Source organism: Mesobacillus foraminis, assembly GCF_004340465.1.
Lineage (GTDB): Bacteria > Bacillota > Bacilli > Bacillales > Cytobacillaceae > Mesobacillus_B > Mesobacillus_B foraminis.
In genome coordinates this window covers 4,024-61,694 of record NZ_SLVV01000005.1, presented here as the reverse complement: position 1 = coordinate 61,694, position 57,671 = coordinate 4,024, and the positions used below count along the sequence as shown (strand labels likewise).

Annotated in this window: 38 protein-coding genes (1 of these 38 running past the window's edge); 31 read left to right on the top strand and 7 right to left on the bottom strand. The window is 42.6% G+C overall.

Features of this window, described 5'->3' with window-relative positions; all coding sequences use genetic code 11:
* The 6 genes from EV146_RS09180 to EV146_RS09155 all read left to right on the top strand — a co-directional run.
* Positions 1–1,905, top strand: partial view of a GH32 C-terminal domain-containing protein gene (locus tag EV146_RS09180; protein WP_181215848.1) — the 3' portion only. It extends 1,890 nt beyond the left edge of the window; only the last 1,905 of its 3,795 coding nucleotides appear in the window; the start codon falls outside the window, past its left edge; the stop codon is at positions 1,903–1,905.
* Between the two features lie 537 nt (positions 1,906–2,442).
* Positions 2,443–4,230 carry a cache domain-containing sensor histidine kinase gene (locus tag EV146_RS09175; RefSeq protein ID WP_132005017.1) on the top strand — a complete coding sequence of 596 codons (1,788 nt, stop codon included), beginning with the start codon at positions 2,443–2,445 and terminating at the stop codon, positions 4,228–4,230.
* Between the two features lie 46 nt (positions 4,231–4,276).
* Complete coding sequence (locus EV146_RS09170) at positions 4,277–5,455, top strand: response regulator transcription factor (protein ID WP_132005014.1); 1,179 nt, start codon at positions 4,277–4,279, stop codon at positions 5,453–5,455.
* Positions 5,456–5,490: 35 nt separating this feature from the next.
* On the top strand, positions 5,491–6,783 hold the full coding sequence (locus tag EV146_RS09165; RefSeq protein WP_132005011.1) for an ABC transporter substrate-binding protein: 1,293 nt from the start codon (positions 5,491–5,493) through the stop codon (positions 6,781–6,783).
* Positions 6,784–7,021: 238 nt separating this feature from the next.
* Positions 7,022–8,494, top strand: a complete 1,473-nt coding sequence (locus tag EV146_RS09160; RefSeq protein WP_132005008.1) for a glycoside hydrolase family 68 protein — start codon at positions 7,022–7,024, stop codon at positions 8,492–8,494.
* Between the two features lie 98 nt (positions 8,495–8,592).
* The gene (locus EV146_RS09155) at positions 8,593–10,197 is read left to right on the top strand and encodes a glycoside hydrolase family 32 protein (protein WP_181215849.1); all 1,605 of its coding nucleotides are present in this window, start codon (positions 8,593–8,595) and stop codon (positions 10,195–10,197) included.
* 99 nt (positions 10,198–10,296) lie between these two features.
* Here the strand turns inward: EV146_RS09155 and EV146_RS09150 are convergent, their stop codons facing one another.
* On the bottom strand, positions 10,297–10,572 hold the full coding sequence (locus tag EV146_RS09150; RefSeq protein ID WP_121613676.1) for an HU family DNA-binding protein: 276 nt from the start codon (positions 10,570–10,572) through the stop codon (positions 10,297–10,299).
* Between the two features lie 346 nt (positions 10,573–10,918).
* Here EV146_RS09150 and EV146_RS09145 point away from each other — a divergent pair, with 346 nt between their 5' ends.
* Both EV146_RS09145 and EV146_RS09140 read left to right on the top strand, forming a co-directional pair.
* Complete coding sequence (locus tag EV146_RS09145; RefSeq protein ID WP_132005005.1) at positions 10,919–11,266, top strand: Na-translocating system protein MpsC family protein; 348 nt, start codon at positions 10,919–10,921, stop codon at positions 11,264–11,266.
* Between the two features lie 164 nt (positions 11,267–11,430).
* The gene (locus tag EV146_RS09140; protein ID WP_132005002.1) at positions 11,431–12,750 is read left to right on the top strand and encodes a nucleobase:cation symporter-2 family protein; all 1,320 of its coding nucleotides are present in this window, start codon (positions 11,431–11,433) and stop codon (positions 12,748–12,750) included.
* 243 nt (positions 12,751–12,993) lie between these two features.
* Here the strand turns inward: EV146_RS09140 and EV146_RS09135 are convergent, their stop codons facing one another.
* Complete coding sequence (locus tag EV146_RS09135; protein WP_132005858.1) at positions 12,994–14,973, bottom strand: YjhG/YagF family D-xylonate dehydratase; 1,980 nt, start codon at positions 14,971–14,973, stop codon at positions 12,994–12,996.
* A gap of 406 nt (positions 14,974–15,379) precedes the next feature.
* Here EV146_RS09135 and EV146_RS09130 point away from each other — a divergent pair, with 406 nt between their 5' ends.
* The gene (locus EV146_RS09130; RefSeq protein WP_132004999.1) at positions 15,380–16,705 is read left to right on the top strand and encodes an SGNH/GDSL hydrolase family protein; all 1,326 of its coding nucleotides are present in this window, start codon (positions 15,380–15,382) and stop codon (positions 16,703–16,705) included.
* A gap of 113 nt (positions 16,706–16,818) precedes the next feature.
* On the opposite strand, the gene EV146_RS09125 is transcribed toward EV146_RS09130, so the two are convergent.
* A complete protein-coding gene (locus EV146_RS09125) occupies positions 16,819–17,964 on the bottom strand; it encodes a cation:proton antiporter (protein WP_132004996.1) in 1,146 nt (381 codons plus the stop codon).
* Between the two features lie 906 nt (positions 17,965–18,870).
* Positions 18,871–19,605: a MurR/RpiR family transcriptional regulator gene (locus EV146_RS09120; protein WP_132004993.1), complete on the bottom strand. Its 735-nt coding sequence runs from the start codon at positions 19,603–19,605 to the stop codon at positions 18,871–18,873.
* Positions 19,606–19,789: 184 nt separating this feature from the next.
* Here EV146_RS09120 and EV146_RS09115 point away from each other — a divergent pair, with 184 nt between their 5' ends.
* On the top strand, positions 19,790–21,118 hold the full coding sequence (locus tag EV146_RS09115) for a 6-phospho-beta-glucosidase (RefSeq protein ID WP_132004990.1): 1,329 nt from the start codon (positions 19,790–19,792) through the stop codon (positions 21,116–21,118).
* A 239-nt stretch (positions 21,119–21,357) separates the two neighbouring features.
* Positions 21,358–21,957 (top strand): nitroreductase family protein, encoded by a 600-nt coding sequence (locus EV146_RS09110; protein ID WP_132005855.1) that lies wholly within the window; start codon positions 21,358–21,360, stop codon positions 21,955–21,957.
* Positions 21,958–22,129: 172 nt separating this feature from the next.
* On the opposite strand, the gene EV146_RS09105 is transcribed toward EV146_RS09110, so the two are convergent.
* Both EV146_RS09105 and EV146_RS09100 read right to left on the bottom strand, forming a co-directional pair.
* On the bottom strand, positions 22,130–23,842 hold the full coding sequence (locus EV146_RS09105) for a GMC family oxidoreductase N-terminal domain-containing protein (RefSeq protein WP_132004987.1): 1,713 nt from the start codon (positions 23,840–23,842) through the stop codon (positions 22,130–22,132).
* A gap of 11 nt (positions 23,843–23,853) precedes the next feature.
* On the bottom strand, positions 23,854–24,585 hold the full coding sequence (locus tag EV146_RS09100; protein WP_132004984.1) for a hypothetical protein: 732 nt from the start codon (positions 24,583–24,585) through the stop codon (positions 23,854–23,856).
* Between the two features lie 210 nt (positions 24,586–24,795).
* Between EV146_RS09100 and EV146_RS09095 the strand changes: the two genes are divergently transcribed.
* The 19 genes from EV146_RS09095 to EV146_RS09010 all read left to right on the top strand — a co-directional run bounded on the left by EV146_RS09095 (position 24,796) and on the right by EV146_RS09010 (position 55,473).
* The gene (locus tag EV146_RS09095; protein ID WP_181215850.1) at positions 24,796–25,371 is read left to right on the top strand and encodes a CBO0543 family protein; all 576 of its coding nucleotides are present in this window, start codon (positions 24,796–24,798) and stop codon (positions 25,369–25,371) included.
* Between the two features lie 354 nt (positions 25,372–25,725).
* On the top strand, positions 25,726–26,712 hold the full coding sequence (locus tag EV146_RS09090) for an AraC family transcriptional regulator (RefSeq protein ID WP_132004981.1): 987 nt from the start codon (positions 25,726–25,728) through the stop codon (positions 26,710–26,712).
* Between the two features lie 137 nt (positions 26,713–26,849).
* On the top strand, positions 26,850–28,208 hold the full coding sequence (locus EV146_RS09085) for a glycoside-pentoside-hexuronide (GPH):cation symporter (protein WP_199232671.1): 1,359 nt from the start codon (positions 26,850–26,852) through the stop codon (positions 28,206–28,208).
* Positions 28,205–29,776 (top strand): alpha-L-rhamnosidase-related protein, encoded by a 1,572-nt coding sequence (locus tag EV146_RS09080; RefSeq protein WP_132004978.1) that lies wholly within the window; start codon positions 28,205–28,207, stop codon positions 29,774–29,776. Before EV146_RS09085 ends, EV146_RS09080 begins: the two co-directional genes overlap by 4 nt.
* A 184-nt stretch (positions 29,777–29,960) precedes the next feature.
* Positions 29,961–30,641 carry an N-acetylmuramoyl-L-alanine amidase family protein gene (locus tag EV146_RS09075; protein WP_132004975.1) on the top strand — a complete coding sequence of 227 codons (681 nt, stop codon included), beginning with the start codon at positions 29,961–29,963 and terminating at the stop codon, positions 30,639–30,641.
* 160 nt (positions 30,642–30,801) lie between these two features.
* Positions 30,802–32,739, top strand: a complete 1,938-nt coding sequence (locus tag EV146_RS09070; RefSeq protein ID WP_132004972.1) for a glycoside hydrolase family 127 protein — start codon at positions 30,802–30,804, stop codon at positions 32,737–32,739.
* Between the two features lie 80 nt (positions 32,740–32,819).
* Positions 32,820–33,590: a sugar phosphate isomerase/epimerase family protein gene (locus EV146_RS09065; RefSeq protein ID WP_132004969.1), complete on the top strand. Its 771-nt coding sequence runs from the start codon at positions 32,820–32,822 to the stop codon at positions 33,588–33,590.
* Between the two features lie 289 nt (positions 33,591–33,879).
* Positions 33,880–34,038 carry a hypothetical protein gene (locus EV146_RS26935; protein ID WP_158287057.1) on the top strand — a complete coding sequence of 53 codons (159 nt, stop codon included), beginning with the start codon at positions 33,880–33,882 and terminating at the stop codon, positions 34,036–34,038.
* Between the two features lie 1,043 nt (positions 34,039–35,081).
* On the top strand, positions 35,082–35,984 hold the full coding sequence (locus EV146_RS09060) for an AEC family transporter (RefSeq protein WP_219916284.1): 903 nt from the start codon (positions 35,082–35,084) through the stop codon (positions 35,982–35,984).
* Positions 35,985–36,732: 748 nt separating this feature from the next.
* Positions 36,733–39,987 (top strand): FIMAH domain-containing protein, encoded by a 3,255-nt coding sequence (locus EV146_RS09055; protein WP_181215851.1) that lies wholly within the window; start codon positions 36,733–36,735, stop codon positions 39,985–39,987.
* A gap of 445 nt (positions 39,988–40,432) precedes the next feature.
* Entirely contained in the window at positions 40,433–41,311 is an 879-nt protein-coding gene (locus EV146_RS09050) for an ABC transporter permease (protein WP_241993890.1), read from the top strand.
* Complete coding sequence (locus EV146_RS09045) at positions 41,311–42,180, top strand: carbohydrate ABC transporter permease (RefSeq protein ID WP_121613658.1); 870 nt, start codon at positions 41,311–41,313, stop codon at positions 42,178–42,180. Before EV146_RS09050 ends, EV146_RS09045 begins: the two co-directional genes overlap by 1 nt.
* A 63-nt stretch (positions 42,181–42,243) precedes the next feature.
* Positions 42,244–43,785: an extracellular solute-binding protein gene (locus EV146_RS09040; protein WP_132004963.1), complete on the top strand. Its 1,542-nt coding sequence runs from the start codon at positions 42,244–42,246 to the stop codon at positions 43,783–43,785.
* Between the two features lie 109 nt (positions 43,786–43,894).
* Positions 43,895–45,211 carry a Gfo/Idh/MocA family protein gene (locus EV146_RS09035; protein WP_132004960.1) on the top strand — a complete coding sequence of 439 codons (1,317 nt, stop codon included), beginning with the start codon at positions 43,895–43,897 and terminating at the stop codon, positions 45,209–45,211.
* A gap of 70 nt (positions 45,212–45,281) precedes the next feature.
* A complete protein-coding gene (locus EV146_RS09030; RefSeq protein ID WP_241993876.1) occupies positions 45,282–47,402 on the top strand; it encodes a glycoside hydrolase family 88/105 protein in 2,121 nt (706 codons plus the stop codon).
* A 37-nt stretch (positions 47,403–47,439) separates the two neighbouring features.
* Entirely contained in the window at positions 47,440–49,731 is a 2,292-nt protein-coding gene (locus EV146_RS09025) for a helix-turn-helix domain-containing protein (RefSeq protein ID WP_132004957.1), read from the top strand.
* A 43-nt stretch (positions 49,732–49,774) separates the two neighbouring features.
* A complete protein-coding gene (locus EV146_RS09020) occupies positions 49,775–51,829 on the top strand; it encodes a glycoside hydrolase family 65 (protein ID WP_181215852.1) in 2,055 nt (684 codons plus the stop codon).
* 27 nt (positions 51,830–51,856) lie between these two features.
* The gene (locus EV146_RS09015; protein ID WP_132004954.1) at positions 51,857–52,996 is read left to right on the top strand and encodes a glycoside hydrolase family 88/105 protein; all 1,140 of its coding nucleotides are present in this window, start codon (positions 51,857–51,859) and stop codon (positions 52,994–52,996) included.
* 83 nt (positions 52,997–53,079) lie between these two features.
* Positions 53,080–55,473: a glycosyl hydrolase family 95 catalytic domain-containing protein gene (locus EV146_RS09010; protein WP_132004951.1), complete on the top strand. Its 2,394-nt coding sequence runs from the start codon at positions 53,080–53,082 to the stop codon at positions 55,471–55,473.
* A 339-nt stretch (positions 55,474–55,812) separates the two neighbouring features.
* Here EV146_RS09010 and EV146_RS09005 read toward each other — a convergent pair whose 3' ends face one another.
* Positions 55,813–56,484, bottom strand: coding sequence for a YtxH domain-containing protein (locus EV146_RS09005; RefSeq protein ID WP_132004948.1), 672 nt, complete (start codon positions 56,482–56,484; stop codon positions 55,813–55,815).
* A gap of 450 nt (positions 56,485–56,934) precedes the next feature.
* On the opposite strand from EV146_RS09005, the gene EV146_RS09000 reads away from it, so the two are divergent.
* Positions 56,935–57,135: a cold-shock protein gene (locus tag EV146_RS09000; protein ID WP_121613651.1), complete on the top strand. Its 201-nt coding sequence runs from the start codon at positions 56,935–56,937 to the stop codon at positions 57,133–57,135.
* Positions 57,136–57,671 lie beyond the last annotated feature (536 nt).

Below are 57,671 nucleotides of genomic sequence, written 5' to 3'. Positions count from 1 at the left end.
AACGATAATCCACCCGGCAAAGTACTGAAAACAGATTTTGGAAAGGAGTTCTACGCCTCCATGTCCTTCTCCAATATGCCGGATAACCGCCGGGTGATGATGGCATGGATGACGAACTGGGATTATCCATTCGCATTCCCGACTGCTGGCTGGAAAGGTGAACTGACCATTCCGAGAGAAGTAAGACTGGTGAAGACGGAGGAAGGGATAAGGCTGGCTCAAGCTCCGATTCAGGAACTGCAGGACCTTCGCAGCACCATTTTCCAGACACAGAACAAGCTGGTTAATCCAGCAAATGCCCCTAACCTGTTAAAGGGAATTTCGTCAGGAGCATTTGAAATAGAAGCAGAAATTGAAATACCTGCGTCAAGCCAAAACGCCGAATTTGGTTTTAGAGTTCGTGAAGGTGCCGGCCAGAAAACAGTCATTGGATATAAAAGTGGAGATCATCAACTATTTGTAGATCGTACCGAGTCGGGTGAGACAGATTTCTCCAGCCGTTTTTCTACCTTGCATGAAGCCCCTTTAAAACCAGCTGAAAACCGAGTCAAACTAAATATATTCGTTGACGATTCTTCTCTTGAGGTATTTGTGAATGCTGGAGAGGCCGTTATCTCTGATGTCATTTTCCCTGATCCGGCAAGCCGCGGTATGAGCTTTTACACCGAGGGGGGCGAGGTGAAGGTTGTCTCATTAAAAATCCATTCTCTTGCAAATACCTGGTACAACGTCCAGGATGAAGCAGCAAGTATTGTCATGGATAAAAATCCAAGAGAAATGAGTATGGGCGATGAACTGACATTGTATGCATCCATCGGGAATCAATCAGGGAAGGCAGTCCAGCCTATTACATGGAAATCCAGTAATTCAAAGGTTGCAAAGGTAGTCTCCTCCGCAAACTCTAAAGCAGTATTGAAAGCAGGCGGCAGGGGAGAAGCGGTGATTACGGCCACTACACCTAATGGAAAGGTTTCTGAAAGTGTCGTTGTTAAAGTGTTTGATGGGGAGTTCCATACCAATCTGACGGGATGGAAATCGGATATTTCTGCCTCCAGATGGGTCGTAACCGAAGATGGAATCCGCGGTACGCATCCAGCAAGTGATGCAAATTATATGGCCAGGGAAACAGCAGGAGACTTCACTTATGAAGCACATATGATGCTTGGGCAAACTGGGGGAGCCGGATCCATTCTTTTCCGGGCAAGTGAGGATGGAAGAAACGGGTATTACTTCAACCTTGATCCCAATATGAAGGCTTTTCGCCTGTTTTATAAAATGGACGGTGGCTTTCAGGAGCGTATGGTCATCGGAAAAGTCCCTGCCTTTATTATCCCGGGTAAGGAGTATAAAGTGAAGATTGAAGCGAAAGGCCCTCACATCCAGATTTATGTGGATGGCCAGGAAATCATCGATGTAATGGATGGGACCTTTGCAGAAGGCCATTTTGGGCTGAATGTTTTCGGGGGGCAGGCTTCCTATCAGAATGTTCATGTCACCAATAGTTCAGAAGCAAATTTAACGAGAACCAGCTTTACAAATACTGCAACAGGCAAAGCGATCTATACTGCCAGGTCTCAGAACGGTGAGCCCGTGATGGCCGCTGAAGCAGATCAAGCGACACATTGGACATTGATTCCTACAGGGGATGAATACGGATCATATTCCATACGAACAGAGGGGGGCAAAGCGCTGGACCTGGATACGGGACAAAATAAAATTCAGCTGTACAATTATCTTGGCTATAATAATCAACGGTGGCTGATAGCCAAAAATGATAATGGAACAGTCAGAATTACTTCTGTCCATAATGGCAAGGCACTCGAAATATCGGAAGATGGATTGCTGACACTCAAAGATCTGGATTTGCATCAAGAGCGTCAGGAATGGACGCTCTCATCTGATTGATAGATGCAGTTACAAGGCTGATATACAGAAATGGAGCCGCAGAGGATTTTATCGCCTCTGCGGTGTTTTCATTTATAGGTGGACGTTCGTAAGGTTTGATCATTTTGACTAAAAAAACAAGCTCGGGAGCCAATTAACGATTTACTGTCACCGCTTTGTTGATTTCTCCTTAATAGAGATAAGGGACCTTCAATCCATTTTATTGAGGGAAGGATGTTTCAACAACCTTACATTGTTACAAGAATTAATCTTATTTACCTACTTTTTGTCATAATTCCTATTTTACTAGTGCCTAAGGTTCATCTTTCCCTATGGATACAGCGGTTTCTTGTATTTGCTGGAATCGTTGTCAAAGCCGTCTTTGCAGGTGTAGAGAGCATGTCTCAGCCTGCTCATATGCCAAGTGGTGCAATATTGACGGGACGTTTAAATAGAATTAGATTTATAGACAGAGTAACAGAGAGGATGGCTGGACCTAGCTCAGTCATTTTTTTGCTATTAGCAAATAGGTTTCCATTTTATAAGGAGAACCACCATATGAAAAGCATCCAAAGCCGCTTATTTCTTATGCTCCTGATTTTTATTATCCTTCCTTATTTTTTATCGGTTCTGTTCATTTACGGATACACCAAAAAATTGGTGGAAGATCATGAGCTTGAAGTCAGCCATAATCAAATGGAGGAAGCGTCAAAAGAACTGGAGCAATATTTTAATGATATGATCAACCTTTCCTATATTTCATACCGAAATCCCGATCTGTACCGTATTTTTAATGAAGGATTCGAAGATTCAATCTACTTCAATCCGATTGCAGTGGAAAATAGCATCGAAACGTTTTATCTCATGCGTAACGAAATACGGCAGGTCCGTTTTTATATTGATAAAACTAAAGAATCATTCACTGTTTACAACGCAATGGTCAGCACCCGCAAATACCAGCCTGATTTACTAAAACAAGATTCAATAAAACAGCTGATCCATTCTGATGAAAAGTATCTCATTGAGCCTCCCCATCCTCTTGAGAACTATAATGATGCTGCCATTGTTCCCCAGTCAGATAACACGATGGTTACTACCATTCACCATAAAATAGGAGACGTATTGTCCAAGGAATTTCTTGGAGTCATTACGATCGATATTGATTTGCATGCGTTTGCCCGCTTATGCAGCAGCCTAGTTCAAAATGAAGAAGAAGCTGTCATGCTGATTAACTCTGATGATATGATCATGTATTCGAGTGATGCAGACCTTGTTGGGGAACCGGTTCCTTCCGATCTGTTAAATTCGATTGATTCTGAAGGGATGGAAACAGACGAAGACATTATCCTGTCCAAAACACTGGCAGGGCCGCTAAACCAATGGAAGCTAATAAAAGTGACACCAGAACAGGTTTTATTTCACGATGTCAGGCAGACAGCCTATACCAATATACTGGTTGGGATTGGGGTCGGACTGCTCGGCTTAGCAATGATTGGAATTATCTCTTACAAGATTACACGGCCAATTAAACTTCTAAGCAAGAAAGTGCAGACCATTGAAGGCGGAAATATGGCCGTTCCATTTCAAGCTGGCACCAGGGAAGACGAAATAGGCCATCTTGAAAAACATATGAAGGACATGATGGATCGGATTAATCTTCATATCGACCGCGAATATAAACTGGAGATTGAAAACAGGAAGAATCAGCTTAGGGCCTTAAAATCCCAGGTGAATCCGCATTTCTTATTTAATGCACTGCAAACCATTGGGGCAGTAGCCCTCCGATCGAATTCTCCGAAGGTTTACCAGCTGGTCGCCTCATTGTCGAAAATGATGCGATATTCCATGCGGGCGGATCAGTGGATTAAGGTCCGGAATGAAGTCGACTATATTAAAACCTACTTGTCCCTTCAAATGGAGCGGTTTGGAAATAAGCTGAATTGTTCCATTGATTTTAACGACAGGATTCTTGATATGACCATCCCAAGCATGATTCTTCAGCCGCTCGTCGAAAATTTCTTTAAGCACTGTTATGAAGAAGGTTTCTATGATGCGAAATTATCGATTTATGGAGAAGTCGATGGGACAGCCTTGAATCTCTTTGTGGAGAACAATGGTCCCAGCATGACGGCCGAAGATTTGAAAAAGCTGAAGGAAAACATCTATACAAAACCATATGAAGGCTCCTATGCGCAGGAGCATATTGGCCTTAAAAATATCCACGACCGGCTGGTCCTCAACTATGGGCAGGACGCGGGATTAGAAATCGATACAAAGCAGGGAGAAGGGTTCCTTGTCAGGCTTTTCATTCCGCTGGGTTCAAAAGAAAACGGTCCGCCAGAATGATGGCAGGAGGATATCTTACTCATATAAGAAGGGAGTAAAGAGGGTTATGAAGGCTCTAATTATAGATGATGAATTCAATGTACGCTATGTGATACGTGAACTGGGTCAGTGGAAGAAGTATGGCATCACTGATCTGTTCGAAGCAAGCAATGGAGAAGAAGCAAAGAGAATCATAGATAAGGAGCAGCCGGAAATCATTTTTACAGATGTGAAAATGCCTGGCATGACGGGGCTTGACCTTATTGAGTGGCTTGACAGCCTATCCTATCCGGGGAAAGTGATCTTCATAACCGGATATGACGATTATTCCTTTATGCGGAAGGCAATCAAGTGCAACAGCTTCGATTATTTATTAAAACCCATTGAGGCTGACTCCTTTAATCGCACTTTGGAGGAAGCCGTTAAATCCTGGACAAATGACGAAGAAGACCGCCAGCTGAAAGAGACAGGTGTTTATGAAGAGATAAAAAGGCTCCGCACCAATCAAATCGTGACGGAGGCATGCAGCGGAGAGCTTTTTGATCCAGCGGAAATTGCTGCCTGTCTTCCGGCAACAGACGAGTATGAGGCTGCCCTGATCTCTTTTTATCATATGCACCATTCGGACCCTTATATTCAAAGGCTGGCTGATGAGCTGGCCTATCAGGGATGGGGAAATGCCTTTGCCCTCCAGAATGACCATTGTCTTTGTCTTGTTATAACTGTTAACGGAGTGTGGCTTTCCGTCGAAGAGTGGATCAGCACTCAGTTTGATATCCCTGTCCGGCTTGTTAATGGAGAATCCTTGAAGTCACTTGAGGAGCTTCCACATTCCTTCAAGGAATTGCAACAGGCATTGGAAGATCAGAATTTCAGGACGATCCACCGTTTGAACGATTTAGATCATGCCTGCCGCATGCGTAACATTGTGTACTATGTAAATGCCTATTACATGGAAGATTTAACTCTTGAAAAACTGTCGGGCAAATTTTTCCTGAGCCGGGAGCATATTTCGCGAAAGTTCAAACAAGAAACTGGGCTGACCCTGTCGAAGTACATCGCGAAACTTAGAATTGATCGGGCTCAATATTGGTTAAGAGAAACAGACGAAAGCATTCTGTCTATTTCCTTTATGCTAGGATATCAAGATGAGAAGTACTTTTCGAAACTATTCAAAAAAGTCGTTGGACAGACGCCTTTTGAGTATCGAAATAATCAGAAAAAACAGCTGACGGGTAGTTTTTGATTCCCTGCCGCTGATCTACCAAACGGGGTGCAGGAATGAAAAAGTTACCGATAAGAATGTTTTTAGCAGGGCTCCTGAGTCTTTCTCTATGTGCCTGCCAGCAGGCTTCCCCGGAAGATACAGCCATGCCGGATACGGCTGCATCTAACCCAAAGATTACGCTGGACATCCGGAATCCAAAAGTGGAAATCTCTACACAGTTCGAACACATGGCGGCTTTTTATGAAAAGGAAAACCCACATGTGAACATTAAGATTCACACTGTAGGCGGAGCGGCAGATGACTTAACAGACCTGAAAGCACAGATTGCTGCTGGGGAAGGACCGGATATTTTCACAAACACCGGATATGAAAATGCCAGGCTGTGGAGGGACTATCTGGAAGATCTCTCTGATCAGCCATGGGTTGGCAATGCCTATGAAGATGCTTTAAGACCGATTGAAATGGATGGCAGTATTTATGGCATGCCCCTTAATCTTGAAGGGTATGGATTCATTTATAATAAGGATTTATTTCAGAAGGCGGGGATTGACACCCGGCCTAAAACGCTGACTGGGTTAACGGCAGCAGCGGAACAATTGCAGAATGCAGGAATTACACCTTTTGCTACGGGGTACTACGAAGAATGGAAATTAGGCGTCCACCTATTAAATATTGCTTTTGCCCAGCAGGAGGATCCTTCAGCTTTCATAAAAAAGCTAAATGACGGGTCGGAAAAGATTGAAGACAATCAAAAATTCAATGATGTGATCAACCTGCTCGATTTAACATTAAAATATGGAAACAGCAACCCGCTTTCCACGGATTATAATATGGAAGTGAATTTGTTTGCTGCCGGGAAGGCAGCGATGATTCAGCAAGGCAACTGGGTACAGCCGATGATTGACCAGCTTTCGCCTCAAATGAATATGGGCTTCCTGCCGCTGTCAATCAATGATCTCCCTGATAATGATGCATTAGTCGTTAATGTCCCGAATTATTGGGTGGTCAACAAACAATCCTCACAAGAAAAGAAAAAAGAAGCGAAGAAATTTTTAAACTGGATGGTATCTTCCCGGCAAGGGAAACAGTTTATGACGGAGGAATTCAAATTTATTCCTGCTTTTAAGAACATAAAAGCGGACCATTTAGGATCCCTCGCTCATGAAACAATTGCTTATTATAAAGCGGGAAAAACCCTTGATTCCAACTGGACTGAATTCCCGGTAGGGGTGAGAGAGGAGTTTGGTCTTGCGATGCAATTGTATGCCGGTAAACAGCTTACCCGCAAACAGCTGCTGCATGAGTTTCAGAAATCCTGGGACAAGGCCAGGGCAAATCCGCAATAACCCTCTGGCTGTTTGCTCAGTCTTTGCAGCCTCCTTTAACGGGGCTGTTTTTTATTGCCCCACGATTCCTGACATATCAATTTACGACTAAAAACCAATCAATCTATGACATATTCAGCCATTGAGGTCTCCTCTATACTTTTAATTAATAATAGGAATGCTCAGTACCGTACTGGTAAATAGTGATCACTATGCTTTTCCTATTAGATTAATTACATAGTATCCAAGGAGGAAGACGATGAATTTTAAAAGACTGACCAAACAAGCAGCCGCTGTTGCATTCAGTACAGCTGTAATGGTAGGGGCTGGCGCGCCGCAAATATTTGCGCAGCAAAAAGATACGATGGACCACAAGGAATCTTACGGAATTTCCCATATCACTCGTTCTGACATGAAGGAAATGATCAAGCAGCATGGGGATGAAAGGTATACCGTTCCCCAATTCGATCCTTCGACTATTAAAAACATCCCATCAGCGAAAAAATACGATGAGTCAGGAAACCTGATCGATATGGATGTTTGGGATACTTGGCCATTGCAAAATGCAGATGGCACGGTTGCAGAATATAAAGGTTATCATATCGTTTTTGGATTGGCTGGAGACCCGAAGAACGGCAGTGACACTTTTATCTATATGTTCTATAAAAAAACAGGCGACAACTCCATTAACGCTTGGGAAAATGCCGGAAGAGTATTTGATGACAATGATAAGTACGTTCCGAACGATCCTTATCTAAAACATCAATCCGAAGAGTGGTCCGGTTCTGCAACCTTTACCTCTGATGGGGAAGTCCGGTTATTCTATACAAACAGGGAAGCCTGGAATCCAGATCAAGGTCGTTTTGGCAAGCAAACCCTGACTACTGCCCAAGTCAACCTTTCCCAGCCAGATGGTGATACCTTAAAGGTAGAGGGCGTTGAGGATTTCAAATCTATTTATGAAGGCGGAGACAGCAAAGTTTATCAGAGTGTCGATAAAGCCTTTGGCCAAGGAAACTATGCCGATAACCATACATTGAGGGACCCTCATTATATAGAAGAAAATGGCCGCAAGTACCTCGTTTTTGAAGCAAATACTGGAACCGAATACGGATATCAGGGAGAAGAGTCTTTATATAACAGAGCGTATTATGGCGGAAACACTCCATTCTTCCAGGCTGAAAAGACTGCCCTTTTACAAAGCCCGAAGAAAGATTTAGCGGCAATCTCAAACGGTGCCCTTGGAATCATTGAAATTAACGATGATTTTACCTTTAAAAAAGAAATGAAGCCATTGATTGCTTCTAATACAGTAACAGATGAAATCGAACGTCCAAATATCTTTAAAAAGGACGGCAAATGGTATCTCTTCACAAGCTCAAGAGGATCAAAAATGACGATTGACGGAATTGACAATGAGGACATTTATCTATTAGGCTATGTTTCTGATTCATTGACTGGGCCGTACAAGCCATTGAACAAAACAGGAATTGTCCTTCACCAGGACCTTGATCCACGCGACATCACCTGGACGTATGCCCACTTTGCTATTCCTCAGAAGGATAGTGACAATGTCGTCGTGACAAGCTATATGACAAACAGAGGATTCTTTGAAGATCATAAATCCACTTTTGCGCCAAGCTTCCTGCTTAACATCAAGGGGCCAAAAACTTCTGTTGTGGAAGATGGCATTCTTGAGCAAGGGCAGATTACCATCGACGAAAATAAGTAATCAGCTTTCGAACATCCAGACCAAAAAGAAAATGCCGCTTCTTAGCCGGCATTTTCTTTTTTATCTGACCTGAAATGATGAAATGAGGGGTGATTTCAATGAACAAAGAAAGATGGAAGCCAAAAGGGAAGGGGCTGTTGATAACAATGATTGCCCTGTTCCTTTTGCTTTTAACCGGGTTCTTATTCTATCAGGGGTACAAACTGCCCAGAATAAGCAAACCAGAAACAGTCCACCCTTCAGATCCAGACGCTAAAGAAGGTTCTTACAGGGCCCTGTATCACTTTACTGTTCCGGATAAATGGAAAAACGATCCGCAGAGGCCGGTTTATTATAATGGAAAATATCATTACTACTATCTCTATAACGGGGATTATCCGGACGGGAATGGCACGGAATGGCGGCGTGCAACTTCAGAGGGTTTAGTGAACTGGAAGGACGAAGGTATTGCCATTCCAAAGTATACGAACAAAAATGGAGATCCATGGTCGGGATCTGTCGTTATCGATTGGGAAAATACAGCTGGATTTGGCAAAGGCGCCATGATAGCGATTGTAACCCAGCCGTCTGCGAATGGGAAACAGCAGGAACAATTTCTATGGTACAGCAAGGATCATGGAAAGACGTTTACCTCGTACAGCGAAACCCCCGTGATGCCAAATCCGGGAACAAAGGATTTCAGAGACCCAAAAATAATCTGGGACAGCACACATGATAAGTGGGTAATGGTCATGGCGGAGGGAGCCAAGATAGGATTTTATGAATCTCCTGACTTGAAAAACTGGCATTATATCAGCGGATTCTATACAGAAGATATCGGAATTCTAGAGTGCCCGGATCTTTACATGATGGAGGGAAGTGACGGAGCCTTAAAATGGGTGCTTGGTGCCAGTGCAAATGGAAAAGCAATTGGAAAGCCCAATACTTATGCCTATTGGACTGGAGATTTCGACGGAAAGCAATTCATCCCTGATCACCCAGATCCTGGCTGGCTCGATTACGGCTTTGACTGGTATGGCGGTGTAACGTTTGAGGATGGGGAAGCAGCGGACCAGCATAAGGTGCGGTATGCTCTCGCCTGGATGAATAACTGGGACTATGCTGATAACACTCCAACCATGAAAGAGGGCTTTAACGGTACAGATTCCATTGTTCGCCAGATTGAATTAATGCATGAGGGCGGCAATCGTTATTATCTGGCTTCAAAGCCAATTGACGGACTTCAGAATTTGGTTCAATCCACAGATTATATTGACCAAGTGAATGTTAATGGCTTTAAAACCTTGCCAATTACAGGTGAGGCATTTCAGCTGGACGCTGATATCACCTGGACCGATCTTTCCAATACAGGCATCAGGCTCAGGGAATCAGCAGACAAAGAAAGTTATATAGATGTAGGAGTGTTTTTAGAGGAGAATTATTCCTATGTGAATCGAGCCTTTACAGGACATCCAATAGAGGGGCTAAACGTGGAGAGCAAAGCACCATTCAATCACAGTAAAAAGAACGTGCATTTAAAGATTCTGATTGATGCATCAACGATTGAAGTTTTCGTGGATGATGGTAAAACTGTGCATTCCAATTTAGTATTCCCTGATCACGATGACAAGGGGATCACCCTCTATTCCGAAGGAGGAACCGCTGTGTTTCGGAATATCGAAATCAAGCATTTTGGGCGTATTGACACAGAAGGAAAAGACTAACTGAGCTGGTACATCCAAACAGGATTAAGTGAAGAAGTTTTTTATATAAAAAAGAGCCAGGGAAGATTCTATAAATCTTTCCTGGCTCTTTTTAAAGGCTTATTTTTTTACGGCTTCCTTCAAGTCCTTACCAGGTTTAAAAGCGGGTACTTTGGAGCCTGTAATATATATTTCTTCCCCAGTTTGCGGGTTACGGCCGATTCTGTCAGCACGCTCACGCACTTCAAATGTTCCAAATCCAACGATCTGGATTTTCTCCCCGTTAGCAAGAACATTTGAGATGGTCTCCAGCATAGTATCTACAGCTATTCCTGCAGCTTTCTTTGACAACTCAGTCTGAGCTGCAACGGAGCTGATTAGTTCTGATTTTTTCAATGTCAAGCACCTCAATCTCATGTTGTTATAAAGTATGTAGAGAAATTAGGATAACATATTTATTCGAATCTTTTCTAGTATGTACAGGAATTCGGATTTATCAGAAAAATAGAGTTGGAAGGTTTTATGCAAGGGAGGTTTTGAAATTCGGTGTGAACTTGCCGGTGGAGTCTCTCGTAAAGGTAACCGTAGAATTAGGATAAGTGATGCTGCCGGAAAAGTGAATAGGAATAGAAGGATGATAAATCTTATTAAAATAGATTGTGAGAAATTCTCACATTAAATGGGACATAGGTTCTTCATTTTCGTATGATGAGTGTAAGAATTAAAGTGATGGTGAATGAAGATGAGTACTTCTTTTAAAAAGCGGCTTTCACAGCTTTATAACGAGGTTAATCAGGAAATTTACAGCATCGGGGTCAGCAAGCAAAAAATTGACATGGTTGATAACCGGATCGTCATTTTTGCCCAGACGAAGCGTTCGCCTTTACTAACGGTGCTGAGCGGAAGATTTACAGAGCTTACTGCTTCCGTTGATGCGGCATTAGCCGTCGAATATAAACATCGTTTAAAGGAGAAGTTCGAGAAACAGTTTGGGATAAAGGTGATCACCATATTCAAGGATTACGATCCTGCCAGCCAGCATGCCTGTACAGTCATTTATCTGGAACAGCCCATTGAAATGCAGTCTTAATTTCTTGGAGGAAATTTGATTTATCAAGTTTTCTTCACACGATTTTTGGTTAGGGAGCTTAAATTTCGTTTTACGTCATTTAGGAGCCGCAGACATAGGAGGGAAACCCTTCTATTTCTGCGGCTCTTTTTATTAAAAAATTGCACAGCAAAGGGGTTTTGGGGATGAATTCAAAAGTAGTTTCGTTAGGGTTTCAGCACGTCATGGCCATGTATGCCGGGGCAATACTCGTCCCGCTGCTTGTGGGGAGAGCCCTGAATCTTACGGGGGAGCAATTGGCTTACTTAGTAGCAATCGACTTATTAACCTGCGGGATTGCCACTTTATTGCAGTCATGGAAAAACAAGTACTTTGGCATTGGTCTTCCCGTTATGCTCGGTGCTTCGTTTGTGGCTCTGTCACCGATGATTGCAATCGGATCGCAGTATGGAATATCGGCGATTTACGGATCCATTATTACAGCGGGACTGTTCATCCTTTTGTTTGCTCCCTTCCTGGGGAAGCTCGTCAAATTCTTCCCGCCGGTTGTCACAGGATCAGTTGTTGTAATCATTGGATTATCACTGATTCCATCGGGCATTCGGAATATGGCAGGCGGGGCCGGGACACCGGATTTCGGCAGCCTGGATAACCTCATGTTGTCCATGGGTGTCATTCTTTTCATTCTCCTAATGAACCGCTTCTTTCAGGGGTTTGTTCGGTCCCTCTCTGTCCTCCTTGGAATTATTGCCGGTACAGGAGCCGCGGCTATTATGGGGAAAGTGAATTTTCAGGAGGTCGTGGAGGCATCGTGGTTCAACCTTCCCCAGCCTTTCTATTTTGGTGCTCCTTCCTTTGAGGTTGGGCCAATATTGACGATGCTAATCGTTGGCTTGGTCATTGTTGTGGAATCAACAGGTGTGTTCTTTGCCCTCGGGAAAATTTGTGATCGTCCGGTGACTCAGCAGGATCTCACCCGCGGTTATCGGGCAGAAGGCCTGGCCATTGTCTTAGGGGGAATCTTTAACGCCTTCCCTTACAACACTTTTGCCCAAAATGTAGGACTTGTACAGATGTCGCAAAACAAATCATCAAGAGTCATTGTCGCAGCTGGAACGATCCTCGTTTTTCTCGGGCTCGTTCCCAAGATTGCGGCGCTTGCAACCATCATTCCTGCGGCTGTGCTGGGCGGCGCCACGGTTGTCATGTTCGGAATGGTTGTCTTTTCAGGCATTAAAATGTTGAGTGAGGTAAATTTCGGGAATCAGCATAACGCTTTAATCGTGGCCTGCTCCATTTCGCTAGGGCTCGGCACCACCGTTGTGCCGGAATTATTCAGTTCACTGCCTTCCGCATTAAGAATCATCGTCAGTGACGGAGTGATTACCGGAAGTCTGGCCGCAATTCTGCTGAACCTGTTTTTTAACTTTCGCAGTGTTCTCTCCCCGTCTGTTGTCCCGGGCAATGAAAGTGGGGCAGTGCCTGCTTATAAGAATAGAATATGAGGGATTAAACAGAGGAAATTTAAAGGGACATCAAGATTATTAAAAAGGACTGAGGAGTTAAATCGAAGGCTATGGGGCCAGGCTCCCACAGCCTTTGTGTTTATTAGTTTCTTACTAATCTGGTAACGATGATTTCTCTGTGAGATGCGGATAACGGGAACCTGTAAAAGGATCCCGTTATTTTATAATGTAATATAGACCAGGTGTGGTGCCTGCATGATGAAGCAGGGAGGGAAATACAGGTTAAAGGCTGTTCGGCTGTCTTTCCTGCTGACTCCTCTTCAACGCTTCTTCCCCAGCCTTTAACACTTCAATAATCCGATCGACGTCATAGATGCTTCCGCGCCAAGTGCCGCCACTCACCGATTGGAGGGCTGCCCAGAGACGAGTATCATCTGGAAGCTGCGGTGACGGTTTTACCTCCGCGTTTCTAGGACGCCGAGAAAGGATGATGCTTCCTTCTTCGGGTGTGGCTTCATTGTCGAGGGTTCCAAGAAAATGAAGATGACCCTCCAGAGCCTGTGTATCGATTGAGACCTCGATCAGGTCTCCCGTTCTTAATTTTCCAATTGGCCCGCCCGCAAGACCTTCTGGCCCGACATGACCGATACATGCCCCGGTAGACACTCCCGAGAAACGAGCATCCGTCAACAGAGTCACGTGTTTTCCGTAAGAAAGATGCTTCAAGGCAGAAGTGAGCTGATAGGTTTCCTCCATACCGGTGCCAAGAGGGCCGCAGCCAACCACAACCATGATATCGCCAGCATGGATTTCCCCATTTTTGATTGCCGAGATTGCTTCCCGCTCACTCGTAAAAACTTTAGCAGTGCTTTTATGATAGAAAACTCCATTTTCATCCAGTTTTTCAGGGTCAATGGATGTTGATTTGATGATGGATCCTTCAGGTGCAATATTGCCGGTCGGAAACGTCAAGGTAGAATGAAGGCCTCTTTTCTTTGCCTCACTTGGGGACATGATCACCTCGCCAGCAGGAACATAATCTTCGAGTTCAAGAATTTCCTTCATTTTTTTCCGTCTTTCAGATTTCTCCCACCAATCCAGGTTCTCTCGCAAAGTCTTCCCAGTTACTGTCATAACGCTTTCGTCCAGTAAACCTAAAGAGCGCAAATGCAGCATGACTTCGGGCACTCCTCCCGCTAAAAAGGCCCGGATGGTTGGGTGGTGAACGGGTCCGTTTGGAAGAACACTGACCAGCCTTGGAGTCGCTTTGTTCACTTCAATCCAGTCCTCGACGGCAGGGATGTCACATCCGGCGGCATGGGCAATGGCAGGAATATGTAAAAGCAGGTTTGTTGATCCGCCAAATGCAGCATGCACCACCATTGCATTTCGAATAGCGGCATTGGTTACAATTTCTTTTGTTGTAATGCCTTGTTCTTCAAGGTGAATAACAGCACGGGCTGATTGCCTGGCCATTTCCTTCCATACCTCCTGGCCAGAGGGAGCCAATGCGGAATGCGGCACTGAAAGCCCCAATGCCTCGGAGACTACCTGTGCAGTGGCAGCTGTGCCAAGAAATTGGCATCCGCCCCCCGGTGTGGCGCAAGCCCGGCAGCCTAGTTCAGCTGCTTCTTCAAGGCTTAATTCATCATTGGAATATCGCGCCCCAATCGTTTGTATCTTGGCTGCATCCTCACCGTAAACAGGGGGAAGTGTGACGCCGCCGGGAATGACAACCGTAGGCAAGTCATGCATGGAGGCCATGGCAATCATCATGGCCGGAAGCCCTTTATCACAGGTAGCTATTCCAATAGCGGCTTTCCGGGTCGGCAAAGAGCGAACTAAACGCCTGAATACGATCGCTGCGTCATTTCGAAAGGGGAGGGAATCGAACATGCCAGTCGTTCCTTGTGATCTTCCATCACACGGGTCACTGACGTATGCCGCAAAAGGGATGCCGCCAGCTCCACTGATTTCATGTGCAGCTTCCTTCATTAAAAGATCCAGTTCCCAATGGCCGGTGTGATAACCGAGTGCAATAGGATTCCCATTTGTGTCCTTCATTCCGCCTTGCGTGCTTAAAAGAAGAACCTGCTTGCCGTTTAATTTGGAAGGTTTCCATCCCATTCCGACATTTTGTGTCAAGCCAAATAAATTCCCGCTTGGTTCGTTTCGAAGCATATGGTCAGTAAGGGGAAGTTTTCCTTGAGGCCCCAAAGCTTTTGTCCGAATCGAAAAGATATCTGAATTTGAATCTCGCATTAAATCTTTGACTGAATAACTCAATAATATGGTCTCCCTTCTTTAAAAGCGCTTTCAATAAAGCTTGTTGAAACATACAACACTATGGTTTAAATACCAAACCTTGGTGTCGATCAGTCTGATCTTCGTTCCTCAATAGCTGTATTCAAAAAAGTAAAGCCAAACTTAATAAAAGGTAGTGAATGCGTGATCTTTTATCATGGCCTCTACTTAGTTTGTTTGTTGTACAAACAAAATATCGGATGATATAATTTTATCGGAAAATATAGAAAATTTAAAGGGGAAAAGTCATGGTTTCTCTAAAATGAATGTTCGAATATGCATGGGTCAAACTTTTAGCAAGAATTGAATAGTCAAAAGAGGGGGTGAGGCTGAGAGATTTCTTGTGATATTTAGGAGGAAGCTTATGACGAATAAAGGAGGAGAAACGTTGAAGAGGAATGGAATAGGGTTTATTTTAATGACAGTCTTAATCGTGGGACTGATTTGCAGCCCGCTTGATTCAGCGAAAAGCGCAGCAGCTAAGACGCCTGAGAAAACAGGTGAGTGGATCGGTGCGTGGTCCGCCAGTCAGACAGCGGCCTGGGAGACTGTTGATTGGGACGGAGGAACTTCTCGTAAGGGTTTTGTGAACCAAACGATCCGGATGGTCATCCACCCACATGCGTCTGGCTCAGCTGTCCGGATTCGCCTGTCCAATCAATTTGGAACGAAGCCGATCACTTTTGGAAAGGTTACCGTTGGACTTACAAAACAAGGAGCCGAGGCGGTTCCGGGTTCTGTCAAACCATTAACCTTTGCTGGCAAACAGTCGGTAACGATTCCACAGGGGGAAGAAGTCTTTAGCGATCCTGTTCCATTTGAAGTGCAGGACGGATCTGACTTGACGGTCAGCCTCTACATACATGGTGAAAGCGGTCCGGCTACCTGGCATAATACATCAAACTCAACCACTTATATTTCCAACCAGGGTGACTTTGCCGCTGACAGTAATGACAGCGGATTCACAGAAAGCTTTGATGCATGGTTCTGGCTTTCGGGAGTTGACGTGAAAAAAAATAATAAAAAGAAATCCAGGGTCATCGTCGCATTAGGGGACTCCATTACAGATGGATATCTCTCTTCTCTTAACGAAAATCGTCGCTGGACCGATGTCTTAAACGACCGTCTTGATTCAGAAATTAAGAACCAGACCTTTTCTGTTTTGAATCAGGGGATTTCGGGCAATCGAATCCTTTCTGATTCGCCTATATTCGGTGAAAAAGCATTGGCCAGGCTCGATAGGGATGTTTTTTCACAAACAGGAGTAACGGATCTTATCCTTTTGGAAGGAATCAATGATATTGGCCACGAACCCCATGTGCATGATTCAAGCAGGATCATTGAAGGGATAAAAGAAATTGCCGCCAAGGCACATGAGCGTGGAATCAAAATTTATGCAGGGACTCTGACTCCATTTAAGGGCTATGACGAAGGTGTTTACTATACGGAGAAGGGTGAACAAACTCGCCAGGAAGTGAATGCCTGGATCCGAAGCAGCATTATGCTGGATGGCTTTATTGATTTTGACAGGGCATTGGCTGATCCCAATGATCATGAAAAACTCCGCAAGGAATACGACAGCGGCGATGCTTTGCATCCAAACGACCTGGGCTTAAAAGTGATGGCTGAGTCGATCGATCTGACCATTTTTGAGAAGCCGTTGAACGGAAAGCCTTCTACGGGCCATTAATCATCTTTTGAAGGAAAACTTTAGGTCTTATACAAAGCATTCAAATTAAATTTATATGGAAAGGTACTTGAAGGCGAAAACACCTCCACACAGAGTGAAGGTGTTTTGTTTTTTTATGCTTTTATTTTATCCACCTCTTTAAAAATCTTCTTGTTTAGCTTAGGGGCAATCTGGAACAGGATGGTGCCAATCAGGGCGATGGCCAATATATAGATTCCGGCAAAAATCTTCAATTGACCTGCAGCCATCGCCGCAATGATTACGGAAAATTCCCCGCGCTGTGTCAAAGACAAGCCAGCCTTCAGGGAATGGAATTTGGACAATCCGTACCATTGTCCCCCAAAGTAACCTAAAGCAATTTTATGGATAATCGACCAGGCGACCAATGTCACAAGGAGACCAATATAAGGAATATCCTTCGTCAGCGTAATGTGCATGCCGAAGTTTAAAAAGAAAAACGGCAGGAACACGTTCCGGACGGGTAGGACTGCTTTTTCGATCCGTTCTTTCAAACTGACTTCAGAAAGCATCATCCCTGCTAAAAAGGCACCGATGACTTCGGAAAGACCAAAAAATACGGCGACCCCCGCATAGGTCAGGGCAATGGCGGCAATCAGCACGACAAAGGAGTCATCCTTGCCAAACTCTTTTAAAATCGCTTCTGATTTCTTGAATACAATTTTTGCAAAGAAAATGGCAATGCCCACAAGCAAGATTATTTTTAAAAAGGTAAAAAGGAAATCCATCGGTGTAAAGCCTTCACCAGTCAGCCCAATGAGGATGGTAACCAAAATGGGCGCCAATAGATCCTCGAAGATCAGGACAAGCAGCATAAATTCTGACTCTTTGTTTTCAGTCCGATTTTTATCATTTAACAGTTTTGCGGTTATGGACGAACTAGTTGCGTAGACGATTCCCCCCACGAGCAATGCGGAGACCCAGTCCAGTCCGAACAGATAACAGATAACAGAAGTAACACCGAGGCCGAGGAAGACATCCAAAAGCCCTCCTTTCCAGACCTTGCTCCCATTTTCTGCAAGACGCTTTACGGAAAACTCTAATCCCAGCAGGAAAAACAGAAGGACCAGCCCAATTTCACCCGCCATTTCCACCACTTTTGTTTCATGGAAGAAGCCTGCAAGCCCCAGTCCGAGCAATATATAGAGGAGGATGTCAGGTATTTTAAGGATTCTCTCCCCGATGATTCCGGCGATAAATAATATTAGTAAAAACAAGCCAATGGCTAAAGTTAGATTCAAATGCTCCACACCTTCTATTCATTTTTTAAACAAGTGATATCCTTTACCCATTTTGTGCATCAGACATGCAAGTTTCCAAGCAAGCAATGTAAATGATAGATATGGTGAGCTATGATTTTCCAAGGGGGAGGGATGCCGGAGTTTTATATTAGAATTCTTTTTTGATACTGATAGATTAGTTGAATTAATATTTTGACATCTTAGTGGGGAATTAAAAATGGGAAAATGGAGTGGAATGTTTTAAACGTAAAACGGCAGAAGATTAACGAGATTGAATGAAATCACAGTATAAGACCAGGAAGATTGTCTGGAAAAGAGAAAAGTTACGTAGAGATCCTGTACGTGACGGAGGTGAAGGTCTTGCGTAAAGAAAGGCCACGTATAAACCCTATACGTGACCAAGGAGGTGGTTCTGTAAAAAGAAGGTCACGTAGGAACCTTTTACATGACCGAGGTGAAGGTTTTGAGGAAAGAAAGGTCACGTAGAAACCCTTTACGTGACCGAGGTGAAGGCTCTGAGCAAAGAAAGGTCACATAGGGAGCCTGTACGTGACCGAGGTGAAGATTTTGAGGAAAGGAAGGTCACATAGGGAGCCTGTACGTGACCGGGTCGAAGATTTTGAGGAGAGAAAGGTAACGTAGGGAGCCTCTACGTAACCGAGGTGAAGATTTTGAGGAAAGAAAGGTCACGTAGGAACCTTGTATGTGACCTGGGTGAAGGTGTTGAGGAAAGGAAGGTCACGTAGGAAGCCTGTACGTGATCGGGGTGAGGATTTTTAGTAAAGAAAGGTCACGTAGAAATCATGTACAAGATTAAGGAGATGGTTTAGAAAGAGAAAGGTCAAATACAGTTAGGAATCATAAAAAAGAAGCAGGATGCCTTCCTGCCTTACTTCAATAAATTTCTCACTCGCTCTGTTCTGTGAGCTTCTGCATTTTACGAGCGGTCTCCTCGAGTATGTAGACAACGGGTATCTGGGTTGTGATGTTGGATTTTTTATACCATTCTTCTGTCACGTAATAGGAGATATTGATATCGGCCATATTGGCAATGGTGCAATGCTTATTATTGGTAATAGAGATAATGTTGCTGCCTTTTTGTTTTAGCTCGTTAAGATGGGAAACAGTAAATCTGTTTTCACCTGATACCGACAAGGCAATGGTCGTGCTATTTTGGAGATAGTTCGCATGGATGGGAATATAGGGATCTTTTACATACATGGAGAATTTTCCAAGACTTGAGAAATACCGCGCTCCATACTCAGCGAGAATTCCCGAGCTGCCGGAACCAATAAAAATCAGGTTATCGGATTGAACAATTAAGGAAGCAGCATCAAGAAGGGCTGCTTCGAAGTGTCCGTTTTTGGTCCGTTCCACAAATTCAGACATGACGTACTGACTGCTCTTGATATTTACTTCTTCGTTTTCATCCAGATACATTTTCAGTTTCACTTTAAATTCCGAGAAGCCTTCGCATTTCAGTTTTCGGCAAAATCTAAGAATCGTCGAGGTAGAGACATGTGTCTCATCGGCTAAGTCTCGAATCCGCATATACACGACTTTTTCGCTGTTCTTTGATATATAATTGTACAAAGACGTTTCTAGTTCATTAAAGGAAGCAATCACATCACCCGTAAACATTCTTCTCACTCCTGTCCCTTATGTGCTTTTATCATACCATAGAAAAAACAAGGTGTTACTCAATTGTAACAAGTTCCTTTCGATGGAATAAAACCCTAAATGCCCCAATCATATTTACGGTCGCGGTCGAATTTCATACAATTTACTTGAGATCAGAAAAATATATTTCTGGAGGTTTTCGCAGATGTCAAAAGGCGTTAAAATCGTTACAATTGGCGGAGGATCAAGCTATACTCCTGAATTAGTTGAAGGGTTCATAAAGCGGTACGATGAGCTTCCTGTGAGAGAGCTTTGGCTGGTGGATATTGAAGCGGGAAGAGAAAAACTCGAGATCGTCGGAAACCTGGCAAAACGCATGGTTGAAAAAGCGGGGCTTCCAATTGAAGTTCATTTAACATTAGATCGAAGAGAAGCTTTGAAAGATGCAGATTTCGTTACAACTCAATTTCGTGTCGGACTTTTAGAAGCACGTGCAAAGGATGAAAGAATTCCTTTGAAATACAATGTAATTGGCCAGGAGACAAATGGACCAGGAGGATTATTTAAAGGTCTTCGCACCATTCCTGTTATCCTTGAGATCTGCAAGGATATTGAAGAGCTTTGCCCGGAAGCATGGCTGGTCAACTTTACAAATCCTGCCGGCATGGTAACGGAAGCGGTGCTGCGCTACAGCAATATCAAAAAAGTAGTCGGCCTGTGCAACGTTCCAATCGGCATGAGGATGGGAATTGCAAAATCACTGGAAGTTGAGCCAGAACGCGTGCAAGTCAACTTTGCCGGCCTGAACCATATGGTATTTGGTCTTGATACATTCCTTGACGGAAAAAGTGTCCAGGAGCAAGTCATTGAAGCAATGGCGAATCCGGAAAATGAAATGACGATGAAGAACATCTCCGGCCTTTCCTGGGAGCCTGACTTTATTCGTGGATTGGGCGTCATTCCGTGCGGCTACCACCGTTATTACTACAAGACGGATGAAATGCTGAAAGAGGAATTGGAAAAAGCAGAAACAGAAGGGACTCGTGCAGAAGTTGTGCAAAGGCTTGAAACCGAGCTCTTTGAACTGTACAAAGACCCTGCTCTTGACATTAAGCCGCCGCAGCTGGAAAAACGCGGAGGTGCTTACTACAGCGATGCCGCCTGCAGCTTGATTAACTCGATTTACAATGACAAAAGGGATATTCAGCCGGTCAACACTCGCAACAATGGTGCGATTGCCAGCATTCCGAATGATTCAGCTGTCGAAGTAAACTCTGTGATTACAAAGGATGGCCCGAAGCCGATTGCTGTTGGCGATCTTCCGGTTGCGGTCAGAGGATTGGTACAGCAAATTAAATCGTTTGAACGTGTTGCTGCTGAAGCTGCGGTCACCGGTGACTATAACACCGCTCTGCTTGCCATGACGATTAATCCGCTTGTTCCATCCGATAAGGTTGGAAAGCAGATTTTAGATGAAATGCTGGAAGCCCATAAAGAGCATCTGCCGCAATTCTTTCAAAAAATCGAAGCGTAAGTCATAGGAAAAGAGGATGGCCGCTATGCCATTCTCTTTTTTTCGTTGCTGCTCTTTGCTCCGTAATAAAGATTTTGGAATGCAAACTTCTTAACCTCTCACTTATAAGAAGCAGCGATTGGGGCTTGAATGATAAAATTCAGGGTAAACTGTATATGACTTTTGGTCAAGGACACATTTCGTGTTTATTTAGTAAGTCTTAGTTTAAAAGATTTGAATCAGGAGGACAGATTGACATGATGATGAAGGATTTTTATGCGACATTGAAGGAAAGGCGTTCTTACTACGGAATCAATAAAGAGGTAAACGTTTCTGATGAAAGAATCAGGGAAATCGTGGAGTTTGCAGTAAAATATACTCCTTCTGCGTTCAACTCTCAAAGTGCCCGGCTTGTGGTTCTGACAGGAGACGCCCATGATAAATTATGGGATATTACCACAGAAACTCTGCGAAAAGTGGTCGGGGATGGAGATTTTGAAGGAACACAGCAAAAAATGGATTCCTTTAAAGCAGGGTATGGAACGGTTCTATTTTTTGAAGATCAGACAGTGGTCCAGTCCCTTCAGGAGCAGTTCCCGACTTACGCCGATAACTTCCCGGTCTGGTCCAACCAGTCTTCCGGAATGCACCAATTAGTCGTCTGGTCTGGATTGGAAGCGGAAGGATTGGGGGCATCTTTACAGCATTATAACCCGCTTATAGATGACGAAGTGAAAAAAGAATGGGGAATTCCGGGAGAATGGAAGCTGATTGCTCAAATGCCTTTTGGAAGTCCGACCTCCCAGCCTGGCGAGAAAGAATTCAAGCCGCTTGAAGACCGCGTGAAGTTTTATAAGTAACTGGCTGCCTGTCTCAAGATTGCCAAAGGCAGGGCCAAGAGAGGCGCGAAGGTGACAGGATTCAACGCAGAGATTCAAGGACTCAAGCGAACAGTTAAGGAACTTAAAAAGTCTGATGAGGGTAAGCAGCTCATCAGACTTTTTTATTGGAACTGAATTATTTTGCAAACGATCATGAGCAAAAATATTTATTCGCAAGCTTCTCGGCTGTGCGTGTTGCTAAAGCCTGGGTGGTCAGGGTAGGATTTGGGCCGCCAATGCCATTGTAATGGACACTATTGTCGGCGATAAACAGCCGTTTGACTTGATAGGCTTCACAATTGGTATCGACAACGAACCCCATCCGCATCGTGGATTCGATATGGGCAAAAAGGTGGGACGGCCAGTCAGTCCGGATGATTCTCTTTGCTCCTGCTTTTCTTAATATTTCCGCAGAGATTTTGGCCAGCTGATTCCTTTTCTGCTTATCTTCCTTGCTGGCTGTATATTGAACCATCGGGATTGGCCCGTGTTCATCTTTTAAGGCAGGATGAAGACTGACACCATTCCGTTTATGAGGCTGGTCGTCCGTAAGAATCATGATGCTTAATGTATTCTTGTAGTTATACATCCAGTCTTTTAATTCACTGCCTGTTACTCTTCCTTGCAGATCCCAGGGTTCAGGGGAAGAAGCTTTCCGGGCAAAATGGTAGCCGCTGTCACTGAATCCGAAAGTTAGGGAAGCGAACAGCCCGGGACTTACTCCTGACGGCTGGATGCACCCTAAACCAGGATAATCCAGCCGTCCTCCTGATGTTGGGCCCATAAAAGGATTGACATTAGGCTGACCTAATATCGCCATCAGGTCTTTTTCCTCAAATTCCCCGGTAACCCAATCCCAATAATGGTGGGTCAAGCCCCGGCCAACCCACGAATTTTGGGGAAGTTCTGAATTGAGCCAGAGTCTGGGGCTCTCTATGCATCCGGCTGCCATTACAATGACTTTGGCGTATAATTCTCCCGTCTCGCCTGTCCACGTATCCCTGAACTGAACACCACTCGCACGCAGGCCTTCTTTGGGGTCTGACTCAGTGAGGATCCTGATGGTATAGGTATTTGGCCGTATTTCTACTTTGTTCGTTTTTAAGGCAAGAGGAACATAGCTTACGTTGGTCGGCCGCTTAGCCGTTTTATCGACGGAAGGACCATGCGGGCAGCCATTGACACAATGCCCGCATAGAGTACACCCCTCCAGTTTGGATATTTCCTCCAGGCTTTTGCTTGGATCCATCAGCTTTTCATTCGGATGAAGGATGGCATTAGGCTGTGGACGATATCCGGGTGAAGTGGGGTTCAGGGTGTCAATCATGGAATAGCCTGCTTTTTTTGCACCGAAATAAAATAATTCCTCTTTTGGAGTAGTTGGTGCAGGGCGAACAGGCAATATATCTTCGGCTTTCTCATAAAAGGGAATGAGCTCTCGGTAGGATATAGGCCATACATCATCAATTGCCATGGAATAGGCTCTTGGGGAGTTTGCCCAGTAATGCTGGGTTGTTCCGCCCACGCCCGTCGATTGCCAGATTAACCCATTTTTTGGGACGTTCCGGTGCCATGGGGAGCGTCGGCGATCGGCCGGACCCCAGCGAAAGCGCCCAAATTCAAAAGAATTCATCGTATGTTCATTCTTTGTATATTGCTCTCGCAGGAGATCGATATCTAAATCCTCGACACTGCTGCTGCTGAGGGAGCCGCGTTCCTGGTTGGGCTTTGTCCATTTTTTATTCCCGTACCATGGACCAGCTTCAAGAACCAAAACGCTGATTCCCAGTTCGCCGAGTTCCTTGGCCGCTACTGCCCCTCCGCCGCCAGCTCCGATTATAATGACATCTGCATCCAGACTCATGGACATTTCCCCTATTCTGAAAATTCTTCAACTAAAAATCCCCGGTGGGCGCGATAGCCAAATGAGATTCCCGGATAATCCAGCCTGTCCCATATAAATCGCTGTCGTTCATTGCGCTGGTTTTCTGGATAGGCTAAGCGGGTCGGTCCAAAAGAAAACCATTCCGAATAATAGCCAAACATGACTAACTGGTGAAGAGAGGTAACCACATTTTGTACAAGGCCAGCATTGTTTCGAAAGGGGAGGGGCAGGGATTCAAGATCCACCTGCAGATTCTCCAGTAATCTTAATGCCTGAAAACGACCTTCATAACATAGAGCTGCAAAGGAGCCGCCTTCTGGATAAGTGGAAAAATCCAGGGGTTCTGAAGTTTCTCCTGAAAGGATATATTGACCGGCTGCGACATCAAGCATGATGGCAGTTTGAGCAGATATAGGAATGATTTTAGTCCCCCATTCTCCCTGCAGAGAAATAAAACGATCCAAAGTCCATTTAACATAATCATCAATTCGCAAATCCAGAGCACCCAAAGTCGATGGAATGATGGCGTCAGCCAAAGCCATTAAGGTTGCCTGAATATGGGCATCCGTTCCAGTTCCACTCTTGTTTAACGAAATTACAGAGTGTTCCAGAGGGGGTGAAGATTCTTTGGAAGAAACCAGATTTGTTACATTTTTGGTGATTTTATCATAAAAGTGTCCCTGACCATGCTGTTTGGAAGATGAATGTGGTTCTTTATCCAAATCCAGTCCCTCCCTCTCTCTTTCCGACTAAGCTGTCTTTTTTCCGCTATTTGAATTATTAGGACCTATGTGTATTTTTATACACATTAAGGTTAAATTAGATTAGTGAGGAACGGTTGCTAGTTTGTTCAGAAAGTGAAATGGAAATTTTAATCTCGAAGGAGTAAAAGCGTTCATTTCAATCCTCAGGAATAAAGGAAGGTTGAACCTATGAAGGATAAAACTATTTTACGAATTATTACGGTATTGGGAATAAGCGGTGGGATATTTTTGCTTCGTAAAGGCTCAATAAAAGATTTCTTTCTCATTTTTTTGTTTAAGTCGGTCGTTTCCAGCTTGATTGATGCATCTATTTCAAAGAAGAAATTGGTTCAATATCCATACAGGTATTTTAAAGATTCATTTAAAATTAACATAGTATTTGATTTTTTGATTTTTCCGCTGGTATGTGTCATTTACAGCAAATTAACCAATAAGGCTGATACTTTAAAAACAGTACTGACAGTTTTTCTATTAAGTGTGCCGATGACCATAATAGAAGAAATTCTTCGAAGGAAGACCAGGCTTGTTAAGTACAGCAAGAAATGGAGCTGGTTCCATACCCTTGCCTATCTTACTGTAACCTTCTGGTCATCAAGGCTTTTTGTAGCTGCCCTAAGGTTTCTTGAGCAAAAGCGGGATTCGGAAGAGGAATCCGATAACCATGCTGACCCTGCCCCTTTAAAGGGAGTCGATTTGAAAGGGATAGAAGAAACAGAAGCGATCTTACGAAATATCAACTATTAGCGAAGATCATTGATGATGCTAATCTCTAAAAAAGGGAGGGGAACCGCAGAAACCTCCGTGCAGTATTTATAACGGACAAGGTATGGCTTCTTCAGGACAGACTAAGAGCTAAACGGGAGTAAATTCCTTTTCCGGAAGTATTTAATGTTCAGCATTTATGATAGGTTCGGCGGCCGTCTCAATGGCTGCTTTTTTTGTGGAGTCAAACGGAGATTTTTGCAAGCAGCCCTTCGGTTTTGGCTAAGGTTGCAAGCTTTCCAGACATAATTAAAAACATCCATTGCCGGGTCATTTTCCTTCAGGTTATAATTAACCATTATTTTATGTTAAAAGGGAATTTAGGGGGAATCACCGTTGAATTACCAGCAGCTAGATGAATATTTGCGTAAGCTTGATTCAATTGAGGAAATCCAGATCAAGACCCGCGAGAACATCAATGATTTCGACGGACATGAATTGATCCTTGAAAGCGGCAGCGAGATCCCCAGAATGCGGGAAGAGTACTTTTTTGACAAGGGGCCGATTTTTATCTCCAAGCATCATCGGTTTGCAGACATGCCTCTTCATTTGCACTCTTTTATTGAAATTAACTACGTCTATTCTGGCACCTGCAAACAAAATATAAATGGAAAGGAAGTCACGCTGACACGCGGACAGGTCTGTCTGCTGGATAAGGATGTCCCGCACGGTATACCGGCATTGGGTGAAGATGATATTTTGATTAATATCATTATGAAAAAAGAGACTTTCTCCCATTCGTTCATCGGCCACCTCGGCAATACGGGCATTGTATCCAACTTTTTAGCGAATGCTGTGTCTGAAAACCAGCGGCATGATCATTACATTTTATTTCACTCACAGGACAATGAGCACTTGCAGTCCATCATCGAAAACATGATGTGTGAGTTTTTCGGGGATCGAGATTACTCCTATGAAATGGTGAAGTTTTATTTGCCAGTTATGTTTACCGAGCTGATGCGGGTTTACCAGCTTGATAAAAATTTCGAAATGACAAGATTATCCGGCAGAGCTACAATTATCGAGCTCCTTCACTATATCGAGGAACATTACAAGGACTGCAGCCTTACCTCCCTTGCTGAAAAGTTCAGCTTCAACCCTAATTATCTGGGCAATATGCTCAAAGAACGGACCGGTATGACGTTCCTGGAGCTTGTACAAATGCAAAGGATGATCCGGGCATCTGCCCTATTAAAAAATACGAACAGGGGAATTGATGATATTGCCTTTGAGGTTGGCTATGAGAGCAGCAGTTTTTTTCACCGCAAGTTTAAGTCGCATTTTGGGTGTACGCCCAACCAGTTCCGCAAAAAAGGGAAATAGCTGTCAGGCTGATGGTTTTTTAACCTGTAAAATGAGCAGTTTTTACTGTAATGTGTTTATTGTATGCGGATTCAGAAACCGTTTTAATAGAGATAGGAACTAGTTCACATCAAGCAATTTTCAGGGGGAAAATCATTATGAACACAACAGCAGGTGTTTGGCGCCAGCGAATTGGATACGGCGCCGCAGATCTTTCATGTAATTTAGTGTGGCAGATGATCGGTCTTTATCTCATGTTTTATTATACAGATGTCGTTGGCCTGGCAGCTGTTCAGGTCAGTTTACTCTTCCTGCTCACCAGGGTTTTGGATGGCGTAACCGATATTGTCATGGGAATTATTATTGATAAAACAAATACAAAATGGGGAAAATCAAGGCCCTATTTTCTGTGGGGTGCCGTACCTTTTGCCCTTTTAGGAATTCTTGCCTTTTACGTTCCTGATGTTGGACCGGCGGCGAAAGTATTATATGCCTACATGACTTATATGGGACTCTCCATGGCCTATACCATGGTAAATATTCCACTGGCATCCATCCTGCCGAGCCTGACCAGCGACCCGCAGGAGAGGACGGTATTAGCGACGGTACGGATCATCTTTTCTTTTGTAGGAGCAACCGCAGTCAGTGTGCTTACGATGCCAATGGTTAATGCACTTGGCCGTGGTTCTCAGGCAGATGGATTTTTCTGGACCATGGTTATTTTCAGTGTGATTGCCTGTTTGTTCTTCTTCTTCACTTTTAAGAATGTGGAAGAGAAGGTGCAGGTTCAAGTCGAGAATGTAACTGTAAAACAAGCATTTTCCACTTTGAAGGGGAATAAGCCGTATTATATTTTTGCTTTGAATATTTTGTTTATGTGGGGCTCGTACTTTTTTCAGCAGGGTGCACTCATTTATTATTTCACCTACAATCTTGACCGTCCGGATCTAGTCGGTCTGATTGCGGGAATTGGCTCCTTTGTTCCAATTGCCGGCACATTTTTGACACCTATCATTGCGAAAAGAATGTACAAGCGAACTTTATTCATGATTGCAAGCGTTGTCAACCTTGCCGGTATTTTAACCATGCTGTTCGCTGGCGGAGTGATCCCGGCGATTATTGTGGGAGCCGTTATTGCCGCACTCGGATTCGGCACTCGTCAAAGCATCTACTTTTCCATGCAGGCGGACCCTGTCGATTATGGAGAATGGAAAACAGGCATAAACGCTGCCGGCATCTTGTCTGCATTAAACGGATTTCTTGGAAAAGTAACGATGGCTGTTGCAGGGGCCTTGTTTGGCCTGATGCTGGAGTGGGGACATTATGTTCCAAACGAGACTCAGACCACTGAAGCATTATTTGCCATTAAGCTGGGCTATCTGATCATTCCAGCCGTCCTGGTTGTTATTTCAATGATGATTATGAGCTTTTATAACTTAGATAAAATTTATCCTAAAATTCGTGCGGAAATTAATGCACGGAATGCTGCAAGGGAGAAACAGGAGATGGTGGTATGAGCATTCAGCAGCTGGAAAACCAAGTGATTATCCGTAATGAATCCTTTATTGGACAGGCAGAAAAATTGAAGCCACAGCTCCATGAAACCCTTGTGAAGCCAAAGGCATTGGTTGAAGTGGTCAGAGATGACGAAGCGATTCATGGCTGGCGGACGGAGCAGGCTGCTCCGGCTGCAGATCTTTTAAACAGGGAATATGGGAAAAATGATTCTTTTATTCTCGATTTTGGCGATCACCAGGTGGGCTATTTGACAATCGATGTCCGGCCGGCTGGGAGCCCTCCGGATGCACCGCTAAAACTCAAGCTGACGATCGGCGAAATGCCAGTTGAAATGGCTGAGCCTTTTGAAAACTATCAAGGGTGGCTAAGCAGCTCGTGGCTTCAGGAAGAAACGATTTTCGTTGACGTATTGCCTGGAACGATTGCCCTGCCCCGGAGATACAGTTTTAGGTACGTAAAATTTGAAGTGCTGGATACCTCTCCAAAATACCGGGTTGTTTTCGACCGAATTGAATGCAGGGCCGTTACTTCCGTCAATTTTAATGACATCCAGAGCATTTCCCATCATGATCCGGAGCTGGAAAAAATGGATCAGATCAGCATCAAAACACTGGCTGACTGCATGCAGGATGTCTTTGAAGACGGGCCAAAGCGGGACCGCCGGCTGTGGCTTGGGGACCTGCGATTACAAGCACTCGCAAACTATGAAACCTTTAAAACGAATGATCTTGTCAAACGCTGCCTCTACCTTTTTGCCGGAGTACCGGATGATAAAGGGAAGGTTCCGGCCAATGTATTTGTGTCGCCAAAGCTGATTGCAGATGATACCTATCTTTTCGATTATTCGCTGTTCTTTGCGTCAACTTTGCATGACTACTATTTCGCTACGAACGATATTGATACCCTAAAGGAATTATGGCCAACAGCGCACCGCCAGATTGAACTTGCCCTTGAGAGGCTGGATGAAAATCATATTGTCCGTGACTCCTCGGACTGGTGGTCGTTCATTGACTGGCAGGAGGGATTAAATAAGCAGGCACCATCACAGGGCGTTTTGATTTATACCATGAAACAGGCTGTTCGCCTCGCGGAGGAATTGGATTTACCGGAATCTGGTAATGAGCTGAAGCGAAGACTGGAAGAAATTGTGGAGGCAACTCGATCTCTATTATGGGATGAAAACCAGCAATTTTTTATCAGCGGAACGGATCGGCAAGTATCCTGGGCAAGCCAAATCTGGATGGTGCTGGCAGGAGTTCTGAGCAACGAGGAATCTAAAAAGCTGATGAAGCGTCTGTTGGAAGAAAAACCTGAAGTGGGAATAGCCACGCCATATATGTATCATCATCTCGTGGAAGCATTGCTGGTTTCAGGGGATAAGGATCAGGCAATCTCGGAAATGAAAGCCTATTGGGGCGGCATGATTAAAGACGGAGCCGACACCTTCTGGGAATTATATGATCCTAACAATAAAGAATACTCCCCGTATGGCAGCCATTTAATCAACAGCTATTGCCATGCCTGGAGCTGCACACCAACGTACTTGATCAGGAAGTATGATTTATAAAAGAAGGTTGGATAAAGGACAATCAAGCAATCTTGATTGTCCTTTTAGTATCAAACCAATCTAGTTTCCAATCCTTCGCAAATTGATTTGTGATTTAAAAGATATTTTTCTACCATTATATATGGCGCCTGTCCAGTTCAATTCATCTCCCTGTTGAATATTCTACTAGAAGGAGGTGAATGAAATGTTAAAACTTTATTTAGATCCTGGACATGGCGGAAGTGATCCAGGTGCTATAGGAAATGGATTGCAGGAAAAGAATCTTAACTTGGATATTGCCTTAAGAATCAGGGACCTGCTGGTGAACAATTACAATGATGTTTCGGTCAGAATGAGCAGAACCACTGATGTTACCCGTTCCCTGAATGAACGGACGAACGATGCGAATGCCTGGGGTGCCAGCTTCTATCTGTCCATTCATATTAATTCTTTTAATGGGGCAGCGTCCGGTTACGAGGATTTTGTTCATGCTAGCGTCTCTGATACGTCACAGACTGCCCGTTACCAGGATATCCTGCATGAAGAGATAGTAAAGCTGAATAATCTATCGGATCGAGGAAAAAAGAAGGCAGATTTTCATGTGCTGCGCGAATCGAACATGCCAGCAATGTTAAGTGAGAACGGTTTTATTGACAATGGCAGCGATGCGGCCAAAATGAAAGATTCTAATTGGCGCCAGCGTGTCGCACAGGGCCACGTCAATGGACTGGTTCGTGCCTTTGGCCTAACCACTAAAAGTGATACCCATAGAGTCATTGTCGATGGAACCCAAATAGGAGCCTTCCAGGATGACCAGAATGTTTTAGATGCAGTAAAGAAACACCTAAATAGTGCAAATCGGATTATAATCGAAAAGGTTGATTAAATATCGCTGGCACCTCTACAGGTGCTTTTTTTATTGTACTTCAAAATTCATAAAAGAAAATGAAGAAAATATCGAAGAAAAGGAAGGATTTTGGTTCAAATGGCGAATGTTTAATAGGTAGGAAGATTGAAAGCACTGGTTAAAGAAAGGGTGTACCTTCATGAAGAAAACTGCTGAAATAGGTACGAGCAAAATAACGGTCACAGATCAATTCTGGGGCCATTATCTGGAGGTAGTTCGGGATCATGTCATTCCTTACCAATGGAAAGCGTTAAATGACCGCCTCCCTGACACGGAACCCAGCCATGCAATCGAAAATTTCCGCATTGCTGCAGGCGAAGCGGAAGGAGAATTCTTTGGTATGGTATTCCAGGACAGTGATGTGGCCAAGTGGATTGAGGCAGTTGCGTTTAGCCTGGAAAATAAACGGAATGCCGAGCTTGAGCAGACGGCTGATGATGTGATTGCCTTGTTAGGCAGGGCACAAGATGAAAGCGGATACTTAAACACGTATTATACCGTCAAGGAACCTGATCAACGCTGGACCAATCTTCGGGATAACCATGAATTATACTGTGCCGGCCATTTAATAGAGGCTGCCGTTGCCTACTATAAAGCAACCGGAAAAAGACATTTCCTTGAGATTATGTGCAGGTATGCCGATTATATTGACAGCGTTTTCGGAAGGGAGGAGCATAAGCTAAAAGGATATCCAGGACATCAGGAAATCGAGCTGGCTCTTGTGAAGCTGTACGATGTAACTGGTAATGAGAGATACTTGAACTTAAGCAAGTATTTTATTGATGAACGCGGCAAACAGCCCCATTATTTTGACCTGGAGAAAAGGGAACGGGAAGATACAAAACCATTTTGGTTCAATGATGATTATGCCTATCATCAGGCGCACAAACCGGTCCGTGATCAAAAGGAGGCTGTTGGCCACGCAGTAAGAGCGACCTATATGTATACGGCGATGGCAGACCTTGCGTCGAGAACAAACGATGAGTCCCTGAAGAAAGCCTGTGAAACGTTATGGGAAAATGTGACCCAAAAGCAAATGTATGTGACTGGCGGGATTGGATCAATGGTATTTGGGGAGGCATTTTCGTTTGATTATGACTTGCCGAATGATATGAGCTATACCGAAACCTGTGCGTCTATTGCCCTTGTATTTTGGGCAAACCGGATGCTGAATCTGGAGGCAAATAGCAAGTACGCAGATGTAATGGAACTCGCTCTTTACAATGGAACAATCAGCGGCATGGATTTGGACGGAAAGAAATTCTTTTATGTCAATCCCTTGGAAGTCCTGCCAAAAGCGTGTGAAACCAGAAATGATAAAAAACATGTGAAACCGGTACGCCAAACATGGTTCGGCTGTGCATGCTGCCCGCCGAATTTGGCGAGATTGATTGCCTCCATCGGCCATTACATCTATTCACAGAAAGAAAAGGAACTGTTTGTTCACCTCTACATGGGAAATGAAACCAGGTTTGAGGTAGCCGGAAAAGAAGTGGAGCTTGTCCAGCAAACCAATTATCCATGGGATGGACAAGTGTCCATAACCGTCAATCCTGCTACAGAACACACTTTTACCTTAGCCTTGAGGATTCCGGGCTGGGCAAGGAGTGCGGTCGTAAAGGTGAACGGCGAGGCAGTGGATCACGAATCATTCATGAAGAATGGTTATGTCTATCTGAACCGGAGCTGGACGCAAGGTGACCAGGTAGAATTATCCCTGCCGATGACTGTTGAGCGTATCCAGTCCAATCCGCTGATCCGCCATAATGTCGGAAAAGTTGCTCTGAAGCGCGGTCCTGTTGTCTACTGTCTCGAGGAAGCAGACAACGGTGAGAATCTGCATGGCATCCTTCTTCCGAGGAACGCTGAACTAAAAGCAGAATATGTTGCAGAGCTGCTTGATGGGGTAGTGGTCATTACAGGGGAAGCAGAACGGATTGTTCAAGACACTTGGAGCAGTCTCTACCGTCCTGGCGAGGAACAGACCCGGCAAGTCCAGATCAAAGCCGTGCCATATTACGCGTGGTGCAACCGGGAACCTGGTGAAATGATTGTGTGGGTTAGTGAAAAAAGGTAGATCCATTTAGTTAATGGGAGGCTGGGAGCAAGGCTTCCTCTTCCTTATTTTAAAAAGAATAATAGAAAAGAGGATGCGGGATGAAAAATATTCCAATAGCGGTACAAATGTTTACGTTGCGCGAGGAATGCGCGCAGGATTTTGCAGGTACATTGAAAAAAGTGGCGGAGCTCGGGTTTGATGGAGTTGAGCTGGCCGGTTATGGCGGGCTGACTGCGAGAGAGCTGAAAAGCATATTGGACGACCTGGGCCTTCAGGCGGCATCAAGCCATGTTCCATTGGAAGAGCTGAAAAATAACCTGGCCCAAGTCATGGAAGATCAGAAGATTTTAGGCAGCGAGTATGTGGTTTGCCCGTATCTCACACCAGAACAACGCAATGAAGCAGACTATAAAGCTCTAATTTCATTCCTGAACTCGGCAGGTGAAGAGTGCCAGCGTGCAGGTCTCACTCTCTGCTATCATAATCACGATTTTGAATTGGAGACTCTGTCGGACGGCAGGACCGCACTTGAAATGATCTTTGATGATACCGATGCAGACCTAGTGAAAACAGAGCTGGATGTATACTGGCTGACGAAGGCCGGTGAGCAGCCTGTTACCTGGATCAAGCGATACGAAAACAGATCCCCCCTTCTCCATTTGAAGGACATGACAACCGATGAGGAACAATTTTTTGCGGAGCTGGGGACCGGCGGAGTGGATATCGAAGCCGTTCTGCATGCAGGAAGAGAAGCAGGCGTACAATGGTGGGTGATCGAGCAGGACATGTGCCGCCGGGAACCACTTGAGAGTATCGAAATCAGCCTGAGCTACTTGAAGTCTAAATTGCTGCAATTAGCCGGGGAATAGTAGAGCAGGAAAATGAAGTTGTAAATTTTCGAAAGTCGGCGGTTTAGGAATCATAGTGGAAATTAATGATTTCAAGTCGGTAGTGATGTTGGAGTAAGTTCCGTAACAAGCGTAACAGAGGAAGTATGTTGAAGAGGCTGCGCTTAACTGGTCAGAAATTAATGGCCGTTGAGAGGCCTCTTTTTTTTGAGTGGCGGGGAATATCTGGAGGAATGGCATTTGGACTTTGTTTTATTTAAGCTTGTGAAAAGGGGTTCTTGGGGGGATTTTAACTAGTATGTTTAATTCGATGAATTTGAATAAGCACGATAATCTGCTTGAGCGCTGGTTTTTATTGAAAAAGTGGTGTCGGGCACATGACCACGGGCTTTTTTCGGTGATTTTTACTTGGTTTATCTTATCTGGGTGGCATGTGAATCATAATGAAAGGCTGGTTGAGCCCTTTTAGCGGTTTTTTTGTCTGTTTAGAGGAACATCAGCAGCCGGTTATAAGAGGGAACGAAGCTTGAAAATGATTTATGCATCAATTCTTTTGAGTTATGCATCGATTAATTCCGTTTATAGATTGATAATTTTAGTTTATGCATTGATTATTTGGTTTTATTGAAAAACCCGTGTCCGGATTGTGACAGCGGGCTTATCTGGAGTTAATTTTACTAGTTAAGTCGGTATTGAATTTGATAAAAGGCAGCTTAAAATTATGTTTATTGAAAAACCTGTGTCGGGCACGTGACCATGGGCTTTTTTCGGTGATTTTTACTTGGTTTATCTTATCTGGGTGGCATGTGAATCATAATGGAAGGCTGGTTGAGCCCTTTTAGCGGGTTTTTTGTCTGTTTAGAGGAACCCCAGCAGCCGGTTTTAAGAGGGAACGAAGCTTGGAAATGATTTATGCATTGATTCTTTTGAGTTATGCATCGATTAATTCCGTTTATAGATTGATAATTTTAGTTTATGCATCGATTATTTGGTTTTATTGAAAAACCTGTGTCGGGCGTGTGAAAGGGGACTTTTTTGAAGGGATTTTACCGAGTTAGTTTATCCAGCCGGTATTATAAAAGGTAACTAGAAGTTTGGTATTGTTGAAAAAGCTCGTCAGGCTTGTGTATGTGCCTTTTTGTGAGATTAATTCTAGTTGGCATATTTTAAGTAGAATAAAAGGTAACGTGTATTTTAGTTATATTAAAAAAACATGTGTCTGGCATTTAAATTTCGAGTTAACTTTTCTACGTGCTAGTTAAATAAAAGTCACAGGTATACCACGATACTTAAAAGTTGGCCCGTTACAAAGAAAACTGCTCGAGGACTCTCTTTCCTGGCAAACTTTTAAACTGCAAGCACCTGAGAAGTCTAAACCTAGTATAAGGGGCGGAATTATTCCATTAAAAGCTGGATTCATAGACTTGGATAAGAAAATAAACTAAAATTGATAAATGGATTAATATTCATTATTTAGAAGAGTGAATTAATTTTGTCAGGGAAGGGTTCTGGATGATAGATTTGCTGTTAATTGTATTGCCTGCTTTTCTCATTTTTGGCACAGGGTATATTGGGCAGAGGGTGCTCAAGCTACATATTAAATCGATTTCGACGATGTCCCTGTATCTGATGCTGCCATTTTTAACATTTGATACGTTTTATACGAATGAATTAAACATGAATTATTTATACATGTTTGTTTTCACTGCGGGGCTGGCACTTATTTTAATAGGTTTTACTCTTCTTGTTGGGAAAGCTGCTGGTGCTGACCGGCCGAAAATGGCTGCGATGCTGCTGGGAAGTTTATTTCCAAACAGTGGAAATTATGGTGCCCCTGTAGTCTTGTTTGCCTTTGGAGCAACGGCCTTTAACTATGCCGTTATCATTATGGTGATTCATTCCTTGCTGGTAAGCTCTATTGGCATCTTTATCGCTTCATATGGCGGCGGCAAATCAGCATCGCCTAAGCACGCCTTGTTAAATATTTTAAAAATGCCTGTACTATACGGCGTTTTCTTTGGGGTACTGCTGCAGCTGATCCATCTGGAATTGCCAGCAACCATCGTAGATGGAATAAGTCTTGTTGGATCGGCATCCATACCTACTGTAATGTTAATACTTGGAATGCAGCTGGCTGAAATTAAACCGCAGAAGTTTGAATGGAAGTATGTAAATACCATTTTGCTTACTCGTATGGCAGCCTCTCCGCTTATAGCAGCTGCACTGGTCACTTTTATGCCGGTTGATGAACTGATCAAGAGCGTGTTTGTGATACTGGCGGCGATGCCGGTTGCAGCAAACACCACAATGCTGGCACTTCAATTCGATGTGGAGCCAGACTTGATCTCATTTACAACGCTGATTACGACATTGGTCAGTTTGGTGACCATTCCTTTGACTCTATATCTTTTATAGATACTCTCAAAGGTGAACTGTATGAAAAAGACCTTATCGTTTATAGAGATAAGGTTTTTTCATGTGAAAACCACGCACCTGCCTAATCGTTTTGGGATTTACTGTCTACAAAAAAGTTAAGAAAAACGTATTAACAAAGGGCCTTTTATAGACAGTTGTCCTTTAATCAAATTTTTCATTTCTATGTTATTAATTCCACATTATTTCTCTGATAAATCCTCCAGCACATACCGTCCAGACTCTTTGTCTACAAACAATTTTTCAATTGCTTAAACGAATTCAACACATTCTCTTCTATTCTATAATCTGTGCATTTCCTGGGGAATTGGACGATTGTTTTTGTGTGAAGTGTGTAGCTATAATGACTGTGAAAATAGTGAAATTAAAGGAGGTTAGACAAAAGTCACCGTATCAAACATAATTTAGTAAGCGTTTTCACTGCTGTTATGTAGATGGAATAGTATAACAATTTTATTTCATCCGACCTCTCTCTGCTTCTCAGAAAATAAAGGAGGTGAAATGAGACAGCGATGGAATCGGCAATTATTAAAACCGATCAGAGGTTTTTGATAATCCAATGGAATGAATAGTGAGAGCCGCATTTTCTAGTCACAGGAGAAAGTATAAAAACGCAGTCCATCCGAATTTTTAAAGCCTGAAGTAGTCACTCTCACTAAATAATTCATAGTAAAAAAACCTCACGAATGCCATTCAGTAGCATAAAAAAATATGTTGGCGGAGGTACAAAATGAAGCGGTTTTTGGCAGTATTTTTATGTTTTGTTTTATGTGTTTCACTCTTTCCATTGGCGGCTCCTTCAGTAAAAGCAGATTATTCTTCTTTGCCTGCATTTCCAGGAGCAGAGGGCTTTGGTTATGCTGCAGTTGGCGGACGAGGCGGTGAGGTTTATCATGTGACAAGCTATGAACTTACAGGACCCGGTACGTTTCATGATGCACTTACAACTGCTGGAGAAACCCCCCGGACAATTGTATTTGATATTTCCGGTGAAATTACAATTCCAAAGATTGTAGTGAAAGGAAAATCAAATATAACCATAGCGGGTCAGACAGCGTCAGGCGACGGTGTGACGATTAGAGGCAACAATATTCGTTTCATAGATTGTAACGATATTGTGATCAGATATGTGCGCTTTCGTATGGGGAAACTGAGCTTTAATGATGATTCCATGTATTTTGAAGATTGTCAGAATGTCATTATCGACCATTCTTCCTTCTCATGGGGAACAGATGAAGTGTTGTCGATTAAAAGTAAGGACTATGACAATCCAAAATCAAAAAATATTACGGTTCAATGGTCGATGATCTCTGAAGGTCTGCTTACCCACTCGATGGGCGGCCTGATTGAGATGAATACGATCAGCATGCACCATAATCTTTATGCCCATAACAATGACCGAAACCCTAAAACGAAAGGGCAAATCGATTTTGTTAACAATATTGTATATAACTGGGGTGGTTTTCCTTATGTTGCCGGGGGCGAATCCGGAACCAAAGGGTATGGCAATGTAGTAGGGAACTATTTTGTGGCAGGAAAAAACTCTGCTGATCCAGAGTATGCGATCGTCCGAGGAAATGAGAATTATAGCGTATATATCGATAACAACCGTATTGACAGCAATAAAAACGGCATTCTGGATGGGAATGACACGGGAACAGGTTTAATAGAAGCCGAAAAGCCTAGTGTTGTAGTCGAAGAACGTTTTGAATACCCGCCTGTTCACACACAAGATCCGGAAGTTGCCTATAAGCATGTATTGAATCATGTTGGTGCGTCTTTGGTACGGGATGCTGTGGACAAGCGTGTAATTCATGATGTCAGAAATCAAACAGGGGTAATTATTGGAGATGAAAATGATGTTGGCGGTTTTCCTCTATTGAAGAAAGGAAAAGCCCCTTTGGATTCCGACCGGGACGGAATGCCGGATCATTGGGAACTGGCAAAAGGCTTTAATCCTGCCGATCCAGAAGATCGAAACGGTGATGCCAATAATAATGGCTATACGAATCTCGAAGAATATTTAAATGAATTGGCGGCACCTGGCTTTCCAGCGGACTACCCTGCCACACCGCCTTCATGGTCCGGACAGCCATTCGAACCACCTGTGGAGCCAAAACCGGAACCAACCCCAGAGCCCGTGGAAAGTATGGATGGAGAGTGGGTAAGAAATGTAGTGATCAATGATAATAGCAGCAATGGAACGAAAAATGCTTCATTATGGTCAGTTGAAAAGGATTTGCAGATTGGTGATTATGTGGCAGGGGACCGATTAACAGGGAGCAAGGTGTATCGATTCGCCTCTATTCCGGATGAAATAAAAGGCATGGAATGGATTAGGTCAGCGACAGTATCAAGGAGCTCAACTAGTCCGGATTTGATTTCCTTCTACTTGGCAGCTGATGCAGATGTTTATGTTGCACATGATGCAAGGATTGCCGATAAGCCTGAATGGTTAGCTTCATCCTACGAGGATACAGGTAAACTGATTACAGATGATCAGCCGGTAGAGTATAACCTTTATAAAAAACATTATGCTGCAGGCTCCTTTGTGGTAATGGGAGCGAATAATAGTACATCAAAAATGAACTATTTCGCTATTGTGAAACCAACTGGGACAGAAAAAGTTCCGCTGGAGAATTCCCCTTCTGAATTGACAGGCAAGGTGATCGAGGACGGCGCTATTTCATTAAAATGGACACCTGAAACTGGGGCAGATAGGTATCTTATTTACCGATCTTCATCTGTGGATCCTGTTTTTAAAGCGATAGCTAGTTCTAAGACAGCAGAATTTAAGGATACAGAAGTAGAAAAAGGAGCCGCTTATAAGTATCGAGTTTCGGCACTTAATGCTGGGGGTGAATCGCCTAAGTCCGATGTTGTTGAAGTGTTTACCTTTGATTCAACACAGCCCAGACCGAATGTCCCATCAGGATTAAGTGTGCCGGCGACAAAGAGTTTGTCCGTTACCTTAGAATGGGCACCGGCAGAAAATGCGATAAGCTACACTGTCTACAGGGCAGCTGAACAAAATGGCAACTATACGAAAATTGGCAGCACCTCAACTGCTGAATATGTTGATAGGAACGTTACTCCTTCCACTACCTATTATTACAAAGTAACAGCTACCGGGATTGGCGGGGAATCAGGAAAATCAGAAAGTATCAAAACGACAACCAATCATCCTGTGATTTTACCAGAGATGCCTGCAGGTCTGTCTGCAGGTAAAATAAGCACTTCTGCTTTTGAAATTAAATGGGATTCAGCAGACAATGCTGAAAGTTATACGATTTACAGAAAAGCAGACGGGGATAGTGATTTTACAAGGATTGATCGTACGACAGCTCCACACTATATTGATGACAGCATTAGTGTAAGTAAAACGGGCTACACCTACAGAGTTTCTGCAGAGAATGAAATGGGTGAGACAGAGCAATCAAAGGAACTGCGTATTAAAATGCCTGTGCCTCAAGCACCATCCGACTTGAAGGTGGGCCTAGTGGGAGAATCGTTTGTCGGCTTGATATGGAAATCCAACGGAGGGGAAAACCAGGTAAATATTTATAGAGAAGCAAATGGGAAAGTAGAAAACGTTGGGTATGCAAAAGTAAATACGTTTTACGACCGAACAGCAGAACCTGGTGTTGAGTACACCTATTATATCAAGGCTATGAATGCAAGTGGAGAATCCGAAATGTCCAATAGCGTAATAGTGACACCTGGATTCGTAACGGTATTAGAGAATTATATGGAACAATTCCAGAAAACTGGTGAATTGTCAGGTCCAGCTTTTGCCCAATTATCAGCTACTCTTAACCAAGTGAAACATCACATGAACAAGGGTTCAAAAAAGCAGGCGATCACATTTATGGAAAAATATGCAGATCAACTTCATTCCAAAACAGATCAGCATCCAATCCAATCTGAAGCTAAATGGATCCTTTCACATTATGCCCAACTATTTATTCAAAAAATGAAAAGTTGATTAGTTGAAAATCGTCCGAAAGAATTAAGATCACTTTCGGACGAGGATTTTTCATTCATTACAACCAGTTAACCAGCCTGATAAGCTGGAACTTAGAGATATACATATCTTACATACAACAAACAATTTGAATAAAAGGCTTCAATATCAATGTTTTTAACGCTTATAAAATTGATGAGTTACTATTTTTTTAAAGCTTGCTAGAGTAGGGAATCTTCTGTCCAAAGAGTGCCTTTATCTACAATTTGTGTATCAGGTGCAAAAATGGATGATTGTTTGAGAGGCATCATGATAGATACAATAAAAATTAAGAATATTAAAAAAATAAAAAAGGGGGCAGATTATGGATCATTCACCTGTTAAACAGCAAAGTGTTTCAGAATTACCACTGAATGCAGAATTACTTATTCAGAAGAAAAGTCTCATCAGAATCTACCTGGAAAATATGAAGAAACACTGGATGCTCTATGTCATGATCATTCCAGGAATTTTATATTACATCATCTTTAAGTACGTACCATTGTTAGGAAGCGTTATTGCATTTCAGGATTATCAGATTTTTAAAGGGATATTCGAAAGTCCATGGGTTTGGTTCGAAAACTTCAAATATATCTTTTCCTATCAAGATTTTTATCAAGTATTGCGGAATACAATCATGATTGCTTTTTATCAGCTTATATTTGGATTCCCTGCCCCGATTATTTTGGCCCTGTTGTTTAATGAAGTACGATTAATGTTCTTTAAAAGAACTGTTCAAAGCTTGTTTTACCTCCCCCATTTTTTATCGTGGGTAGTTGTTGGAGGGATTGTGTTTGAATTGTTGGCAGCAGAAGGGGTTATTAATGCGATTCGAGGGTTGTTTGGAGCAGCGCCTATCCTGTTCATGCAGGAAGAGAGTTATTTTCGTACCATTGTTGTCGTCTCAGGTATATGGAAAAGTGTTGGCTGGGGGACAATTATCTACTTGGCTGCAATAACGGCCATTAACCCAAGCTTATATGAAGCGGCTGTCATTGATGGTGCAAATCGTTGGAAACAGATAAGATATATCACCCTGCCATTATTATTCCCTACAATCTTAGTTCTGTTTTTGCTGAATATCGGAAATTTCTTAGAGCTGGGATTTGACCAAATCTTTAACTTGTTAACTCCGATGACTTATTCAGTAGGCGACATTATCGAAACATATGTTTATCGAGCAGGAGTGCTTCAAGGTCAATTTAGTGTCACAACGGCAATCGGTTTATTCCAATCCGTTGTAGGCTTTATCTTGCTTTGGATTTTTAATAGACTTGCAAGAAAATCAGGACAGGGGTTATGGTAATGAAAAAATCATGGGGAGAAAAAAGCTTTCAGATCTTTAACTATACGTTTCTTAGTATTTTTGCAGCTACGATGATTCTGCCATTAATTCAACTGTTAGCTGTTTCATTTAGTTCTCCAATTGCTGCTGAATCAAAAAAGGTATTTCTGTTTCCAGTAGAATTTACATTAGGCACTTGGAAGCATATCCTTCAGAATGAAGTGCTATGGAGATCATTTGGAGTCACTATTTTTATTACCGTTGTTGGTACATTCTTAAGTATGCTATTTACCGTTCTAACAGCATTTCCGTTGTCCAGAAGGGAATTTCTCCTGAAAAAACCCATAATGATTGCCATTGTGATAACGATGATTTTTAATGCACCAATGATTCCGTATTTTTTAACCGTTAGAGAGCTTGGGCTGATGGATTCCATTTGGGCACTTATTATTCCTGGTTTAATAAGCACCTTTAATATGATTATCGTAAGGACATTCTTTATGGGGATACCAAACGATTTAGATGATGCAGCAAAAATAGACGGCTGTAATGATCTTCGGCTATTGTTTCAAATCTATTTGCCGCTTTCAAAGCCTGTACTCGCGACCATCGGGTTGTTTTATGCAGTTGGTTACTGGAACAGCTTTCAAGCAGCAGTGCTATTCTTGCGTGATCAGACTTTATGGCCATTACAAATGAGATTGCGTGGTTTTTTCTTATCTCCAGAAGCTCTTGCTGAAGTGAATTTAGTTACTGGGGACTACGATTTTAATACGATAACTTTGAAAGCGGCTACAATTATTTTTGCGACAGTGCCAATCGTATTGGTATATCCATATTTACAAAAGTATTTTGTAAAAGGTGCTGTCCTAGGATCACTTAAGGAATAAGAAGATATGGCCGGCTATCGGTTTTATCGAATAAATCTTTTAAAAAACAAAGGGGGATCTTGAATGGGAAAGAGTAAGAGGAAGTCATTAATCGTCATGCTATTTGCATTGATGCTTGTGATTGGTACGCTTGCCGGTTGTTCTGGCAAGAAGGAAGTTGATGGCTCATCTTCTGGCGATTCTTCATCAGAAGACATTAGTAAAGTGAAAGTTTTTAAGAGTCATATGGGAATAGGAAAACTTCCTGGTCCTGATGATCCTCATGTTAAAAAGGTACTGGAAGCAACGGGTGTTCAATATGAATTGATGGCAACTCCTGCCGGGGCCGATCCTGCTGAATACTTAAACTTGATGTTTGCGTCAGAAGATTATCCTGATATTTTCCGCCCGATTGGCGGGTTTGACCAAACCTTGATCAGCCAGGGTGCTGTACTGCCTTTGGATGATCTGCTGCCGAAATATGCACCGCATGTTTGGGAAAGTATTCCGAAAGAAGCATGGGATGTCGTTCGTTCGGCTACGCCTGATGGAAAAATATATTATGTGCCAAAGGTTTACCTCGTTCCAGAAAGAGCAGCCTTAATTCGTCAAGATTGGATTGAAGCAGTCGGGATGGATATGCCGAAAACAGTAGAAGAATACAAAGAGCTATTAATAGCGTTTCGTGATAAAGATCCAAATGGGAATGGAAAGCAAGATGAACTTCCGACATCAGGAAGGGAATTTGGAAAATGGATGGACCACTTATTCGCAATATATGGTGTAGCAATGTGGGAAGGTGTCCCAGAGTGGGATATTTATGAAGGTAAAATTCAATATGCCGGCGTCTCTAAAAATATGAAAGCAGCCATTTCATTTATTCGTGAATTATATAAAGAAAAACTGTTAGATAATGAAACATTTTTGAATAAAGGCGAGGTATGGACAGCGAAGATCAATACGAACTTGGTAGGAAGCTGGTACCATTTGCCTGGAAACTTGCGTGATCGTCACAATGCAATGCTTGAAGGAGCACCAGATGCCTATGTGGCTGGAATGCCGCTTCCGAAGGCTGAAGGGTTTGAAGGGTATATTACTCAAAAAAGCATGGGTGAACCAGAGTGGATGATTCCTGCGGCATCTGAAGAAAATGCTGAAGCTGCTTTGAAATTATTAGACTTCTTCTACGACCCAGCCAATAACGAATTAATCACTTATGGAATTGAGGGGGCTCAACATAAAGTAGAGAATGGTAAAAAGGTATTGCTTCCTCCTACGGATGAAACACCGATTGCATTAGGAATGAAAAATTTAGTTACGAAAGAAGACATGGATATTCGTATTGACCAAACGATGGAAGACTATCAAAAACAAATGGTGAAAGATATCTTTAAAGTCAGTACTTCAGATGCCAGAAGAATTGCAGGAGACGGCTTGCCATCTACCGTTTACCAAGGATTTCCGGATATTCAGTCACATAAATTATTCCAGGAATATTTAACAAAAATCGTGATTGGTGAATGGCCGATTGAAAAGTTCGATGAATTTGTAGATAGATGGAACAAAGCTGGCGGAGAGGAAGTTACTGAAAGAGTTCAAGAGTGGTATGAGAGAGTAAACGAGTAGTTACGAGTTCCAACTTTGACAAAAGCTGTTGCTCAAAAATAGTGATTTTTGAGCAACACTTATTTTAAATAAGATTGAAAATGAGAACCACTTGAAAGGAATGACATGAATGAAGAAAAGATATGCCATTTGCGGTGTAAGCGGGAGAGCCCTAGGCATGTTTGCAAAGCCGATTGCTACTACCTATTCTCAAACATGCGAAGTTGTCGGGTTATTAGACCGTGACCCGAAACGGTTTGAGTTATATCAAACGAGATTTCCAGAAGATTCTTCTGTAAAAACGTATGGCGAATTAGAGTTTGATCGTATGGTTGCTGAAACCAGGCCGGATGTCATTATCGTTGCCGGACGTGATGACAGCCATGCGAAGTATATCATTGCCGCCCTGGAACGTGATTTAGATGTTATAACAGAAAAGCCAATGGTTACAACAGGTGAAGATTGCAGAAAAGTGCTGGATGCCGAGCAATCCAGCAAGGGGAGGGTTACGGTTACCTTCAATTACAGATATTCACCCATACATACAAAAATCAAAGAAATGATTAAGGAAGGAAAGATAGGAAGAGTCACTTCGGTCGATTTGAATTGGTATCTTGATACACACCATGGATCAAGTTATTTCAAAAGGTGGAACAGGTTGAGAGAATTATCTGGCGGACTATCGATTCATAAGAGCACACATCATTTTGATTTGGTGAATTGGTGGATTGATCAAAAACCTGTTGAAGTGTTTGCATATGGGGCGCTTAATTATTATGGGCCGGATGGAGAGTTAAATCCTAAAAAAGAGGATGGCAGACATTGCGAAACATGTTCCTATACAGAGGACTGTTCCTATTACTCCAGGTGGAATTCGAGAAGGGAACAGATTCAGGTACCGGATGATCATCTCGGTTCACTGTCAGGGGAGGGGAATAAATACCCTTACACCGGTTATCGTCCAGATCAATGTATATTTGATTCAGAAATCAATATAGAGGATACCTATGCTGCAACTGTTAAGTACAATGAAGGCGCCTTGCTTAGCTACTCTGTTAATTTCTCTCTCCCATATGAAGGTTACCGCCTGGCAATCAACGGAACAAGGGGGAGGCTGGAAACGATTGAGTATCATGCTAAGGGCCGGATTCCCTTCCCTACCCCAATCCAGACAATTGATTATTTTCCTTTATTCGGTTCTAAGGAAACCATTCATGTTGTCCATCGGGAAGGAGGCCATGGGGGAGGAGATCCACTGCTTTTGGAAGATCTCTTTTTAGGGGAAGATCAACGGAGACCTTATAAAATATTGTCTGGTGCCTTAGATGGTGCCTTTTCGGTTGCGACAGGCGAAGCTGTATGGAAATCAGTCAAAGAACACCGTCCCATTACTATTGACGAAGTTCTCAAACAAAAAAAGTACCTATCAAGTGGAGAGGTGAGTTGACTTGGAACAGCTGCCGTTTTTCTCTAAAGAGGTTAGCATGTCCCATTCGCACAGGATAGAAGATGTTCTTATGACAATCGCACAACGCTATATTGGAACAAATCCTGCCAGGCCTCCTGAGTACCGGATAACAAGAGAGAATGCAATTAAGAAGGATCCACATCACCGTTATGTTTTTCCTATATTAGCGATGTTTCCAGAAATGAAGGAGGGACAAAAAATCAATGCCTGGGCGAAGCTGTGGGCTGAAGAAGATCATTCCTTTGCTTTTCTGCTTACATGTCTAGGACCTGTCCGCTTGTACCATAATGGGGTCAAAAGATTTGGGTCAACTCATGAAGAGGAAGCAGGCGATATTAGACTTTCTTTACATTTAGTTAAAGGCTGGAACCATTTTGTTCTTGAAATTGAGAAGGGAGTACAGGGGAGCGGAGCAGTTTTTGGAACAGGTAACCGTAAAAATTTCCCCTATCATTTTTTAGCTCCTTCGCTTGATCGGGATGGAGAAGAAGGCTGGATCTATACCGAACCGATGTTGGGGAATCTTGATTCAATCCCCTCCATGTCATGCAGAGAATATTCAACGGGCTGTAATTGGTTTCCAAGAATCACACGTTTTCCTCAAAATGAAAGCCCTCTTGCAGCTATCTATGGAATGAAAAAAGGATATTCCGCTTATGCATGGACGAAGATAAAATGCGGATCCTTAGATTCTCTTATCCTCAAAGGGAAAACATACGGCCCAATAAAGCTCTTCGTTAATGGAGAGGAGTTATTTCAGCAAGAAGATCAAGGTGATATAGATGTAGAGCTAAAAGTGCCAGTTGGCTTACATGACTTAGTGGTGAAGAGTGATTGCGGAAACGATCATTGGGGGTTTACCTTGGAACTTCTCTCAAGTCATGGTGAATTCGGCATTCCGCATGAAGTAAAAGGGGCCTTTGGTACTTGGCTTTATTTAGGACCATTTTCAATAGATGAAAAGATTATGATTTCTGCCTATATGTCAATGGACAGTGTACCTATTAACAAAGATGGCGAGTCTTTTTTTTGGTGCTCGGGCAAGGGGGAGAATGTTAGAGCTTTTCTTGAAAATCAACTATTTGGAAAGTGGAATTATCCATTAGGTGTTACGCTAAATGGGTTAATGGAAGCTGCGAAAGAGTTGTCCAGACCTGATGTGATTGATTATGTCCTAAATCATGTTGAATTTGCCACATCGAGATATGAATATTCCAAATGGGATCAAAAACAATATGGGGCAGCTGGTATAAACAATCAACTTTCAGATATTGACAGTCTTGATGATTGCGGGTCCTTTGGTGCCTTGATGCTCTTGGCAAATAAACACCGCCTTTTGAAAGGTGCCGGGAAAATTGCAGACATTATTGCTGAGTATATCATGAATCAGCAAAGCCGATTAGATGATGGTGCACTATATCGTGAAGTTGGTGTCTCCCGGAAGATGGACAATACGATGTGGTGTGACGATATGTATATGAGTGTTCCGTTTTTATGCCGCTACGCAGAATATACAAAAGATAGCAGTTATATAAATGAGGCTGCCAGACAGCTTTTGCTCTACAAGAAATATCTATACATGAATGAAAGCCAGCTAATGTCACATGTTTATCATGTTAAAGAGAAGAGGCCAACTCTAACAACATGGGGCAGAGGCAATGGCTGGGTATTGTTTTCATTAACGGAATTATTGAAAGTCCTTCCTGATAACCATGAGCATTACCAGGCAATATTGGGGTACTATCGCCAGCTTGCTGAAGGAGTTTTGAACGTACAAGGAAGCCATGGACTTTGGCATCAGGTTTTAACCGATCATGAATCTTACGAAGAATCCTCCTGTACATCCATGTTTATCTACGCTTTTGCGCATGGTGTTCGTTTCGGTTGGCTAGAAGACAAAGAACCCTATATACAAGCTATTTTGTCAGGGTGGAAGGGATTAACACAGCGGGCAATTGATAAACAGGGGAATGTATATGGAGTATGTCAAGGATCCAGTTATTCGTTTTCCCATTTCTATTATAAACACGAGCTTCCATGGAAATTAAATGATACCCATGGAATTGGCATTGTTTTACTAGCCGGAATTGAAACGATGAGGATGCTTAATAGCCAAGGGAAACTCTTTGAAAATGTAAATACAGGAAAAACCTCGTCCATCTGTAAATGAATATGTAGTATAATGCCAAAAAAGGAGGTTGAAGCGAATGGTCCAATCTTTCCAAAAATGGCTGAAATATTCATTTCGTAAAACCGAGACAAGGTTGATTTTGTTTTTATCGATTGCAGTTTTCTTTATCATTCTCATCGTGAGCATAACATCCTATGAAACGTCAAAGTCAGTGCTTCAGAAGGAGTTAAACGAGCCGCAGCAGCAAATGCTGCAAGTTGGTATGGATTTTATTGATAAGCACATTAGTGAAAGCGATAAAGTAGCGATTAAGGTTGCACTGGACACAAATGTTTATAGGTTTTTGAATAGCGATAAACAGAACTCCTATAGTAATATAACTGAAATTTATCAGCTATTATCCACTCTTATCAATAGTTCATCCTACATCAATAGTATTTATATTTACGACCTGAAACATGATAGTTTTGTGTCTGTGCCGCAAGGTTTTAGTTCACGTAAATCAACTTTTTTCGATTCAAAATGGGTGGATGTAGCCGATGAGTTCGGTGATGAAAAGATGATTGTCAAAAAGAGAAGTGTTAATGATGGCAAAAAATACGATCGCTCAGAAGTAACGTTATTCAGAAAAATTATGATTCAAGGTGAGTTCAAAGGGATTGTTGCGTTAAATCTTGGATATCACGACCTGTTTGAACCATTTAATTCTCCCGACATGGCCAATTTAAGCACCGCACGATTTATCATCGATCAAAATAATGAAATGATCTATTCTACTTCTTCTCCTTCTAGTCCTAAGCTTAATACGAAAGCGGTTGTAAGCGCTATATCCGAATTGAACGAAGAACATTTGGGCGATATTGCTTATAAAGATCAACAATTACTTGTCAGCCAGAATATTTCTCCATTAACAGGCTGGAAGTATGTTTCCCTCGTCCCCCAAGATAGTTTACTAGCCAAATCAAAGAAAGTCGGACATGTTGTTCTTTCAGTTTCAATCATGGCATTGTTATTAGGTGGAGTTGCGATTTTTTACATTAATTCTATTGCCTTTAGACCGATACGGAGAATGAAAGAGCTGTTTAATATCGGAAACAAAGACATCGACCACCACGATTTGCTGCACTTGGAAACTCTGGCCGGAGAACTTCTAAATAATCATGCCCAATTATCACATATGATTCATAAGGTTCGTTCCGAAGCTTCAGCCAAGTTTTTTAGTGATATTTATCATAATAATCTAACTAATTCGAGAGAGATTGAAGAAAAATGTCTTGGGTATTTTCAAGAAACATCTAATAAACCATTAAAGGTCGCCATTATTTCTATCGATCATTTTTCTCATTGGTCCGATCAATACCCAAGCTCTGATCATTCTCTATTAAAATTTGCCTTAGCTAATATACTGACAGAAACCTTAGAATCCTATTCCCATAGCGAATGCGTTGATCTAGGGAAGGATAAGCTTTTAATTGTCCTTCATCCAAGTTCAGATGAGAAGCTGTTAGACAGCAAATTAAAGGAAGCGCTTTCTATTGTTCCCAGCTTATTGGAGTTCAGTATCTCGATCGGAATCAGCAGCCAGAAATCTGATATTGGAAGTTTAGCAGAGGCGATCCTAGAAGCAGATACAGCTCTTGGCAACAGGTTATATTCAGGATATGGAAGTTTGTTAAAAAGCGAGGAATTAACGCAATGGGACAGCCGGAAGTTATCAATGGTCAGTAAAGTTCTAGATCATTTGAGAGAAGCCATAGATACAGGTGACAGTGAACGTACCAGCAGCCTGATTGGTCAAATCATTGAGGATATAAGAGGAAGTCGATTGAATCCGGAAAGAGCATTTTCCATCATAAAAATGATAAATGATCGATCCCTTCGTATTGGTCAGGATGAGGATAAGGGAAGAAGGAAAGAAAAAGATTTCTTTCAGTATCTGCACACGTTCCACATTGATGATGTTGCAGAGTTTCTAACTGAACAAGCGAATGACATCATTCAGGGAAATCTGTCGATTAGAACAAGTAAAGAATCCCTCTTAATTGAGAAAATGATTGAGTATATGAAGGACCATTTAGATGAGCCAATCGGCATAACCGAAATTGTTGATTCAATTGGCATAAGTGTTAGTCTGGCAAGTTCAATTTTCAAAAAAGAGATGAATGAAACGATTTATGGTTATTTTACGGGCTTAAGAATGAAGCGTGCTGCAGACCTATTGGTGAATACAGATGAAAAAATTTCAGATATCGCCATAAAGGTTGGGTACCAGCATGAAAATAGTTTTATTCGTGCTTTTCGAAAATGCAACAATATTACTCCGGGGAAATACAGGGAGGTCTTTAAATCGAAAAGGGAAGTTATTTAATTGTTCATGATGAATGCTGATAAAAAATTTTAGGGGAGAGATCATGTTAAATAGAAAGCAAATTATTGACCGCCATCACCCGATTATTAAAAGGATCGAACCGCTTTCACCGTTATCAATAGGAAACAAAGAGTTTGGATTCAGCTGTGATTTTACAGGGTTACAGACCTATCCGGAGATGTATGAGACCCCTCTTGGTACGCAATCAAACTGGGGATGGCATTATACTGGCGGTCCGAATCTTTTTTCGGAAAAGGATATTGTTTTTCAACAGTATGATACCTATGGACGGCAAGTGGATTATCCGATGAAACCGGAAGGAAAGGATGAAGCTTACCACTGGTTAAGGCAAAATCCTCATAGATTGCAATTAGGGAGAGTATCCTTCCGTTTTTTAACCAGCAATCATCAAGTGATACAGCCTGATGAGATTACAGATATTCATCAAAGGCTTAACCTATGGACTGGGACGGTTGAAAGTAAATTTATTGTAGATGGAGAACCAGTCCAGGTTAAGACGGCCTGTCATTCAGATGATGGTGTTATAGCAGTTCAAGTGTTGTCTCCATTGCTCAAAGACAAGCGAATTCAGGTTTTTACTCTATTTCCTTCGCCGGATATCACTCATAATAGTTGGTCGAAAGCGATACACCCGGATTGGGAAAATGATGACAGACACCTAACAGCCTATCAATCTCTTTCAGACAGAGCAGGTTTAATCACCCGAAAGATGGATCAGGATCAATATTGCGTAAGATGGGACTGGAACAATGGGTCAATTGAACAAACAGGTGTGCATGAATACACCTTAGCAAGTGATGGGAGTGCCGACTGCTTAGAATTTTCCGTTTCCTTCGCCCGTGAAGAACCTTCTGCTGTAAAGCCAAAGGAAGTTTTTGAATCGAGCGGGTCCTTCTGGGAAAACTTTTGGCAAACGGGAGCTGCTCTTGATTTTTCTGAAAGCACTGACTCGCGTGCAATAGAATTGGAACGAAGAGTTGTTCTATCACAATATTTAACTGCGATTCATAGTGGCGGGTCATTGCCTCCGCAAGAGACAGGCTTCATGTATAATAGCTGGTTTGGAAAATTCCATTTGGAGATGCACTGGTGGCACGCTGCACATTTTCCGATATGGGGACGAAAGGAATTCCTGGAAAATAGTCTTGAATGGTACCATTCCATCCTGCCGCAGGCAAAAGAACTTGCCAAATCACAGGGATACACTGGAGCCAGGTGGCCAAAAATGGTAGGAATTGATGGAAGGCAAAGTCCTTCTCCAGTAGCGCCAGGTTTGATTTGGCAGCAGCCGCATCCAATGGCGTTAGCTGAAATGTGTTATCAGGTGAATCCTTCTTTTGATTTTCTTAAGCGTTTTCAATCGGTCGTCTTTGAGGCTGCAGACTTTATGGTATCTTACGCACATTATGATGAAAAAAAGGAAGCGTATGTACTTGGGCCGCCGCTCATACCTGCTCAGGAATGCCATTATATTCATGAAAGTATAAACCCTCCATACGAGCTTGAATATTGGAAGTATGGATTGGAGATCGCCATTAAATGGGCGGAACGGCTGCAAGTCCCAGTGAACCCAATGTGGTTAAGGGTAGCAGGTTCAATGGCAAAGCCACGCCATGAACAAGGAGTATATCTTGCACACGAGAAGTGCTTTAATACATTCACAGAGAAAAACCACGATCATCCTTCCATGCTTGGAGCTCTAGGTATTTTGCCGGGCACTCTAGTTGATTGGGAGATTATGAGAAATACATTATATAAAGTAAAAGAAGTTTGGGATTGGGAATCGGCATGGGGCTGGGATTTCCCGATGTGTGCAATGACAGCTGCCAGGTTGGGTGAAAGGGAGCTTGCTATAGACTTTCTTATGATGGAAGCTACTAAAAATACCTATTTAGTAAACGGCCACAATTATCAAAGGCCTGGTTTGACCGCCTACTTGCCAGGCAATGGCGGGCTGTTAACAGCTGTTGCGATGATGGCTTGCGGTTGGAATGGCAGTTCTGACCATCAATGCCCAGGTTTCCCTCATGATGGCAATTGGTCGGTGAAATGGGAAGGATTACATTCTTTGTTGTAATAGTTATAGAGTAAAGGAGAGTAAAGCATGAGTTCAAATCAATGGTCAACAAAAATTGCAGAAACCGTTCTGAATCAATGTGAAAATGGCTACCATCCGAAAATAGCTAATAAGTGGGGATATGTAGCCGGCATGGCTTTAAAGGCATTTGACTGGCTCTCTGAATGGGGCGGAAATGAAAAATATCATCAAATTGTGAAGAAACATATGGACTTATTCATCCAGGAAAATGGAACAATCAGGGATTATTCCATTGAGGAATATAACTTGGATCATATTAATAAAGGAAAAAACTTATTTACACTATGGGAGAATACTAGAGAAGAAAAGTATGAGAAAGCGATTCAACAGGTAGTTATGCAGCTTGAAGGACAGCCAAGAACAAGTGAAGGCGGTTTTTGGCATAAAAAGATCTATCCTTTTCAAATGTGGCTTGATGGGGTATACATGTCATCCCCATTTTTAGCACAATATGCAAAAACGTTTCATGCCCCAGAAGGGTTTGATGAAGTAGCGCGACAGATCTTGTTAATTGAGGAGAAAACGCGTAACCCGCAAACAGGGCTTTTGCATCATGCATGGGATGAAAGCAGGGAGCAGCGTTGGTGTGATAGAGGAACGGGACGATCCTTACACATTTGGGGACGTGCAATGGGATGGTATTCGATGGCGATTGTTGATTCGCTTGAACACTTTCCGGTCAATCATCCAAAGCGTGGGCAGATCATGGGAATTTTTGAGCGAATGGCTCATGCTATTAAAAACGTCCAGGATCAAGAGAGCGGCCTTTGGTATCAGTTAATGGACCAAAACGGCCGTGATCAGAATTACCTTGAAGCTTCTGGTTCTTGTATGCTCACATATGCCTTGGCGAAGGGGATCCGGTTAGGTTATCTATCAGGGATTGACAGTGAAGTGGTTTTCCGTTCGTACGAAGGAATCCATAAGCATTTTGTGACTGAAGATGAGAAAGGTGTTCACCTTCATCAAATATGTAAAGGCGCCGGTCTTGGCGGGTCCAAGTATCGAGATGGCTCTTACGACTATTATATGAGTGAAGAAATTGTAAGCGATGATCTGATGGGAGTAGCACCGTTTTTACTGGCAAGCATAGAAATGGAGAAACTGGCAAAAGCCAGGCAGGCTGAATCATTAGAAATGTTTTAATGAATCGAGTAAATGCGAATATCACTTGCTCTTTGGGCAAGTGATATTTCTTATATTGACAGTTATCGGAGGTTCAGTTGCAGATGAATAAAAAAAATCCTAGTAATCGGATTGCTTTAAAATATCCTGCTGCATGGTGGAAGAATATGTGGAGAGAAGGTCTTCCATCCGGCAACGGCAAAATAGGTGCTTCTGTTACAGGTGGTATAGGCTTGGAAAAGATTTTGATCAACCATGAAGGGCTATGGCATCTGGGAAAGAAAGATACACTCCCTGATCTTAGTCGTACGTTGAATGAAACCCGTGAGATGATGAATCAGGAAAAGTACCTTGAAGCCAGCTGGCACTTAACCAATTCATTAAAGGAGACCGGATATCAAACTCGCTTGGCCTCGTTTTTACCTCTCGTGGAATTAACACTTAGGATGCAGCAAACAGATGGGTTTAAGCACTATCGAAGAGAAGTTGATATGGAAACTGGAGAGGTAACAGTAAGGTGGGAAGAAGGAAAAGAGAAATTTGAACGGAAATTATTTGTTTCGCGGATGGATGATATGGTTGTGTATGAAATAAACTCAACCGGGAATTCTCTCACTGCGGAGTTTCAGCTTGACTTAAAAAAGACTGACAGTATCAGCATGGTACAGCGGGTAAAAGAATTAGAAAATACAATAAAGCTTAAAGTTGAGGATCAATTTATCTTCTTTGCTGCTAAAAATGACGATAACACGGAGTATGGGGCAGTATTGCGAATGATTCCCACTGGTGGAAAAATCAGTATCGAAAATGGCTGCCTGCGTTGTGCAGATGCAAGATCAATACAAGTGTTGATGAAAGTCTTTATAAAAGGAGACCATGTACAAGAGTGGTCACGGCTTCAAGATGAGCTCTTGGAGATCAGAGGTAATTATCAGGATTTGCTAAGTGCTCATAGTCCCCTGCATCAATCTTTATTTCACTCAGCCTCTTTACAATTACATGAATCTACTGACGAACAATCAAACGAAGAACTCCTGCTCGACGCATATGAAGGTGAAGCTTCTCTCTCATTAATAGAAAAACTCTGGAAGTATGGCAGATATCTTTTTATCTCGGGCACCAGGCGTCAGGGACAGCCGTTTGGGATGTATGGCTTATGGGGCGGAGATTATCAACTCATGTGGTGCCATCGGATGGCAAATGAGAATATTCAAATGATGTACTGGCATGCAGCAGTGGGCGGATTATCTGAATTAGTACCGGCATTATTTACCTATTATGAGGAAATGATGGCGGATTTTCGTGAAAACGCTAAAAAACTCTATGGATGTCGAGGTATTTATATCCCAGCAGGTACAACTCCTGGTATTGGTGTACCCAATCAAATAGTCCCTGTCATTATGAATTGGACAGGTGCCGCTGGGTGGCTGGCACAGCATTATTATGATTATTTCCTCTACACAGGAGACAAAGAACTTTTAGTCGGGAAAGTGCTCCCATTTTTAAAAGAAGTGGCCCTTTTCTATGAGGATTTTCTCGTCTTGAATGAGGATGGCCTTTATCAATTTTACCCATCTGTCTCACCTGAAAATACCCCGGAGAATTTTATGCCGAAGGACGGAAAACCACTTGCCCATCCTATGCCAACTACCATAAATGCAACGATGGATTTTGCGATTTTGAAAGAAGTGTTACTTCACTTAATTGAGGGGGCGAACGAGGCGTCAGTTTATTTAGATGAAATTGATAAATGGCAGGAGATGCTTACGCGAATCCCTCAATATGAAGTCAATCAGGATGGTGCCATAAAAGAGTGGATGCACCCAAACTTTGATGATCGTTATCACCATCGTCACGTTTCCCATATTTACCCTGTCTTTCCTGGCCGGGAAATTAATACTGAGGAGGATCGTAAACGGTTTGAAGCTTTCAAAGCAGCCGTCTCTAAAAGAGAATTAGGAGCTCAAACGGGGTGGTCACTGGCTCATATGTCGTGTATATATGCTAGATTACATGACGGTGATAAAGCATTGGAATGTCTTGATATTCTTTCACGTTCCTGTCTATTGCCCAACCTTTTTACACTTCATAACGATTGGAGAAACATGGGGGTGAGCATGGAAATTGAGACAGCACCGGTGCAGCTCGATGCGAGTATGGGGATTATTAATGCTGTCCAGGAAATGCTTCTATATGTTTCTCCAGCCTTAATCAAATTATTACCTGCCTTACCATCAAGGTGGAAAAAGGGGAACATAAAGGAATTTCGTTTTATGACCGGAAGGATTTCTGTCTCATGGGATATGGAAGCACAAACATTAAGGGGAGAGATCGTTGCTGACCGGGCTACGGAAATAACCTTAAAACTACCTCCTTTTGCGAAAATGTGTTTATTAAAGGGGAAAGGGGTTATTACAGCACAGTCATCTTTAGGGGAAGCTTATTATGACATCGTGATGGACAAAGGTATGACTCTTTTAATCGAACCAAAGTCGTAATTGAGTTTTGCAGCGGTATTAGATGGATTAATAATCAAACTGTGGAAATAGGAAGGGGCAATGCCATACCTAATACTAACAATAGAAATGAGGCTAAAATTTAAACGTGTATTAAATAATAACAGAGATTGAACAGAGATCTGGGTTCTCCTTGATCAAAAAAAGGCACGAGATATGAAGCAGAACGATTAAGGTAAATGAGTTAGTATCCCTGTTACAAGTAGTAAAGATCCAGCCCATATTTACTTGATGAACCCATTCGGATGGGTTTCTTTTTAGTGGAGATATAAAAAATGGTAAAAAAGGAGCAAAATAACTTTGCTCCTTTTGTGCATTTATTTATTGATTTTCCGATTTAGGAACTGAAAAGGACTCTCCTGCTTCAGCGACCTTCGAGACAGCATCCTTCGCTTTTTCCTTCGCTTCTTTAACGACGTTCACCATATTCGCCGCACTGCTAAGGTTGTCAGTGAGCGATCCATTTTTCATGGATGTTAACTGGTCATTGACCAGCTGGTAAATGTCCAATGCTTCATTCATCGCTTCCTGCAAGGACGAGGAGGCTGTTTTGAACTGGTCCATAATCTCATTAATCGTTTCTTTTGGGTTGTCCTTCAGCTGCGAGAACATATCCACCGAAGTATCCTTTAGGTTAACGGCTCCGTCAACGACTTTTTCTCGAGTATTGGAATCCCGCAGAGCGATGACTCCGCCAATCACTGCACCTAAAAGAATGCCTGGTACAATCAGGTTTCGGGAAGATTGTTCATTTGTTGTTTCCTCGTAGCCTACCACGGTTTCAGGACTGGCAATGTCCTGAGTTGGAACGGCATCCTGTTCCGCAGAAACTGTTTCCGGGTTAATAATGTTCTCGTCGGACAATGCCTCCTGACCCATTGGTACAGTTTCAGGGGTCACTGTCACCTCTGCATCAGACAGTGCTTCCTGGTTGGGAAATAAATTTTCTGGGTTGGACGATGTATTACGGTTAGTCGATGAATTTTGCTCCATGAATGTTACCTCCTTGGGTTCTTATGAAGACTTATTTCCCCGTTTCTAAAATAGGTAAACTAGATTGGGAACCAGAAAGTGGTGCATCAAGGCATTGCTGGAAAGAATCTGTCCGTTAAAAGCTTAACCTCTTGTGCGATTTTATTATGGGAAAAGGGAGGAAGCAGCAGCTCTGTACTAAGAGGATGGGTAAAAATCAAATCGTTAATTGGAGGTAAATTAAAAGAAATATGTGTTAAAATTTGTTGATACAATAGCAGTTATTAAAGAAATTGGCGTAATTTAAATTGATTTAATGATGTCGACTTGCGTTAATATGGAATATATGTTATTCTAAGGAAGAATTATTTTTGTTTGTTCGGTCGCAAAAGTTAATAAAGCTTTTAGACTTGAAATTGTAAGCAAGGATAGTAACAAAATGTGTGCCAAGCACACGAGGAGGAAACACAAATGGAAAAAGGTAGAGTAAAATGGTTTAACGCAGAAAAAGGATTCGGTTTCATCGAGCGCGAAGGCGGAGACGATGTATTCGTTCACTTCTCAGCTATCCAAAGCGAAGGCTTCAAGTCTTTAGACGAAGGTCAAGAAGTAACTTTTGAAGTTGAGCAAGGTCAACGCGGACCTCAAGCTTCTAACGTTCAAAAAGCATAATTAAACCAAGCAGAACCAAAGGCTGTCGACTAACCTCGACAGCCTTTATTTTTTATGTCTGACTTTAATGATTGGGGACCACAAGGTGCTGATAAGATAAGCTAAACCTTTTGGAAAATAAAAGGGCAGGGTGCCAGACAAGTCAGTTTGAAAAATAAGCTAGCTCATATGGAAAATAAAAATGATCTTTTGAAAAATAAAAAAGTCATTTTGGAGAATAAATCAGGATAATGACAAATAAGAGCGGTAGTTTGAAAAATAAAAGTGGGTCAGGGTGCCTGGCGAGTCTGTTTGAAAAATAAGCTAGCTCATATGGAAAATAAAAGTGATCTTTTGAAAAATAAAAAGGTTATTTTGGAGAATAAATCAGGATGATGAAAAATAAGAGCGGTAATTTGAAAAATAAAAGTGGGTCAGGGTGCCTGGCGAGTCTGTTTGATAAATAAGCTAGCTCATATGGAAAATAAAAGTGATCTTTTGAAAAATAAAAAGGTTATTTTGGAGAATAAATCAGGATGATGAAAAATAAGAGCGGT

Coding starts and splice junctions, on each gene's coding strand:
- EV146_RS09175 (WP_132005017.1), top strand. CDS start 2,443: ATGAAAAGCATCCAAAGCCGCTTATTTCTTATGCTCCTGATTTTTATT.
- EV146_RS09170 (WP_132005014.1), top strand. CDS start 4,277: ATGAAGGCTCTAATTATAGATGATGAATTCAATGTACGCTATGTGATA.
- EV146_RS09165 (WP_132005011.1), top strand. CDS start 5,491: ATGAAAAAGTTACCGATAAGAATGTTTTTAGCAGGGCTCCTGAGTCTT.
- EV146_RS09160 (WP_132005008.1), top strand. CDS start 7,022: ATGAATTTTAAAAGACTGACCAAACAAGCAGCCGCTGTTGCATTCAGT.
- EV146_RS09155 (WP_181215849.1), top strand. CDS start 8,593: ATGAACAAAGAAAGATGGAAGCCAAAAGGGAAGGGGCTGTTGATAACA.
- EV146_RS09145 (WP_132005005.1), top strand. CDS start 10,919: ATGAGTACTTCTTTTAAAAAGCGGCTTTCACAGCTTTATAACGAGGTT.
- EV146_RS09140 (WP_132005002.1), top strand. CDS start 11,431: ATGAATTCAAAAGTAGTTTCGTTAGGGTTTCAGCACGTCATGGCCATG.
- EV146_RS09135 (WP_132005858.1), bottom strand. CDS start 14,973: ATGCGAGATTCAAATTCAGATATCTTTTCGATTCGGACAAAAGCTTTG.
- EV146_RS09130 (WP_132004999.1), top strand. CDS start 15,380: ATGACGAATAAAGGAGGAGAAACGTTGAAGAGGAATGGAATAGGGTTT.
- EV146_RS09120 (WP_132004993.1), bottom strand. CDS start 19,605: ATGTTTACGGGTGATGTGATTGCTTCCTTTAATGAACTAGAAACGTCT.
- EV146_RS09115 (WP_132004990.1), top strand. CDS start 19,790: ATGTCAAAAGGCGTTAAAATCGTTACAATTGGCGGAGGATCAAGCTAT.
- EV146_RS09110 (WP_132005855.1), top strand. CDS start 21,358: ATGATGAAGGATTTTTATGCGACATTGAAGGAAAGGCGTTCTTACTAC.
- EV146_RS09105 (WP_132004987.1), bottom strand. CDS start 23,842: ATGAGTCTGGATGCAGATGTCATTATAATCGGAGCTGGCGGCGGAGGG.
- EV146_RS09095 (WP_181215850.1), top strand. CDS start 24,796: ATGAAGGATAAAACTATTTTACGAATTATTACGGTATTGGGAATAAGC.
- EV146_RS09085 (WP_199232671.1), top strand. CDS start 26,850: ATGAACACAACAGCAGGTGTTTGGCGCCAGCGAATTGGATACGGCGCC.
- EV146_RS09080 (WP_132004978.1), top strand. CDS start 28,205: ATGAGCATTCAGCAGCTGGAAAACCAAGTGATTATCCGTAATGAATCC.
- EV146_RS09075 (WP_132004975.1), top strand. CDS start 29,961: ATGTTAAAACTTTATTTAGATCCTGGACATGGCGGAAGTGATCCAGGT.
- EV146_RS09070 (WP_132004972.1), top strand. CDS start 30,802: ATGAAGAAAACTGCTGAAATAGGTACGAGCAAAATAACGGTCACAGAT.
- EV146_RS09065 (WP_132004969.1), top strand. CDS start 32,820: ATGAAAAATATTCCAATAGCGGTACAAATGTTTACGTTGCGCGAGGAA.
- EV146_RS26935 (WP_158287057.1), top strand. CDS start 33,880: ATGAATTTGAATAAGCACGATAATCTGCTTGAGCGCTGGTTTTTATTG.
- EV146_RS09060 (WP_219916284.1), top strand. CDS start 35,082: ATGATAGATTTGCTGTTAATTGTATTGCCTGCTTTTCTCATTTTTGGC.
- EV146_RS09055 (WP_181215851.1), top strand. CDS start 36,733: ATGAAGCGGTTTTTGGCAGTATTTTTATGTTTTGTTTTATGTGTTTCA.
- EV146_RS09050 (WP_241993890.1), top strand. CDS start 40,433: ATGAAGAAACACTGGATGCTCTATGTCATGATCATTCCAGGAATTTTA.
- EV146_RS09045 (WP_121613658.1), top strand. CDS start 41,311: ATGAAAAAATCATGGGGAGAAAAAAGCTTTCAGATCTTTAACTATACG.
- EV146_RS09040 (WP_132004963.1), top strand. CDS start 42,244: ATGGGAAAGAGTAAGAGGAAGTCATTAATCGTCATGCTATTTGCATTG.
- EV146_RS09035 (WP_132004960.1), top strand. CDS start 43,895: ATGAAGAAAAGATATGCCATTTGCGGTGTAAGCGGGAGAGCCCTAGGC.
- EV146_RS09030 (WP_241993876.1), top strand. CDS start 45,282: ATGACAATCGCACAACGCTATATTGGAACAAATCCTGCCAGGCCTCCT.
- EV146_RS09025 (WP_132004957.1), top strand. CDS start 47,440: ATGGTCCAATCTTTCCAAAAATGGCTGAAATATTCATTTCGTAAAACC.
- EV146_RS09020 (WP_181215852.1), top strand. CDS start 49,775: ATGTTAAATAGAAAGCAAATTATTGACCGCCATCACCCGATTATTAAA.
- EV146_RS09015 (WP_132004954.1), top strand. CDS start 51,857: ATGAGTTCAAATCAATGGTCAACAAAAATTGCAGAAACCGTTCTGAAT.
- EV146_RS09010 (WP_132004951.1), top strand. CDS start 53,080: ATGAATAAAAAAAATCCTAGTAATCGGATTGCTTTAAAATATCCTGCT.
- EV146_RS09005 (WP_132004948.1), bottom strand. CDS start 56,484: ATGGAGCAAAATTCATCGACTAACCGTAATACATCGTCCAACCCAGAA.
- EV146_RS09000 (WP_121613651.1), top strand. CDS start 56,935: ATGGAAAAAGGTAGAGTAAAATGGTTTAACGCAGAAAAAGGATTCGGT.